The following is a 40602-nucleotide window of genomic DNA, read 5'->3' as shown; positions in this document are numbered from 1 at the left end:
CGAATCCTACACGACCCACCATTTTCTTCTCCGCACCTCTCGAACGATGAAACGCCCACACCGGGCAACCCCACCGTTCGTTCGCAACGCCCCTCCTAGAGCACCAGCAGACTGAGCAGGCGACTGATCAGGCCCATGCCGATCACGCTGATCAGTACCACAGCCAGCAGCAACCACGGCCGGAACGGCTTGCGCTCGACGCGATGCTGCGGCGCACTCAGGTATTCGTCTACGCGGCGCTGGTCTTCGTCGCTCAATCGCTTGGACATGCTGCCGGCCTCGCTCGGGTTCGCCTTCAGTCTAGCTGCGCTTCCTGCAACGGCTCGACGATCAGCGTGTCACCCAGACGAATGATGCCGCTGTGCAGCACCCGCGCGGTGATGCCGCCGTGGCCGCGCACCGCCTGAAAGGTGCCGGGCCCGAGGTTCTCCTCCAGACGCGCGCACGGCTGGCACCAGCCGGTGGTCTCGAAAACCGCTTCGCCGATGCGGAAGCGGCGGCTCTTCAGACTGAACAGGTTGATCCCGCTCACCGCGATGTTGCGCCGAAGCTCCGCCGGCGCGATATCGCGCCCGATGAGGCTGGCGATCACCGCCAGATGCTCCCACTGGATGAAGGTGACCTGCCGTGCATTGCGCGGGCCCGGGCGCGCGTGGTCGCCGGTCAGGCCGGCATCGCGCCGCGCCTCGACGACGTCCGGCTGCAGAACCTCGCCGCGCGACGCCGGGCGCACGCCGATCCAGCGCACGCACCCCTGCTGGGGAACCGCGGCGAGCAGGGTGTGCAGCGGGCTGCGTTCACGCATCGTCATGCGCTCCATGGGTCAGGGCGTCACCAGACGCTCTTGGTGCCGCCATCGTAGGGTTTCGCCAGGCCGGCGCGAATCAGCATCGCGCCCAGGTCGTTGCCGTCGACCCAGACATCGCCGAGCAGGCGGAAATACTTGTCGCGGCGGATGTTGCGCAACTCGACGTAGCGCGCCGCGCGCAGCCTTTGCACGCTGAACTGCTTGGCCCGGAGCGCCAGCGCGCGCACGGCGGGACGCTTGTCGCGCAGCTCCGGGGTATCGATACCGGCGATGCGCACCGGCACCCGGTGGCCGATCACGGCGGGCCAGTCACGGATGGTCGCGCGAAAGGTATCGCCATCGTAGATGCTGATGATCTCGTCCAGGCGGACCTTGCCGTAAGGACCTTCCGCGGCGATCGATGAAAGGGTGTAACACAGGCCGGACAACAGGATGAAGCACAACAACAACGAACGCATGGCGACAACGGGACTGCCAGAAGGAAGGCGACTCTAATCGACTGCGCCGGCAAAAGCAGCGGCCGGTGGTCGCAGTGGCGCGCGCGCCAACACAGTAAACTGGCGCCCCACGCCCACCCGATGAGCCGGCCTCCCGACCATCGCGAAAAGTCCTGGAGCCCCCATGAAACCTCGTTCCGCCGTCCCTTCCGATCACCCGGCGCTGCTTTCGCTGTGGCAGCGCACGCCGGGCATACGGATTCGCCCCGAGGACGCGCTGCAACCGTTCACCGATTACCTTGCACGCAACCCCGGCCTGAGTCTGCTGGTCGAAGCGCAAGGGCGACCGGTGGCCTGCCTGATGGCCGGGCACGACGGCCGCCGTGGCTACCTCCAGCACCTGGTGGTGGACGAGGCGTACCGCGGTCGCGGGCTGGCGAGAGCGCTGCTCGATGAGACGCTCGCCCGCCTGGCGCGCCTGGGCATCCACAAGAGCCATGTCTTCGTCCTGCGCGATGCGCCCCAGGCGCTGGCGTTCTGGCAGGCGCAGGAAGACTGGGAACGGCGCGACGATATCGAGGTTTACTCCATGCAAGGACATCACCCATGAAAGTCTGGATTCTGCTCTGCGCCGCACTCTTTCCCGCCCTGCTGCAGGCCGCCGAGGAAACGCAGCCACTGGCGCCCTGGACGCTGCTCGATCAGTACGAGCAGCCCTATACCCTCGCCGATGACCTGCGGGTGCTGCTGGTGGCCCGTGACATGGCCGGCGCCAAGCTGGTCGAAGCAGCGTTGGCGGATAAACCCAAGGGCTACCTGGAGCAGCGCCGGGCAGTGTTCCTCGCCGATATCAGCCGCATGCCCTCGCTGGTCGCGAAGCTGTTCGCCGTGCCGGCCATGCGCGACTACCCCTACCGCGTGCTGCTGGACCGCGAGGCGCGTATCGTCCCGCGCTACGAGCCTGCGGCCGATGCCGTGCTCTGGTTGCAGCTCGATGGCCGGCGGCTGCTGAGCCGCCAGTCGTTCACCGACGCGGGGCAGTTGAGCGCGGCGCTGCAGCGGCTCACGCCATGATCGGCGCGGCGCTGCTGTCGCCGGAGAGCACGCTGCTGGGATGGGCGATCTATGCGCCGGTCATCGCCTGGGCGACGTGGCGGGCGCCGTGGCTGGAACTGTTCAGCGATGCCCGGCGCCAGCATCTGCTGTTCGGCACCGCGCTCGGACTGTTCCTGCTCTGGCTGGTGCGACGCGATTTCGACTCAGGGCTGTCCTTCCATTTTCTCGGCATGACCGCGGTGACCCTGCTGCTGGACTGGCCGCTGGCGCTGCTCTGCGGCCTGGTCGCCCAGCTCGCGCTGGTCGCGATGGGGCGCCAGGACCTGGCGGCACTGGGCATGAACGGCGTCCTGCTGGTGGCGCTGCCGGTGCTGGTCACCGAACTCTGCGCGTTGCGCGTGGAACGCGCGCAACCACGCAACCTGTTCGTCTACATCTTCTTCTCCGGGTTCTTTCCCGCGGCGCTGGCCGCGCTGCTGTGCATGCTCGCCGCGCTCGGCGTGCTCTGGGTCGACGGGCTGTTCCCGATGCCGCCCTGGCTGGACGACTTCGCCGGTTATCTGTGGCTGATCATGTTCCCCGAGGCGTTCATCAACGGAACGGCGGTCACCGCGCTGGTGGTGTTCTGCCCCGAGTGGCTGGAAACCTTCAACCGCAGCCGATACCTGCAAGCACCGTGGAAGGACGACGAGCGACCCCGCTGATGAGCCAGGATTCACCCGCCGCATCCCGCGCAGCGGTTTGACCTGCATCAACCGCCGAACGCCGATGGCCTCGAAGATGAGCCCTCACTCATTCCAAGAGGCAGAAGACATGGGCGGATATGCATGGGCACGAGAGGCCCTCGAACGGGAACTGGAGCTGGCCCGGACGGCGGGCCTGGATGAGGCGATGGCGCTGCGCACGCTGCTCAGCGCGGTGGTCGAGCGCAGCAAGCAGACGCGCAGCCTCGCCGACCTGGCGCAGGAACTGACGTTCCTCGCCGACAACCTCGACGAGGAACGCGACTACGCCTTCATGCGGCCTTGATCGCCGCTCCTCCGGCCCTGGCACCGCCCGTCGTGATCGACCGGACGGCGCGCAAGGCGTTCCTCCCTACGCCGCTTCGCCCTGAACATCCAGCGCCTGCGGTTCGGGCTGCTTGATCAGCGCGTAGATCACCCCGGTCAGGACGCTACCGGCGACGATCGCCAGCAGGTAGAGCAGCGCGTGGTTGATCGCGTTGGGGATCAGCAGGACGAACAGCCCGCCGTGCGGCGCCATCAGCTTGCAGCCGAACGCCATCGACAAGGCCCCGGTCAGCGCACCACCGGCGACGCTGGCCGGGATCACCCGCAGCGGGTCCTTGGCGGCGAACGGGATCGCCCCTTCGGAGATGAAGCACATGCCGAGCACGCCGGCGGCCTTGCCGGCCTCGCGCTCGCTCTGGGCGAACTTGCGCCGCGCCAGCAGCGTGGCGATGGCCATGCCGATCGGCGGCACCATGCCGCCGGCCATGGTTGCCGCCATCGGCGCGTAGCTTTGCGACGCCAGCAGGCCGACCGAAAACGCGTAGGCCGCCTTGTTGATCGGGCCGCCGAGGTCGACGCACATCATCCCGCCGAGCAGCAGGCCGAGCAGCACCGCGTTGGAGGTGCCCATGGTGTCGAGGAACGCCGTCAGCCCGGCGAGCATGCCGGCCACCGGTTTGCCGACCACGTAGATCATCGCCAGGCCGGTGAACAGGCTGGCCAGCAGCGGAATGATCAGGATCGGCTTCAGCGCCTCGATGCTGGACGGCAATCTGACCCAGCGGGCGATGGCCTTGGCCGAATAGCCGGCGAGAAAACCGGCGACGATGCCGCCGATGAAACCCGCACCGAGGGTGCTCGCCAGCAGCCCGCCAATCATCCCCGGCGCCAGGCCCGGACGGTCGGCAATCGAATAGGCGATGTAACCGGCCAGCAGCGGCACCATCAATTTGAACGCCGCATCGCCACCGATCTGCATCAGCGCCGCGGGCAGCGTGCCTTCCTGCTTGAACGCCTCGATGCCGAAGACGAACGACAGGGCGATCAGCAGGCCGCCGGCGACCACCATAGGCAGCATGTAGGACACGCCGGTAAGCAGGTGCTTGTAGGGCCCGGCCTTGCCCTGCTCGCTGCCGGCGGCGGCGCCGTCGGTTGCCGCGGCGGCGAGCGGCTTGCCTTCGGCGAGGGCGCGCTGGAGGGTCTGCTGCGGCTGCTTGAGGGCGACGCCGGTGCCGCAGCGGTAGACCTTCTTGCCGGCGAAGCGGGCGGTATCGACTTCGATGTCGGTGGCCAGCAGCACCACGTCGGCGGCGGCGATGGCCGCCTCGTCCAGCAGGTTGCGAGCGCCCACCGAACCCCGGGTTTCCACCTGCAGCGCGTAGCCGAGCTGGCCGGCTGCCTGCTGCAGCGCTTCGGCGGCCATGAAGGTGTGGGCGACGCCGGTCGGGCAGGCGGTGACCGCCACCAGGCGCGGTTTCCCGGCACTCACCCCGGCGGCGCTTGCCTGCTCCAGCACCTGGGCGCTGGCGGCGGCGCGTTCGAGGAACTCGCGCGGGTTCTGCAGCGCCTCGGCGGGCGTCGACTGCACCACGCGCTTGCCGACGAAGCGCCCCAGGGCCAGCTCGCCGGTGCGCACCACCACCACCAGGTCGGCGCCGGCGATGTCGGCGTCGCTCAGCGGCGAGCCGATGGCGCGCGGATCGTGCACTTCGACGCGCGTCGTCCAGCCCAGGCGCTGCGCCGCGGCGTCCAGCAAGCGGGCGCAGAGCACGCTGGTGACCTGCCCGTTCGGGCAGGCGGTGACGATCAGCAGATTCATGGGTACCTCGATTCCTGTTGCGTAGGCGGGCTGAACTGCCCGGCCACTGTCTGCTGCATGCTCATTGCGGAGCCTCCAGCGCTTCGATCGTCACCTCGCGCTCCAGCCGCGCCAGTTGCTCGCGGTCATGGATGCCGAAGCCCAGCTGCGTCACCGCCTGCGCGGCGATCGCCGTGGCCAGGCGCAGGCTGCGTTCGGCCGGCCAGCCGCTGAGATGGCCATGCAGGGTGCCGGCGAGCAGCGAATCGCCGGCGCCGACGGTGCTGACCACCTCGACCTTCGGCGGGCGCGCCTGCAGGGCGATGTCCGGGCCGATCCAGCAGACCCCCTCGGCCCCGCGCGACAGCAGCACGTGCTCGATGCCCTGCCCGCGCAGGCGCAGGGCGGCGCGCTGCAGGTCGTCCAACGAATCCGCCGAACCGCCGCAGGCCTCGGCCAGCTCGGTCTCGTTCGGCTTGATCATCCAGGGCGCGGCGGCCAGCCCGGCACGCAGCGCGGGCCCGCTGCTGTCCAGCAGCAGCGGCACGCCACGGGCGCCGAGGGTGCGCAGCAACGCGGCGAACCACTCGGGCGTGACGCCCTGCGGCAGGCTGCCGGCCACCACCACGGCGTCGTGGCCGGCAGCGATCAGTTCGAGTTCTTCGAGCAGTTCGGCCTGGTGCGCGGCGTCGACCTGCGGACCGGGCCCGTTGAGGTCGGTGACGCGCCCATCGGCCTCGGCCAGCTTGATGTTGCTGCGCGTTTCGCCCGGAACGCGAACGAAGGCGTCGACGAAGCCGCGCCGCGAGAACAGCGTCTCGAAGGCCGCCGCGTTGGCCGTGCCGAGAAAACCGGCGACGCTGACCTTGTGCCCGAGGTCGGCGAGGACCTGGGCGACGTTGAGGCCCTTGCCGGCGGCATGGCTGGCGAAGCCCAGGCTGCGGTTCACCGCGCCGGGCTGCAGGCGATCCAGGCGCACGCTGAGATCGAGCGCCGGATTGAGGGTGATCGTCAGTACGCGTGCCATCAGAAGTGCTCCTCCACCAGCGCGCGCACGGCGGCGGCGCTTTCCAGATTCAGCGACTGCTGGGCGAAGAGCTGGCTACGGGCGAAGTCCAGCTCGCGCACCCGCGCCTTGACCAGCGCGATGGAGCGCGCCGAGACGCTCAGCTCGTCGACGCCCAGGCCGACCAGCACCGGCACCGCTTGGGTGTCGCCGGCCAGCTCGCCGCACACGCCGACCCACTTGCCGTGGGCATGCGCCGCCTCGACGGTCATCTGGATCAGTCGCAGCACGGCCGGATGCAGCCCGTCGGCCTGCGCCGACAGCGTCGGGTGGCCGCGGTCGATGGCCAGCGCGTATTGGGTCAAATCGTTGGTGCCGATGCTGAAGAAGTCGACTTCGCGCGCCAGCACCGGGGCCAGCAGCGCCGCCGACGGCACCTCGACCATGATCCCCAGTTGCAGATCGGCGACCGGGATTTCCTCGCGCAGGCGCAGCGCCATGTCACGCGCCGCGCGCCACTCTTCGACGAAACCGACCATCGGGAACATCACCCGCAGCGGGCGACCCTCGGCGGAGGCGAACAGCGCGCGCAGCTGGGTTTCCAGCACCTCGGGGCGTTGCAGGCTGAGGCGGATGCCGCGCAGGCCTAGGAACGGGTTTTCCTCCGCCGGCAGCGGCCAGTACGGCAGCGGCTTGTCGCCGCCGACGTCGAGGGTGCGCACCACCAGCGGGCGACCGTCGAGGGCATCCAGCGCGCGGCGGTATTCGATCTCCTGGCTCGCCTGTTCCGGCGCCGAGGCGTGCTGCATGAACACCAGCTCGGTGCGCAGCAGGCCGACGCCTTCGGCGCCCTGCTCCACCGCGGCGGCGGTATCGGCGGTGTCGCCGAGGTTGGCGGCGACCTCCACGGCGCGGCCGTCCAAGGTCACCGCCGGTTGCAGGCGCTCAGCGTCGGCGCGGGCCTGGCGCTGGAGGCTGGCTTCGCGCTGGCGCCGGGCGATCTCCACGGCCTGCGCATCCGGCGCCACGCGCAGGGTGCCGCGCTCGCCATCCAGCAGCAGCGGCGTGTTCGGCGCCAGCGCGAGCACCGCCTCGCCGGCGCCGACCACCGCGGGAATGCCCAGCGCGCGGGCGATGATCGCCGAATGCGCGGTGGCGCCGCCGCGCGCGGTGAGGATACCGGCGACACGGTCGCGATCCAGGCTGGCGACGTCCGAAGGCGCCACTTCGTCCATCACCAGGATGTAGGGTTGTTCAGGTTCGACCGGCGCCTCGACGCCGAGCAGGTGGCCGAGCACGCGCCGGCCGATGTCGCGCAGGTCCGCCGCGCGCTCCGCCAGCAGAGCGTCGTGCAGGGCTTCCTGGCGCTGCGCGGTGGCTTCGATCTCGCCGATCCAGGCTGCCTCGGCGCTGAGGCCCTCGTCGAGGCGCACACCAACGTCCTCCTGCAAGGCGGGGTCACGCAGCATCGCCTGGTGGGTGATGAAGATTTCGCGAATGCTGGCCTCGCTGCTGCGCTCCACCAGCGCCTGGATCTGCGCCACCACCTCATCGAGTGCCTGGGCCAGACGTTGACGCTCGACCGCCAGGCCCTGGCCGCGCTGCGGGAAATCCATCTTCAGCGGCACGCGCACCAGCGCCGGCCCGATGGCGATGCCCGGTGCGGCGGCGACCGCCTGGATGCGTGCGCCAGCCGCCGGCGCCAGCGGTGGCGACACTTCGGCCGCCAGCGACACCCGCGCCTCGATGCTGGGCGGCGGGGCGACGGGCGTTTCCGGCAGCGGCTCGACCTCTTCGCCCAGCCCGGCACGCAACGCGGCCTCGACGGCGGGCAGCGCATCGGCGGCGATCGACGGCTCGGCGATGAACTCCAGCGCCTGGCCACGGCGCGCGCCGAGGGCCAGCAGGCGACTCAGGCTTTTCGCCGAAACGCCGCGGCCGGGATCGCCGGGCAGGCGCACGCGCACGTCGCCATCGAAGGACTGCGCCAGTTCGCTGAGCACCTTCGCCGGACGCGCATGCAGGCCGTGGGCGTTGGCCAGGACGATACGCCGCGACGGCCAGTCCACCGGCAGCTCGCCGCCAAGGGCTTCGAGCACGCTGCGGCTGGAGGTGGCCTGGCTGAATTCATGCCCGCGCCCCTCGATCAACAGGTCGCACAGGCGCTCGAGGGTCTGCCGCTGCGCCTCGCCGCGGCTGGCCAGGCAGAACAGCCCGGCAAGCGGCTGGGCGTCATGCTGCAGCGGAGTTTCCGGGGTGACGAAAGCCAGTCCGGGGAGGCTGACGCCCTCCTCGCCGTGCAGCAGCCAGAGGCCGTCGCCGAGCGGCAGCGGTGGCTCGCGCAGCAGTCCGGCGGCGAATCCGGGACCGCCGCAGCCGGCCTTCTTCAGCAGGCGAATGCCTTGCCAGGCCAGGTCGTCGGCATCCTCGGCGGCGAGTCCCAGGCCGACCAGTTGGCTGTCCAGCGCCAGCTCCTGCGGTGCCCCGCGCAGCAGGGCGACCAGCGCCTCGGCATCCGGCGCATCGCGCAGCGCCTCGCTGAGATCGCCCTCGCCGAGGGCGCGGGTGAGCATCTGCAGCAGTTGCAGGTGTTCGTCGGAGCGCGCGGCAATGGCGATGGCGAGATAGACGCGCTGGCCATTGCCCCAGTCGACGCCCGAGGGAAACTGCATCAGGCGCACCCCGGTGCTGATCACCTGGTCGCGGGTGTCCGGCGTACCGTGGGGAATCGCGATGCCCTGCCCGAGATACGTCGAGCCCTGCGCTTCGCGCGCCTGCATGCCCGCCAGATAGCCGGGCATCACCAGGCCATCCGCGACCAGCGTGTCGGCCAGGTTGCGCAGCGCGGCCTGCTTGTCCGGTGCGCGTTGCTGCATCTGGATGTGCGCGGCATTCAATTCGAGCATGTACGGGTCCTCTACGACGGCCAATGTCAGACAGGCCGCCTGCTGAATCGTTTCATCAAGGGTTGGCACGTTACCCCAGAATGGGTGAAGCTTTGAAGCCCGGCCCACCCAGCAGTATTGACCACAAGGACTCCGCCCACCGTGAAACTCAGCGATGTCGCCCGCCTGGCCGAGGTGTCCGTGACCACCGCCAGCTACGTGATCAACGGCCAGGCGGTGCAGCGCAGAATCAGCGCCGCCACCGTGGCGCGGGTGCGCGAGGTGGTCGAGCGCTACGGTTATCGTCCCGATCAGCAGGCCGCCGGCCTGCGACGCGGCCAGAGCCGCTGCCTGGGCCTGATCATTCCGGACCTGGAAAACCCCAGCTACGCGCGTACCGCCAAGTTCCTCGAACAGCGCGCGCGGGCGGTCGGCTACCAGCTGCTGATCGCCAGCTCCGACGACGAGCCGGACAGCGAGCGCCAGCTGGTCGAACTGTTCCGTTCGCGGCGCTGCGACGCGCTGGTGGTCGCCAGTTGCCTGCCGCAGGACGACCCGACCTACGCGCAACTGGTCGACGCCGGCCTGCCGGTGATCGCCCTCGACCGCGCGCTCGACCCACGGCACATTCGCTCGGTGGTCAGCGACGACCAGCAGGCCGGCGCACTGCTCACCCGCACCCTGCTGGACCCGTTGCCCGCGCACGTGGCGCTGATCGGCGCGCGCCCCGAGCTGCCCATCAGCCAGGCACGCGAGGCGGGCTTTCGCGAGGGCCTGGACGGTTTCGCCGGCAAGCTGAGCGTGTTGCACGGCGCGGAGTTCAGTCGCGCGTGCGGGTGCGAACAGATGCAGGCGCTGCTGCGCGGCGGGCCGATGCCGGACGCGCTGATCACCACCGCCTACGTACTGCTGGAAGGTGTACTGGAGGCGCTGCAGCACGACTCGCCGGACGTGCCGCCACCGCGCCTGGCGACCTTCGGCGACACCCGCTTGCTGGATTTCCTGCCGCTGCGGGTCAACGCGATCTCCCAGCAGCACGAGCGGCTCGCCGAGCGGATTCTTCACTGGGCGCTCCAGGCCATCGAGCATGGCGCCTACCAACCGGGCCTGGAAGCGATTCCACGGGTGTTGAAGCAGCGCAGCCTTGGCGAAGGCGCCCGCTGATGCGCCTCATCGACACCCACAACCACCTGGACTTCCCGCCGTTCGACGACGATCGTGCCGCCGTGCTCGAACGCGCCCGCGCCCGCGGCGTCGAGCGGCAGGTGATCATCGGCGTCTACCAGGCGCACTGGCAGCGCCTTTGGGATCTGGTAAGCCGCGAGCCGGGGCTGTACGCGACCCTGGGCCTGCACCCCGCCTTCCTGCACAGGCATCGCCCGGAGCATCTCGCCGAACTGCGCGAGTGGCTAAAGCGCCTGGCCGGTGACGATCGGCTCTGCGCGATCGGCGAGGTGGGGCTGGATTACTACATCGAGAACCCGGACAAGCCGCGCCAGCAGGAGCTCTTCGAGGCGCAGCTGAAGTTGGCCAACGAGTTCGAGCGGCCGGTACTGCTGCACGTGCGCCGCGCCCATGCCGCGGTGGTGGCCACGCTCAAGCGCCTCCGGCCGGCACGCGGCGGCATCGCCCACGCCTTCAGCGGCAGTTACGAGGAAGCCCGCGAGTACATCAGGCTGGGATTCAGGCTCGGCCTCGGCGGCGCCGGCACCTGGCCGCAGGCCCTGCGCATGCACAAGGTGCTGCGCCAGTTGCCGCTGGACAGCATCGTGCTGGAAACCGACGCCCCGGACATCACCCCGCACGCCCACGCCGGCGAGCGCAACAGCCCGGAATTCCTCCCGGACATCTGCGTGGCGCTGGCGGAAATCAGAGGTGTCAGCCCCGAGGAACTGGCCGCCGCGAGCTATAGCAACAGCTGCGAACTGTTCGGCTGGAAATCCTGAAGGCTGGGCCAGCGCTGCCGGGGCCGGGCCTGCCAGCGTCGCCCGCTAGACCCTGAAGGCGCCGATCAGCTGCTTGAGATCGCCGACCAGCTCGGACAATTCGCGGCTGGCCCGCTCGGTCTGGCTCGCGCCTTCGGCGGTGCGCTCGCCGGCCTGGTTGATCTGCACGATGTTCTGATCGATATCGTGGGCCACGGCGGTCTGCTGCTCCGCCGCCGCGGCGATCTGCTGGTTCTGATCGACGATCATGCCCACCGCGCCGAGGATGTTCCCCAGCGCGCGCTGCACGCGGCCGGACTCATCCACGGTGCCGTCGGCCATGCGGTGACTGGCACTCATCGCCTTCACCGCCGCACCAACTCCGCCCTGCAGCCGGGCGATCATCTGCTCGATCTCCTCGGTGGACTGCTGGGTGCGCTTGGCGAGGTTGCGCACCTCGTCGGCGACCACCGCGAAGCCGCGCCCCTGCTCGCCCGCCCGCGCCGCTTCGATGGCGGCGTTGAGCGCCAGCAGGTTGGTCTGCTCGGCGATGCCCTTGATCACATCCAGCACACGGCTGATCGACTGGCTGTCGCTGGCCAGCTGGTTGATCACCAGCACCGACTGATCGATCTCGCCGGCGAGGCGCTGGATGCTGCCGACCTGGGATTCGACCAGTTCGCGCCCGCTGACGGTTTCCTCATTGACGCTGTGGGCGCTGTCCACCGCCGCGGCGGCACTGCGCGCGACCTCCTGGGCGGTGGCCGACATCTGGTTCATCGCCGTGGCGACCTGCTCGATCTGGCTGCGCTGCCCTGCCACCGCCTGGTTGCTTTCGCCGGACACCACCTCCACGCGATCGGCCTGGCGCTCGACCTCCACGACGGTCAGCCCGACCCGCTGGATCAGGTCGTGAATCTTCACCACGGTGCCGTTGAACACCTGGCCCAACTCGCCCAGTTCGTCGGAGGTCTGCGCCTTGAAACTGGCGGTCATGTCGCCGGAGGCCACCTTGTCCATCACCCGGCCGAGGCTCTTGAGCGTGCTGCGCGTGGACACGTAGAAACCGCCGTAGAGGTAGCCGATCAGCAGGAACACCGCGATCAACGCCACCACCAGCAGCACCATCTGCCGGCGATGCTCGGCCAGGCGCTGCTGTAGTTCGCTCTCGAGAAAGCCCAGCGCGGCATCGCTCAACTGGTACGACTTGGCCATCTGCGCGCTGAGGTCTTCGTAATATTCCGGCCACGGCGTATCGAGAGTATCGGCCACGGTGATCTTGTCTTCGATCAGCGTGCTGGACTCCTTCAGGCTGCCACGACTCGCCTGCGCCAGACCCTGAAGGGCCGCGCGCGCGCCGGCACTGGTGGACAGCGCGTTTTCCAGCGCCACGGCGTATTCGCCGTCGAGTTTTTCCAGGACCGCGATCAGGTCGTCCATGCGGTTGCTGGCCGCCGAGTTGAGGAAGCCCAGCCCGAGGGAGTAGCTGCCGGTGGCGCGGGCCGCGCCCAGGGTATCGGTGACTTTCAGCGTGGAGGTGGTGACCAGTTCGGTCAGTTGGCGCACCGAGCGGTCCGGGTCCTGGCTCAGCCCCGCATCGGAGGCGACGAAGGCGATGAAGGCCTGCACGCGCCCGAGCTGCTGGTCGACCAGCGCCGACTTGTTCTGCAACGAGGTTTCCGCCTGGGCGGCCTTCAAGCCGGCCAGCAGTTCATCGCGCTTGGCGTTGAAGTCCTCGACCTGTTGGGCGGTTCCGCCCGCCGACTGCAGCGCGCCGATGGTTTCCACCAAGGTGTCCTGTAACTGACTGATGCGCCGCTCGACATCGCCCGCGTTGCCGGACTGGCCGATCAGCGAATTGATTTCGACGAGGTTGCTCAGCGACTCGGTGTCGCGCTGGATGTTGAGGGTCCTGCCCAGCAGGTCGAGGCTGTCCAGCTCGATGCGGGTACCGATGAACTGATCGTAGGAGTCGCGCACCAGATAGAAGTTGGTGACGAGCATCGGCAGGAAGAACATCACGCTGATCAGGCTGAACTTCATCGCGAAACTCAGCCGGCTCATCAGGGCGATCGCCGGGTACAGAATGGTCTTCAATCGAATTCTCCCGATTATTTTTATGGTCGGCGGAGAAACAGCAGTTTTCGCTGAATGGGCGCTGCAGCTACCCAGGCACTTTCAGGGGCGCAGCCGGCAGCCGCGAAGCCTGTATACCTGATATCGGCGTTGCGATTTGTAACTTAAGGTTAAGCGTTTTGCCATCATTCACCAGACGCAGGTTGCACCTCGTAACTCAGGCTCACAGGAGCAGCGCGCGGATCGCCAGGGCGGCGTACCAAAGCACGGCTGAACGCACCAGTAGCTGCCAGAGAAGGTCGAGGCTGGCGACCCCCGGCTCGCCGACCAACGGCTCGCCGAGATCGCCGGCCGCCCGCCCCGCCCGCTCCAGCAACTGCTCGGCAGGAAGGTTCCAGTTGAGCAGCTCGTGCAGCAGCTCACGGCTGACGGCGATGAAGTTTCCGACCAGCGCGAAACTGGCCACCAGCACCCGCGCGGGGACGAAATCGAGGCCGTGGCGCAGCTGGACGGCACGCTCACGCAGCGCCGGGCCTTGCGCCTGCTCGGCGAGCAGCGCCACCAGCCGGTAACCCAGCGCCGCCACCGGCCCCAGCAGCGCGTACCAGAAGATCACGGCGAAGAAACCCTGATAGCCCTGCCACAACAGGTAGCGCTGCACGCGCCGCAGCAGCGAACCCGGCTCGCAGGCCTCGATGCCCATGTCGCGCTCGGCCACCAGCTCCGCTGCCACGGCGTCGCCACGGCGCCAGGCATCGCGGAACGGGCCGCAGGACTTCTGCACGTCGCCGCGCCCCAGGCTATAGATCAGCACCAGCAGATGCACCGGCAGAGCCAGCCATCCATAGGCGAGCGGTTGCAGGATCAGCAGCACCAGCGCCAAGACCAGCAGCGGCGGCAGGACCAGCAGGATCAGCCGCAGCCACGGCGCGCCCGCGTCGGTGCCGGAGTCGATCCGCGCCAGCAGCCTGAACCAGAGGCCATCACGTTGGATGCGGTGGCGCACGCCGGACAGCTTTTCCACCAGCAGCGCGAGCAGCAGTACCAGAAAGCTCATTGCGTTGACTCCTCTGTCAGTGCCGCGCGCAACCGCGGCCAGTCGAAGGCGCCGCCGGGGTCGGTCTTGCGGCCAGGCGCGATGTCGCTGTGGCCGACGATGCGCTCGGGGCGGATGGCCGGATAGGCCCTTCGCAGCTCACCAGTCAGCGTCGCCAGCGCGGCGTACTGGGCGTCGCTGTAGGCCAGGTCGTCGGTGCCTTCGAGTTCGATGCCGAGGGAGAAATCATTGCAGTTCTCGCGCCCCTCGAAGCGCGACACTCCGGCATGCCAGGCCCGGTCGCGGCAGGAGACGAACTGGAACACCGCGCCATCGCGCTCGATGAGGAAGTGCGCGGAAACCGTCAGGGAGCAGATATCGGCGAAATAGGGATGCTCGTCCGCGACCAGTTGATTGGCGAAGAACTGCTGCACCTTGCCGGTTCCGAACTGGCCCGGCGGCAGGCTGATGTTGTGAATGACCAGCAGGGATATTTCGCCGGACGGGCGAGCGTTGAAGTTGGGCGAAGGGCAATGCCGGACGCCTTCGAACCAGCCGCTGTGCGGATCCAGGTGCATGGGGGACTCCTCGACGAGTCGCCACTCTAGAGCAGGCTCCAGACCCACGCAAAGCCTGACGCGTGGAAGCGCCCCGCGCATGTCCAAAGGCCAGAAACGCAAAAGCCCGGAAGAATCGCACCGTTCGGAGAGCCTCTCCCTGGGTGCCCCTCATCCGGGCCTTGATTCAAGCGCGAGGAAACTAAGCGCCCTTGAGCCGCCGCAAGTTGCCGATTACCGACTCCAGCGCCCGATCGAACAGCAGGGCGTCGTCCAGCAGACGTACCGCGCCACGACGGAACTCGACGGCCAGGCCCATCCGCGTCTTCTCCAGCACCTTCATGCCGGTACGGTTGACGAAGATGTACTTGCCGGTCGGCTTGATGATCGCGGCCAGCTTGCAACGCAGCTTGTGGTCGGAGTCTTCCTGGATTTCCACCCAGCTGCCCACCCGCAGGTTGTCCACCTGCATAAAGGCTTCGTCGTGGTCGGGCAGGATCATCTCCGGCTCCGGCGCACGGATTTCGCCCGGCGCCAGCAGCACGATCTCTTCGACCACTTCGACCATCTGCGGCAGTTCGGCGAGGATCAGGTCCTCGTCCGCGTCGTCCTGGGCCGCCGCATCGAGGTCGAGAATGTTCTGCTCGCCCTCTGCCAGCGCGCTTTCCCCCTCGCCTTCACCTTCCGGCTCCGGTCGCTTGAAGCGCTGGAACGCCTGGACATGCAGAGCTTCCAGCTGGCTGAAAAACTCGCCGGTGGAGAACGGGTCGAACGCGGCGCTGGTCAGCCCGTCGCGCAGCGACTTGAGCAGCCCCGGAACCAGCTCGAGCAGGCGCAGGCGGTCTTCGGGTTCCTCGTGGGACTCCACGCTCCAGACCAGATCGTCCATAGTTGACAGCACGGCCTTCCACTCTTCGGACTCGCCGCCGCTCTTCAGGTAGGTGAGCAGCATGACCTTGCTCCACGCCTCCTGCAGCAAGCGCACCACGACTTCCGGCAGGGTCCTGCCAAGCAGCCGGTCGTTGAGCGCGCGCTCGACCTGATGGCGCGCCAGCTCGGCACGCACACGCCCTTCCTCGGCATCGCGAGTGCGCTGCTCGAGCAGGTCGCTGCGGCGGCGCTCGTCACCGGTAAAGGCGATGAACTCGGAAAGCAGCTCGGAAAAGATCACCGGATCATCGGTGAAGTCGTTCAGCAGGCGCTGCACGATGTTCTCGATCTTCTGATACAGGCTGTCGCGCTGGGCATCATCCTGATCGCCCCAGCCGAGCGACGCCGAAGCGATCTCGTTGAGCAGCCGACGCGCCGGGTGGCTGCCGCGGCTGAAGAAGGTCTTGTCCAGCACGGCGACCTTGAGCATCGGAATCTGCAGGCGCGCGATCAGCGCCTTCAGCGAATCGGGAAGGGTGCGGTCGTCGAGGATGAATTCGAAAAGCATCGAAACCAGGTTGATGACGTCCTCGTCCACCTCGCCCACCACCCGCGCCCGGCCACTCTTGGCACTGGCGCGGCTGAGCAGTTGCTCGAGCTGTTGGCGCAGGTCGAACTCATCGGTCACCTGCTGCGCCGGCTGTTGGTGCTGCAGGTGCGAAAGCAGGCGTGTCAGGTCGTGACTGGAAATCGGCATCGCATCCGCGGGCACTTCGCGGTGGTAGCTGATGCTGCCGCGAGTCTGCGAAAGCAACTCCTGGAGCACGCCGAACGCCTCCTGAACATCGCCGGAGAACCCTTCGCCGCTGGTGAACGGACGCGCATCGCCGTCGGCCAGATAGCCACGACTGGACGAACCACGGGTTTGCTGGCGGCGTTGCTGCGAGGCGTTCTTCAGATCCGGCAACACGCCAGCGGCCACCAGCGAATCGTTGGCCTCGACATAGAGCTCATCGAGACTGCTCAGCACGTACTTCTCGAAAAGTTTGAGAACAATCAGCTTGACGCGGATTTCCACGCCGAGGCTGCGGCAGGCGTCGAGGAAGAACTCGCACAGCGCCGCGGGCCCCAGCGGATTGGTCTTGTCCTCGAGCTTCTTGCTGACCTGGGTATTCAGACGCGTCGTGAGGTGCCCGAGCGGCCGACTGGCGCGGCTGATGACCTTGGCCACCATCGTGTCGATCGCCACGGACTCTTCCAGTTCATCGTTCTGCACGAGCGTGAGGCTGTCGAAAGATACCGAATCGAGCTGCGGCGCCTTGCCGATTTCATACTGATTGAGATTGGCAAAGGCCGCGAAGAGCTTCTCCAGGAAGCCCCGCTCGATGCTCTTTCGCTTCAGCCGAAGGTCCCGCATCGCCTCGAAGAAGGAATTCTGCTCGGCATTGCTGGTAGCCCGATCGGCCATCTCGAACAGCGTGTCGTCGGCGTTATCGAACAACGCCTGCAGCGCGACCTTCAGCTGCTGCGCAGACTTGTCGCGGACCTTGGCGAGCGCGAACGGCAACCGCCCTGCGGACTGCGAGGCCTCAGGTAGGGTCTTGCCGAGTTGTACTACCTTCGCGTCGTTCTTCATTACGTCTCTCCTGCGGACAAGGCACCGGTGGGTGCGCATTTGCCCGGCGTGGAACTGGCGTCATCCGTAACGTCAATCTCATGGCGTCAATGTAACAACAGCTTATCGACACCAGGTGACGCAACCAAGCACCGTCTTCTCAGATACGGACCTCTGTCACAGATGTAAGCTGTTTACAGCTGGACGGCAATCTTTATACGACCATTGAAATACAAAAAAATGCCGTAAGGTCATGCACATAGTCCGCATCGCTCCGCGCCCCTATAATCCGGCCATTCCCGCACCGGAGCCAACCATGCCAAACCTCGCCCTCGCCGATCTCACCGCCGAAATCGAAGCCAACGCGCGACGCGCACTGAGTGAAGACATCGGCAATGGCGACATCACTGCACAGTTGATCCCTGCCGAACGTATGGCGCATGCGACCATCATCACCCGCGACGAAGCCGTCATCGCCGGCAGCGCCTGGGTCGATGCGGTCTTTCGCCTGGTCGATCCGCGCGTCGCCGTGCACTGGCAGGTCAGCGACGGGGAACGCGTCCAGCCCAACCAGGCGCTCTTCCATCTCGAAGGTCCCGCACGCGCCCTGCTCAGCGGAGAACGCAGTGCGTTGAACTTCCTCCAGGCTCTTTCCGCCGTAGCCACCCGCAGCCGCACCTATGCCGATATGGTCGCGGGCACCCGGGTCAAGTTGCTGGATACCCGCAAGACGCTCCCAGGCCTGCGCCTGGCGCAGAAGTACGCCGTCACCTGTGGCGGCTGCCATAACCACCGTATCGGCCTTTACGATGCATTCTTGATCAAGGAAAACCACATCGCCGCCTGCGGAGGAATCGCCGCCGCCATTTCCGCCGCGCACAAGATCGCCCCGGGCAAACCGGTGGAAATAGAAGTGGAAAACCTGGAAGAGCTGAAGGAAGCGCTCGATGCCGGCGCAGACATCGTCATGCTCGACGAACTCAGCCTGGACGACATGCGCACCGCGGTACGCCTCACCGATGGCAAAGCCAAGCTCGAAGCTTCAGGCGGTATCAACGACACCACCTTGCGCGCCATCGCCGAAACCGGCGTCGACTACATCTCCCTCGGCACGCTGACCAAGGACATCAAAGCCGTCGACCTGTCGATGCGCCTGAGCCTGTAATCCACACCACAGAAACGACAAAGCCCCGCTATTCGGGGCTTTGCAGATGGACTGGTGCCGGAGACAGGAATCGAACCTGCGACCTTCGCGTTACGAGTGCGCTGCTCTACCTACTGAGCTACACCGGCAGCGGGCGGGAAATTAGCACTGTCGGAATTTATATTCAATCTTGGCAGGCCTGCCGCAAGCGAAGCAGGGTAGCGTGACGCCTCGCCCTGCATCGCCAGCCTGGCGATCACTTCGGTTGCTCAGGGATGTACTTATCCAGAACCTTCGCTACGAGCGCGCGATCGATTCCAGGTTGCCGCAGTACCTCCCGGCGGATTGCCGCCGCATCTCCCAGGTAGTTTTTGGCAACAGCGTCCGCCAACACCGCCAACTCTTCCCATCCGCCCGTTATTGCGACCACCTGCATCCGCCGCAAAACAGTCAAGTTGACGGGCCGCCAGTCCATCATTTGTTTGGTAAACGGGTCCTGATACGCCAACTCAGAAGCCATTATCGGAATATTGGTGATCTGCAAAAGCCCAATTTCCCGCCCCCAGAGCGAGTCCTCGGCTGCAACCCGAAGATCAAAGGCGCCGAGTTGATCGATTGGTCCAGAGTTGTAAACGAGAGACTTTTTATAAATGTCTGCCGTACTCAAGGAGACCATGGCCCATAGCCCGAAAACCCCAACAGCAGCCACCCCGCGGACCACCGGACCAATAGCCAAGACGCGATCCTGGCGAAAAATCGGCAGCAACACGAAAACCAGAAAAACCGCGAAGTGGATGTCCCATAAGGCAAATTCGAGCATTGCATTGACAGCAAACGCCCCACCGATGGACAGCACCAGCCATTTCTCGGGGCTAGTTTGAAGACGCGCAACGCTGTAAATGACGAATCCTGCGAAGGCAATCGCAGCTAGAAACGCAACCACGCCCAGTTCGGCGCCAAGCTGTAAAAACAAGTTATGACAATGAGTAGCAAAAGAGCCCTCCGCCACAGCCCAGGGATAATGGACACCCATCCAGAAACCGCGTTGCCCATAGTTTCCGAAGCCCACACCCAACAGTGGGTTATCGATCATCATCGTCAGCGCTTTGCGCCACTCCGACAACCTGAAGTTTACCGCCGTGTAATCACGCGCTACTTGCACAGTCGACTGGCGGCCAACGTAGCCAAGGTCGTAAAGAAAAGACTGAAGATAGGAGTCGACCTGAAAATATAGCGGCACACCGAACAGCAATAGGAAAAAAGCGAAAGCCAACCCTTTCAACTGACGCGAGCCCACGCCTAAAACTACAAACTTGCAAAGGACAAGGAAACTGAAAAACGTATAGAGCAGTGCTGCCCGCGACCCACTCCCGGCTATTACAAAACCGAAAAGAATTGACAATACACAAAGAAAACCCAAAGAAATCAAACGAGAAAGGTACAGATAGATCGCCGACACAAAACCGAAGAACACGCACAACGCCAGTAGATTAGACTGTGCAACCAGACCCGTCATACGAAACGATGCAGGCAGCATCCACCGCCCCAACGTGTCATGCATCAACCCATAGTGCAGGATTATTGCCGCCAGCGCCTGAAGCACAGCGCCTGACAGAACTACGCCAGCCAGCAAAACATAGTAATTTTCAACACTGCGACTGAGGCGACAGGCCAAAAAACCAGAGAGTACTACCACTAACGTGTAGAGAGACAAGACGCGGGAGTCAGCCGCGACACCACGTCCGAGAACCGAAAGGAAAACAAGCAGGAAAAGAAAGACAGCCAGTACCGATAAAAAAGTTGGATATTTAAGCCTGCCATTGACGGCAACCAGAAACACAAAGCCCAGAGCAACCATCGACGAAGAAAAGAAATAGCTTGGCAAATCAGCGAATGGAAATACATGAAAGAAAAGAAGGAAAGGCAGAGCCAGGAAAGAAAACAACAGTGGGACTACAAAAAATCTACTCACCAGACCCTCTCATCCTTTAGACATAAAAAAGGCCGAGCAAGCTCAGCCTTTTTTGTGTGACAACGCTTAGCGACACTCAGCCGGGCGATACTTCGCGTCGAGCGGGTTCGAAGCACCACCAGCACAAGTCCACTTGATTGCATCGGTAGGAATAGTTCCCGCCGCCAGTGCAGTACTTCCAGCGCCGTATGTGGGGGTGAGCGCCAGGGTGCCGCCGCCCGCCTTGGAGGTGTAAGTAATGGTGATTACGCCCGTTTGCGAGGTCACGACCACAGAAGTCACATTGGGAGTAGCCGCAGGCTGAGACCAACCAGAGGCCAGGCTCGAACTACCATTCGCCGCGTTTTCAGCGACAGTGGTCTTCGCAGCAGACGCCAGGCTCAAGCCCTCGGTAACGCGGGCACGTACGGTGTAATCCTGATAAGCCGGCAGAGCAACGGCTGCCAGAATGCCGATGATCGCAACGACGATCATCAACTCGATAAGGGTGAAGCCTTTTTGAGCGTTCATAGATTAGTGTCCTTAGTTGTCAGGCCTCGAAGCCTGGGCAAGCTAAAGCAGCTTCCATGCCAAAACGCACAGGCTTACTTTAAGCTGGTTTGGGCGCCTTCCTGCTTTGAATACCCACCCACAATGTCCGAACCTGACATTTTTTGTCATCACCTGCTCTCCAATTTGGCAGCCCCCCCCTCTTGCGCTATAAGGGCAGCATTATCGCGAGGCGCTCATGAACGATACCGTCAACCTCTCCGGCCTGGCCAAGCAGATGGTGCTGGCTGAAATACTCACCGAAAAAACTGCACAGCAGGCCCAGCAACAGGCGCTACGCAACAAGCTGTCTCTGGTGACGTATGTCGTGCAGAACAAACTGGCCAAAAGCCGTGACATCGCCGAACTCGCTGCCGAGCAATTCGGCATATCCCTCTTCGATCTAGGCTCAATAGACAGGGAAGGCCAACCCAAAGAACTGGTGAGTGAAAAGCTCGTTCGCCAGCACCGCGCGCTTCCCTTGTGGAGACGGGGCAACAAACTCTTCGTGGCGGTTTCAGATCCTTCCAACCACCAGGCAATCACGGACATCCAGTTCAGTACCGGACTGACTACGGAAGCCATCCTGGTAGAAGACGACAAGCTGGGCGACGCGATCGAAAAGTCTTTTGAGTCTGCCAGCAGTGGACTCGACGGCCTCGCCGACATGGACATGGAGGCGCTCGATATAGAGAGCGCCAGCGACGACAAACCCATCAGCGACGGCAATGATGCTGATGACGCTCCGGTTGTTCGTTTCGTCAACAAGATGCTGCTGGACGCGATCAAGGGCGGCTCATCCGACCTTCACTTCGAACCCTACGAGAAGACCTATCGGGTACGGTTACGCACCGATGGCATCCTGCATGAAGCCGCGCGCCCCCCGATTCAACTGGCCAGCCGGATCTCCGCGCGCCTCAAGGTCATGGCAGGCCTGGACATTTCCGAGCGCCGCAAGCCTCAGGACGGCCGGATCAAGATGCGCATCTCCAAGACCAAGGCCATCGATTTCCGGGTGAACACGCTGCCCACACTGTGGGGTGAAAAGATCGTGATGCGGATACTCGATCCGACCAGTGCACAGATGGGTATCGACGCGCTTGGATACGAGGAAGAACAGAAAGAGCTGTATCTGAAAGCCCTGAGTCAACCGCAGGGCATGATTCTCGTAACGGGCCCAACGGGGTCGGGCAAGACGGTTTCCCTATACACCGGGATCAACATTCTCAACACCGTGGATATCAACATATCCACGGCGGAAGACCCGGTGGAAATCAACCTCGAGGGCATCAACCAGGTCAACGTCAATCCCCGCCAAGGGATGGACTTCGCTCAGGCACTGCGTGCATTCCTTCGCCAGGACCCCGACGTAATCATGGTCGGCGAGATCCGCGATCTGGAAACGGCCGAGATCGCCATCAAGGCCGCGCAGACCGGACACATGGTTATGTCCACGCTACACACCAACAGTGCCGCGGAAACCCTCACTCGACTGCGCAACATGGGCGTGGCCGCCTTCAACATCGCCACCTCGGTCAACCTGATCATCGCTCAACGCTTGGCCCGCAAGCTGTGCCCCGTCTGCAAGAAGGAAGTGGAAGTTCCGCGAGACACGCTGATTGCGGAAGGCTTTCCGGAAGACAAGATCGGCACGTTCAAGATCTATGCGCCAGTTGGCTGCGACAATTGCAAGCACGGCTACAAGGGCCGTGTCGGTATTTATGAAGTGGTTAAAAACACGCCATCCTTGCAGCGAATTATCATGGAGGAAGGCAACTCCATCGATATTGCCGCGCAGATGCGTGAAGACGGCTTCAACGACCTGCGCACCTCGGGCCTGCACAAGGCCATGCAAGGCGTGACCAGCCTTGAGGAAGTCAACCGCGTGACCAAGGATTAATCATGGCGCAGAAAGCTATCAAGACCAGCCTGTTCAGCTGGGAAGGCATGGACAGGAAGGGTACCAAGGTCAAAGGCGAGCTGAGCGGAGTAAATCCGGCGCTGGTGAAAGCGCAACTTCGCAAACAGGGCATCAACCCTACCAAGGTAAGAAAAAAAGGTTTTTCTTTCAGCTCTGGAAAAAAAATCAAACCCATGGATATCGCGTTGTTCACGCGCCAAATGGCAACGATGATGAAAGCGGGGGTTCCACTACTCTCCTCTTTCGACATCATCGGCGATGGCAACGACAACCCGAACATGCGGAAGCTGATCGACGAGATAAAGCAGGAAGTAGCAGCTGGTAACAGCTTCGCAAACTCCCTACGGAAAAAACCGCAATACTTTGACGACCTTTACTGCAACTTGGTGGATTCGGGCGAACAGTCTGGCGCGCTGGAAACCCTGCTTGACCGAGTAGCGACCTATAAAGAAAAAACCGAGCTCTTGAAGAAGAAAATCAAAAAAGCAATGAACTACCCGATCGCGGTGGTAGTGGTTGCCGTCATAGTAACTGCCATCCTTCTGATAAAGGTCGTCCCTCAATTCGAGTCTGTATTTGAAAACTTCGGCGCAGAACTACCCGCATTCACCCAGATGGTGATCGGCCTATCGCGCGTCCTTCAAGAATGGTGGTTCCTGGTTCTTATTGCACTTCTCGGCGCTGGCTTCGCCCTTAAGGAAGCACATAAACGGTCGCAGAAGTTTCGCGATAGCGTTGATCGTGGCGTCCTTAAACTCCCTATTGTCGGGGATATTCTTTACAAATCTGCCATTGCTCGCTACGCACGCACTCTCGCCACAACGTTTGCCGCCGGCGTTCCGCTGGTGGACGCCCTGGACTCCGTATCCGGCGCAACCGGCAACGTGGTGTTCAAAAATGCCGTGAACAGGGTAAAAGCCGACGTCTCCACCGGCATGCAGCTCAACTTCGCCATGCGCACCACGGGTGTGTTTCCGGCGATGGCCGTTCAGATGACCGCCATTGGCGAAGAGTCCGGCGCACTTGATTCGATGCTGGACAAGGTTGCGACCTTCTACGAAGAGGAGGTCGACAACAAGGTCGACGGCCTGACAGCCCTCATGGAACCCATGATCATGGCCGTGCTGGGCGTACTGGTAGGTGGCCTGATCATCGCAATGTATTTGCCGATCTTCCAACTGGGCTCCGTCGTCTGATGCCGTTGCTCGACTTCCTGGCCAGCCACGCGCTGGCCTTTGTTTTGTGTGCCGGGGTGTTGGGGCTTCTGGTGGGCAGCTTTCTCAACGTAGTGGTTTATCGCCTGCCCGTGATGTTGGAGCGTGAGTGGAAAACACAGGCCCGGGACATCCTGGAATTGCCCACCGAAGCGCCACAAAAACCCTTCAACCTCGTGCTGCCGAATTCCCACTGCCCTCACTGCGCGCATGAAATAAAGGCCTGGGAAAACATTCCGCTGCTCAGTTATCTGGCGCTGGGGGGGAAGTGTTCCAGCTGCAAATCGCCGATCAGCAAGCGCTACCCCCTGGTGGAGTTGGCTTGCGGTCTACTGTCGGGCTACGTGGCGTGGCACTTCGGACTGTCCTGGCAAACCGGCGGGATGTTGCTGCTGACCTGGGGCCTGCTGGCGATGAGCCTGATCGATGCCGATCACCAGCTCCTTCCGGACGTGATCGTTCTGCCCTTGCTCTGGCTGGGCCTCATCGCGAACAACTACGGACTCTTCGCGAACGCAACGGATGCGCTCTGGGGCGCAATTGCCGGGTACCTGAGCCTGTGGTCGGTGTATTGGTTGTTCAAGCTCGTCACCGGCAAGGAAGGGATGGGCTACGGAGACTTCAAACTGCTGGCGATGCTGGGCGCCTGGGGTGGCTGGCAGATACTGCCGCTGACCATTCTCCTGTCGTCGCTGGTGGGCGCCATTCTTGGCATCATCACGCTGCGCCTGCGCAAGTCCGAGGCCAGTACGCCGATTCCCTTTGGTCCGTATCTCGCGATTGCCGGTTGGATTGCCCTGCTCTGGGGTGATCAAATAACCGACTCCTATCTGCAATTCGCCGGGTTCCGATGACTTCCCCGCTTTCCTTGGCTCTCTTCAAGGCCATGTCCACCCACGATGACGAAGTACGCAAGGCAAAGGCGCCGGCCCTTGCCCCGCGTGCCTTCGACGACGCCACGGCCAGCCGATGAAACCCTGGATCCTCGGACTTACCGGCGGCATCGGTAGCGGCAAGAGTGCAGTGGCCGAGCATTTCGTCGACCTGGGCGTCCACCTGATCGACGCCGACCACGCCGCACGCTGGGTCGTGGAGCCTGGGCGCCCCGCGCTGGCACGAATCGCCGAGCATTTTGGCCCGACGGTTCTGCAGGCTGACGGAACGCTCGACCGCGGCGCGCTGCGCTCGAAGGTTTTCCAGGACGCCGAGCAGCGACGCTGGCTGGAGAGCCTGCTGCATCCGCTGATCGGCGAGGAGATCGTCAGCTATCTCGCGCAGGCCAGGTCGCCCTACGCGATCCTAGTTTCGCCCCTGCTGATCGAGTCTGGCCAACACCGCCTTACCCAAAGGGTGCTGGTCGTGGATGCGCCCGAACAGCTGCAACTGCAGCGCACCATGAGCCGGGACAAGGCGTCCGAGGAGCAGGTCCGCGCCATTCTGCAGGCCCAGGCCCATCGCGAAGAACGACTGCGGCACGCGGACGACGTGCTGATCAACGACAGAGATCTGCCCTGGCTGCGCTCGGAGGTCGAGCGTCTGCACCATTTTTACCTGACATTGCGCGGAGGCCAGCCATGAGCAACCCGATGACCGTCGAATGCCCCACCTGCGGAGCGCCCGTCGAGTGGAGTGCGAAGAGCCCGTCGCGCCCGTTCTGCTCGGAGCGCTGCAAACTCATCGACCTGGGCGCATGGGCGTCCGAGGAGCATGCGATCCCCGGGGATCAGGTGGATGATGAGCTGTTTTCCGGGGAATTGCCGCCGCGAGCGCATTGAGTCCCACAGGATGCCGCCGAAAGGCAGCCATCGATCGCAGGCAGAAACCTGTCGGGCAGCGGGTTTCCCCTACTCCAGCCAGACCAGGCTGGCGAAGCGACCGGTAGGGTTGGCGCGGCGGTAGGAGTAGAAGCGCGGATCGCTGAAGGTACAGAAACCTCCGCCATACACCGCGGTCACGCCACGGGCAGCCAGGCGGATACGCGCCAACTGATAGATGTCGGCGATATAGCGCCCGGTATTGGCGCTCGGCACGAAGGCTCGCTCGGCCTCGCCGTGAGTCCCGATGAACGCCTCGCGAACTTCGCCCCCGACTTCGAACACCTGCGCGCCGATCGCAGGACCGAGCCAGACCAGCAACTCGTCCCCGTCCACCTCGAGCGCATCCAGCGTCGCCTCCAGCACGCCGCCAGCCAGGCCTCGCCAGCCGGCGTGAGCCGCTGCCACGCGGGTGCCCGCGCGGTCGCAGAAGAGCGCGGGCAGGCAGTCGGCGGTAAGCACGGCGCAGGCGACACCGCGGCGGGCGGTCCAGCTGGCGTCGGCACGGTGGACGGTCTGCAGGTCGGCCTCCACCGCACGCACCGAATGCACCTGGGACAACCAGGCCGGCGCGCAGCCCAACGTTTGGTTCAAAACACCGCGGTTCGCGGCGACCGCGGACGGATCGTCGCCGACGTGATCGCCGAGGTTGAAACCGTCATACGGGGGAAGACTGAAGCCGCCGGAGCGGGTGGTGACGCAGGCACGAACGCCGGCGGGTGCCGGCCAATCGAGGGTCAGCCAGTCGTTCAGACGAACGCCTCGTTGTCTTGGCGCAGCAGGGTCAGCAGCCAGACCAGATCGACGGGCAGTGGCGACTCCCACTTCATGCGCTTGCCAGTGACCGGATGATCCAGCTCGAGAAAGCGCGCGTGCAGGGCCTGACGGGGAAACTGCTTGAGAGTTTCCACCAGGGTGGCGCTGGCGGCCGGCGGAATGCGGAAGCGGCCGGCGTACACCGGATCGCCCACCAGCGGGAACCCGACGTGGGTCATGTGCACACGGATCTGGTGAGTGCGCCCGGTTTCCAGCTTGATGCGGGCATGCGTGTGCGAGCGGAAGCGTTCCAGCACGCGGTAGTGGCTGACCGCGGGCTTGCCGCCGTCGATTACCGCCATACGCTGACGCTGCGCGGAGCTGCGCCCGATCGGAGCATCGATCTTCCCGCCGGACGTGATCACGCCGATGACGATGGCCTCGTAGATGCGGCTGACGCTGCGCGCCTGCAACTGCGCGACCAGCTTGGTCTGCGCCTCGAGCGTCTTGGCGACCACCATCAGGCCAGTGGTGTCCTTGTCCAGGCGATGGACGATGCCCGCACGCGGCACGTTCACCAGGTCCGGCGCATGGTGCAGCAGCGCGTTGAGCAGCGTGCCATCGGCGTGCCCGGCCGCCGGGTGAACGACCAGGCCGGAGGGCTTGTCCAGCACCAGCAGATGCTCATCCTCGTAGACGATGTTCAGCGCGATGTCCTGCGCCACCCAGTCGCCCTGAGCTTCCTGCTCGGCCTTGAGTTCGAGCACGGCGCCGCCGTAAACGATGTCACGCGGACGCAGCACACCGCCGTCCACGGTGAGCGAGCCGTCCTTGATCCAGGCGGAAAGACGCGAACGCGAATGTTCGGGAAAGACCTGGGCTGCGACCTGATCGAGACGTTGCCCGCCGAGTTCGGTGGGGACCGAAGCGTGCAGTTGGATGGCTTGCTTGCTGATAGGAGACATGCTCGGAAAGGCAGGGCGTAGCCTTTGGTTCGGCTGCGCGCTTGTGGTTAAATACGGCGTCTTTGCCCCGGCACAACCGGGGCGTCCACTATAACAGGACGGCCGCGCACGAGACAGCCAGCCGTCACAGGGACGCAAGCCGATATGCAAGTGAAACACCTGCTGCTGATCGCCACCCTCGCCCTCACCGCAGCCTGTTCCTCGAACAAGGAAGTGGTCGACGAGAATCTGAGCGAGGCCGAGCTGTACCAGCAGGCCCAGGAAGCCCTCAGCGATAACAGCTACAATAGTGCAATCGCTAAACTCAAGGCCCTGGAGTCACGCTACCCGTTCGGCCGCTATGCCGAGCAGGCGCAGTTGGAGCTGATCTACGCCAACTACAAGAACGTCGAGCCGGAAGCCGCCAAGTCCTCGGCGGAGCGATTCATTCGTCTGCACCCGCAGCACCCGAACGTCGACTACGCCTATTACCTCAAGGGCCTGGCCTCGTTCGACCAGGATCGCGGCCTGCTGGCGCGCTTCCTGCCGCTGGACATGACCAAGCGTGACCCCGGCGCCGCACGCGATTCGTACAACGAGTTCGCCCAGCTGACCAGCCGCTACCCGAACAGCCGCTACGCGCCCGACGCCAAGCAGCGCATGATTTACCTGCGCAACCTGCTGGCCGCCTACGAAGTGCACGTCGCCCACTACTACCTGACCCGCGAGGCCTACGTGGCCGCCGCCAACCGCGGCCGTTACGTGGTGGAGAACTTCCAGGAAACCCCTTCGGTGGGCGATGGCCTGGCGATCATGGTCGAGTCCTACCAGCGCCTCGGCCTGGACGACCTGGCTGCCACCAGCCTGGAAACCCTGAAGCTGAACTATCCGGACAACGCCAGCCTGGTCGATGGCAAGTTCGTGCCGCGCGAAGAGGAGGCCGATAACCGCTCCTGGCTGGCCAAGGCCACCCTCGGCTTCATCGAAAGCGACACGCCGCTGCCGCCGGGCGAGACCCGCGCCAGCCAGGACGTGATCAAGCAGTACGAGGACGCCCAGGAATCGATTCCGCAGGAACTGATCAATCAGGACGGTGCCGATGCACAAGCCCCTGAAGCCGAGGCGCCGAAGAAGCGCTCCTGGTTCAGCCGCCTGACGTTCGGCCTGTTCGACTGAGTCGACTGCGCTGAGAGAAAAAGGGCCCGCGAGGGCCCTTTTTCTTTTCCTGTCATTAGCGCCCGGACTGCCGGATGGGGGCTCTCGCGGAGCAGCGGAGTCCTGGAGAGAACGCCCCCGTGCCCTCGGCGTCAGTGATCGTGATGCAGGTAGCTCGCCTGCTTCGGCAGGCGCAGGCTGACGAAGAAGGTCAGTACCAGCATGCCCGACACGTACCAGTAGAACGTCTCCTCCATGCCGATGCTCTTCAGGCCGAGGGCGACGTATTCCGCCGAGCCGCCGAACAGGGCGTTGGCAACCGCGTAGGACAGGCCGACGCCAAGCGCGCGGATTTCCGCGGGGAACATTTCGGCCTTCACCAGACCGGCGATCGAGGTGTACAGGCTGACGATGGCCATCGCCAGGATGATCAGGCCGAATGCCGCAAACGGGCTGCTGACTTCCTTCAGCGCGGTCAGGATCGGATAGGTGCAGAGCGCTCCGAGGGCGCCGAACCAGAGCATCGAGGCGCGCCGGCCGATCCTGTCCGACAGCATGCCGAACAGCGGTTGCATCAGCATGTAGACGAATAATGCGAAGGTCATCACCGCGCTGGCGGTCTTCGCGCTCATGCCACTGGTATTGACCAGGTACTTCTGCATGTAGGTGGTGAAGGTGTAGAAGATCAACGAGCCCCCGGCGGTGTAGCCAAGCACGGTGAAGAACGCTGCCTTGTGGTGCCGGAACAATTCGCCGAGGGTGCCGGCCTCCTTGCGCCCCAGGTCTTCGGTCTTCGCCGTTTCATTCAGCGAGCGGCGCAGGTACAGCGAGATCAGTGCCGCCAGCGCACCGACCACGAAGGGGATTCGCCAGCCCCACGCCCGCAGTTCGTCCTCGCTCAGCACCTGCTGCAGGATCACCACCACCAGCACGGCGAGCAACTGGCCGCCGATCAGGGTGACGTACTGGAACGAGGAGAAGAAACCACGTTGCCCGCGCAGCGCCACCTCGCTCATGTAGGTCGCGGTGGTGCCGTACTCGCCGCCTACCGACAGCCCCTGGAACAGACGCGCCAGCAGCAGCAGGAAAGGCGCGAGCGCGCCGATGGTCTCGTAGGTCGGTAGGCAGGCGACCACCAGCGAGCCGCCGCACATCATCAGCACCGAGATCATCATCGAGGTCTTGCGCCCGCGCTTGTCGGCGATGCGGCCGAATAGCCAGCCGCCGATGGGGCGCATCAGGAAGCCCGCGGCGAACACCCCGGCGGTATTCAGCAACTGGACCGTCGGGTCGTCCTTGGGAAAGAACGCCTGGGCGAAGTAGATCGCGCAGAAGGCGTAGACGTAGAAGTCGAACCATTCGACCAGGTTGCCGGACGAGGCGCCGACGATGGCGAAGATGCGCTTGCGGCGCTCCTCCGACGAGTAATGCGGGGTATCGGTCATCGGGAAGTCCCTTTGAGAGGCTGTTCTTACCCTGACCTGTAACGGGATATGTCGTTCAACGCTGACGTGGATGTGCGGTCCGTAGCGGCGAAGAACTTCCGTCGCCATGGACCGTTCCGAGGGCTCAGTCGCCGATCTGCCAGCCCGAGGTGATCGGGTAACGGCGGTCGCGACCGAAGCCGCGCTGGGTCACGCGCACGCCAACGGCCGCCTGGCGCCGCTTGTACTCGTTGAGATCGACCAGGCGCAGCACCCGGCGCACCGTCTGCTCGTCGAAACCCTCGGCGATGATCGCGTTGGCCGACAGGTCATGCTCGACGTACAGGCGCAGGATTTCGTCGAGCACCGGATACGGCGGCAGCGAATCCTCGTCCTTCTGGTCCGGCGCCAGTTCGGCGGACGGCGGACGGTCGATGACCCGCTGCGGGATCACCGGCCCGAGCGTGTTGCGGTACTCGCAGAGGCGGAACACCAGGGTCTTCGGCACGTCCTTGAGCACATCGAAGCCGCCGGCCATATCGCCATAGAGCGTCGCGTAACCGACCGCCATCTCGCTCTTGTTGCCGGTGGTCAGCACCAGATAGCCCTTCTTGTTGGAGATCGCCATCAGCAAGGTGCCGCGGCAACGCGCCTGCAGGTTCTCTTCCGTGGTGTCGCGGCCGAGCCCTTCGAACACCGGCGCCAGGGTGGCGAGGAACGATTCCACCATCGGCGCGATGGGCAGCACGCTGTACTTCACGCCGAGCGCGTCGGCCTCTTCCTCGGCATCTTCCAGGCTCATCTGCGCGGTGTAGTGATACGGCATCATCACCGCCTCGACCTGCGCCGCGCCGAGCGCATCCACCGCCACCGCCAGCGTCAGCGCCGAATCGATGCCGCCGGAGAGGCCGAGCACCACGCCCTTGAAGCCGTTCTTGCGCACGTAGTCGCGCACCCCGACGACCAGCGCCTGGTAAACGCTGGCCTCGATGCCGGGCAATGCCGCGCAGGCGGCCGGCAGCGGTTGCAGGCGTTCGCCATCGAACGTCAGTTCGACCGGCAGCAGCACGTCGGCGAAGGGCTCGGCGCGCTGGGTCACCTGCCCGTCGGCGGAAATCACGCAACTGCCGCCGTCGAACACCAGCTCGTCCTGCCCGCCGACCTGGTTCACGTAGATGATCGGCATGCAGCAGTCGGTGGCGCGACCGGCCAGCAGGCGCTCGCGTTCGGCCTGTTTATCGAGGTGGAAAGGCGAGGCGTTGAGACTGAGCATCAGCTTGGCACCCGCCGCCCTGGCCTGGGCGATCGGCTCGGGGAACCAGATGTCCTCGCAGATCGTCACCGCCACCGGCACGCCCTTCACTTCGATCACACAGGGCCGCGCGCCAGATTCGAAATAGCGTTTCTCGTCGAAGACCCGGTAGTTGGGCAGCTTCTGCTTGTAGTAGCGCGCCAGCAGCACGCCATCGGCGAGCACCCCGCAGGCGTTGTAGCGGGTTTCGCCCACCTGCCAGGGGTAACCGACCACCAGGTAGATGCCGCTGACTTCGTCCTTGATGCGCTGCAGCCCCTGCTCGATGCGTGCCTGCATGCTCGAGCGCAGCAGCAGGTCTTCCGGCGGATAGCCGCACATGGCCAGCTCGGGAAAGACGATCAGATCGGCCTTCATCCGGTCGCGCGCCTCGAGCGCGGCGGCGATGATCCGCTCGACATTGCCGTGTATGTCGCCCACCGGCAGATTCATCTGGGCCATCACGACCCGCAGGGTTTGGCTCATGCCGCCTCCACGATTCCATTGATCTTGCATGCCGCTGCGAAAAGAGGCACCCGCTGGGCGTATTCTCCCGTATCCCGCCAGCCGGTAACAGCGCTTCGGCCACAACCGCCGCCGGCGATGCGTTCATCGCTGTGCTCGCCCTGCGGGCTTGGCTAAACTGCCTGCCTTTCCTCACCAAGCGAGCGTCATCGCATGTTTCGTCTGCTGTTCTGGGCCGCGCTGATCGCGGCGGCTTACTGGTTGTGGCGACGGGCCACACGCCCTGCCCGGCCGGTTGAAAAGCCCGAAAGCGCCACGCCGATGGTCCGTTGCGCGCACTGCGACATCCACCTTCCGCGCGAACATGCACTGGCACAGGGCGAACGCTGGTACTGCAGCCAGAAACACCTGGAACAAGGCGCCAAGCCTGGTGCCCGATAGTTCCCTGCCGCTGAGCAGCGCCGCCAGCCCACGGATGCTGCGCCTCTATCACCTGTACCGGCTGACCATCGGCCTGGTGCTGGTGCTGCTCATCTCCAGCGACCTCGACGACCAGTTGCTCGACCTGGCCCAGGGGTCGCTGTTCCGCTACGGCAGTTGGTTGTACCTGATCGTCAACATCGTCATCGCGGTACTGCTGCAACGCCCGCGCCACCTGTTGCAGGTGTTCAGCCTGGCGATGTTCGACGTGACCATGCTGTCGGCGCTGTTCTACGCCGCCGGCGGTACGCCAAGCGGCATCGGCAACCTGATGATCGTCGCCGTGGCGATCGCCAACATCCTGTTGCGCGGGCGCATCGGCCTGCTGATCGCGGCCGTGGCATCGATCGGCATGATCTACCTGACGTTCTACCTGAGTCTCTCCCGTCCCGCGGCGGCCTCGCAGTTCGTCCAGGCAGGCGCACTCGGCGCGCTGTGCTTCGCCGCCGCGCTGTTCGTCCAGACCCTGAGCAAGCGCCTGCGCCATTCCGAAACCCTGGCCGAACAGCGCGCCAGCGACGTCGCCAGCCTGGAGACGCTCAACGCCCTGATCCTGCAGCGCATGCGTACCGGCATTCTGGTGCTCGACGAACAGCGCCGGGTGCTGCTGGCCAACCAGGGCGCGCTGAACCTGCTCGGCAGCGACCACCTCGCCGGCGAATCCCTGGCGGCACGCTGCCCGACACTGGTCGAGCGCCTCCAGCAATGGCGCGACAACCCGACGATGCTGCCGCGCAGCATCGTCGCGGTGCCCGGCGGGCCGATCCTGCAACCCAGCTTCATCGCCCTGCAGCGCGGCGAAGAGCAGCAGGTGCTGGTGTTCCTCGAGGACATTTCGCAGATCGCCCAGCAGGCGCAGCAGCTCAAGCTGGCATCGCTCGGCCGCCTGACCGCCGGCATCGCCCACGAGATCCGCAACCCGCTTGGTGCCGTCAGCCATGCCGCGCAACTGTTGCAGGAATCGGAAGGCCTTGAGGCGCCGGACAAGCGCCTGGCGCAGATCATCCAGGACCATTCGCGGCGGATGAACCTGGTGATCGAGAACGTGCTGCAACTGTCCCGCCGGCGCCAGGCCGAGCCGCAATTGCTCGATCTGAAGTACTGGCTGCACCGTTTCGTCGGCGAATACCGCAGCGCGTCCGGACCGAACCAGACCCTGCACATAGAGACCCACGGCAGCAGCCTGCAGACGCGCATGGACCCTCACCAGCTGACCCAGGTTCTGACCAACCTGATCGAGAACGGACTGCGCTACAGTGCACAGAACAACGACCGGGGCCAGGTCTGGCTGCGCCTGTTCCGCGATGCCGACAGCGACCTGCCCGTCCTCGAAGTGCTGGACGACGGGCCCGGCGTGCCCCAGGAGCAGATCGAGCATATTTTCGAGCCGTTCTACACCACCGAAAACAAGGGCACCGGCCTGGGCCTGTATATTTCCCGTGAGCTGTGCGAGAGCAACCAGGCGCGCCTCGACTACAAACCCCGCGAAGAGGGCGGCAGCTGCTTCCGCGTCACCTTCGCCCACCCGCGCAAACTGAGCTGACCATGACCGCTCGACAGAGAGCCCTGATCGTCGACGACGAGCCCGATATCCGCGAACTCCTGGAGATCACCCTGGGGCGGATGAAACTCGACACGCGCAGCGCCCGCAACGTCAAGGAGGCGCGCGAATGGCTGGCGCGCGAGCCCTTCGACCTGTGCCTCACCGACATGCGCCTGCCCGACGGCACCGGCCAGGATCTGGTGCACTACATACAGCAGCGCCATCCGCAGGTCCCGGTGGCGATGATCACCGCCTACGGCAGCCTGGATACCGCGATCAACGCGCTGAAGGCCGGCGCCTTCGACTTCCTCACCAAACCCGTGGACCTCGCGCGCCTGCGCGAACTGGTCGCCACAGCGCTGCGCCTGCATGCACCGGGCAACGACCCGGCCAGCTTCGACGAGCGACTGATCGGCGACTCGCCGCCGATGCGCACCTTGCGCAAGCAGATCGAGAAGCTCGCGCGCAGCCAGGCGCCGGTCTACATCAGCGGCGAATCCGGCACCGGCAAGGAGCTGGTCGCACGGCTGATCCACGAACGCGGCCCGCGCGGCGAGCAGCCATTCGTCCCGGTGAACTGCGGCGCGATTCCCTCAGAGTTGATGGAGAGCGAATTCTTCGGCCACAGGAAAGGCAGCTTCACCGGCGCCATCGAGGACAAGCAGGGGCTCTTCCAGGCGGCCAACGGCGGCACGCTGTTCCTCGACGAGGTGGCCGACCTGCCGCTGCCGATGCAGGTCAAGCTGCTGCGCGCGATCCAGGAAAAAGCCGTGCGCGCCGTGGGTGGCCAGCAGGAAGTGGTACTCGACGTGCGCGTGCTCTGCGCCACCCACAAGGACCTCGCCGCCGAGGTCGCCGGCGGACGCTTCCGCCAGGACCTGTACTACCGGCTGAACGTCATCGAACTGCGCGTGCCGTCCTTGCGCGAACGTCGCGAGGACATCCCGCAGCTTGCGACGAACATGCTCAGCCAACTGGCGGCGGGGAGCAGCCAGCCCGTTACGCTGCACGGCGAAGCCCTGGAAAAGCTCAAGAGCTACCGTTTCCCTGGCAACGTCCGCGAACTGGAGAACATGCTCGAGCGCGCCTACACGCTGTGCGAGGACGATCAGATCAGGCCCGAGGACCTTCGCCTCGCCGATGCCCCGGGCGCGGGCGATACGGCCGATGCCAGCCTGGCGCAGGTGGACAACCTCGAGGACCATCTGGAGGAGATCGAGCGCAAGCTGATCATGCAGGCACTCGAGGAAACGCGCTGGAATCGCACCGCCGCGGCGCAACGCCTCGGCCTGACCTTCCGTTCGATGCGCTATCGGCTGAAGAAGCTGGGGCTGGACTGAAGCGATCGATGGATGCGCGCCCATCGATCGGCTGTCCTCAGATGCGCCCGGCAGGCATGTAGGGCGTGGGATCGATGATCGGCTCGCGCCCCGCCATCAGATCCGCCAATAGCTGACACGAAGCCGGGGCAAGCACCAGACCGTTGCGGAAATGCCCGCAGTTCAGCCAGAGCCCGTCGTGCCCCGGCAGCGGACCGATGAACGGAATGCCCTCCGGCGAACCGGGACGCAAACCCGCCCAGTGCCCCACCACCTCGGCATCGGCCAGCGCCGGCAGCAGTTCGATGGCCGAGGCCTTCAGGCTCGCCAGCGCTTCGTCGGTGGGCGTCTTGTCGAAGCCTTCGTACTCCAGCGTGCTGCCGACCAGGATGTGCCCGTCACGGCGCGGAATCGCGTAGCGCCCCTTGGCCAGGACCATGCTCGGCAGGAAGTCGTCGGCGCACTTGAACAGGATCATCTGCCCCTTCACCGGCTCGACGGGCAACTCCACGCCCAGGGTCGCCAGCAACTCGGCACTCCAGGCCCCCGCGGCGAGCACGACCCGGTCCGCGCGAATCTCCCCCTGCTCGGTCAGTACGCCGCGAATTTGCCCGCTCTCGCGAATGAACCCCGTCACCGGACAATGCTCGCGCAGGGTGACATTCGGCATCCCCAGCACGGCTGCCCGCAGCGAGCGCACCAGGCGCGGGTTGCGAATGTTCGCCACGCCGCTCATGTGAATCGCGCTGGAGAAGCCCGAGCCCAGGGGCGGGACCGCGTCGTGCACCGCCGCGATGTCCACCGACTGCAGCGGCCGACCCTGTTCCCGCGCCCAAGCCAGCGCCAGCGGCTCGTCATCAAGGTCCAGCCAGTAAAGCCCGGTGACGTGCACTTCGGGATCGATTGCCGTCTCCTCGAAGAGCCGTTCGGCCAGATGCGGGTAATAGTCCTGCGACCAGTGCGCCAGCGCAGTCACCGCCGCGCTGTAGCGCCACGGATAGAGCGGCGAAACGATCCCGCCGCCGGCCCACGAAGACTCGCGCCCGACATCGCCCTTCTCCAGCAGGATCACGTCATAACCCTGCTCGGCCAACAACCGTGCGCTGAGCAAGCCGATTGCACCGCCACCTACCACCAGAACCTTGTTCAAAACCATCCTCCACGCGTCAACGGGTCACCCCCGCGCCGATTGAAATTGCTTCGCCCAGAGCTAAAAGAAGAAGGCGGCCAGGAAGGCCGCCATGATACGGGCAAAGGGATGTGAGACATGAATACAGATCAAGCGAAAGGTTTCACGCTGCTGGAACTACTTATCGCTGTTGCTCTGCTAGGTGTGCTCCTTGGACTAGCGGCACCGGCGTTCTCTGAACTGATCCAGCGCAATCGCAGCGAAGCGCTGCAGAATCAGTTGATGTCGACCTTGCATATGGCCCGCGCGCATGCAGTGGAGAACCGCCATGAGGTGGAAGTATGCGGATCGAGCGATGGCACAGCATGCGACAACGCATGGAGTAAAGGGTGGTTGATTCACTACCCCGAAAGCGGCTCGACCCCTTTGTTTTTCACTCCGATGAGCAATGGGGTGCAGCTGAAATGGGCAGGGCTCTCTCAGAAAATTCGCTTTGAATCCGGTGGGCTGGCGGTCACCAGCAATGGCACCTTTTCTTCCTGCAGCATGCACCAAGAGATTGAGTGGCAGATCAAACTCAATCGCCAAGGCCGAGCTCGCACGTTGACCGCCGAAGCAGTCGCAAGTGCAGGTGGATACCGGTGCAAATGAGCCCGCTGCCGATCATCCGCCTCGCTGATCCACTCGTCCCTCTTCATGGGAAATTGATCCGGACTTGGTGCATATGTACGCGCGAGAAAGGAGCTGTTCATGCGCGCAAGAAACACATCGTCCGGGTTCACGTTGATCGAGCTGATGATCGTCGTGGTGCTCCTTGGGATATTTGCATCCATCGCCGTCCCATCGTTCAGTCGGCTCGTAGAAAACAATCGGCTACAAAGTTCAGCTTCAGAGCTCTATCGACTACTGATGTCCGCTCGCGAGGACGCCATAACCAAGCGCGTCTCAGTAACCGTGTCTCAGAGCGGAAGCAGCTGGAAAGCGGCTCAAGGAGGCAGCGATACACGCAGCATAAGCATTCCCGCAAGCGTTACCGCGACGCCCGAAAATAGCGTTACTAGTGTTGTTTTCAAGCCCGACGGGACCGCCGCGACCATGGTCGTCAACTTCGCGAGTACCAACGCCACCATCAAGTACATCATCAAGACCGACCTGCCTGGCCGGGTAACGATGAGCAGCGCTAATCCCTGAGGGTTCACATGCGTACACTTCGCCTAAATCTAGGGTTCAGCATGATCGAGGTCCTCGTTACCGTTGTGCTGATTTGCATCGGCGTGCTTGGCATGGTCGCCATGCAAGGCCGCACCATCGCGTATACCCAGGACTCGGTTCAGCGCAACACGGCGGCGATGCTCGCCGACGACCTGATGGAAATGATGCGAGCCGATTCGTCGATGGTTTCCACAACTGGTCTGCCTGCCAGCTCATCAGGCTACTACAAAGCGGCAGGCTCAAATTTTCCTTCGGCAGCTACCACCTGCGCGCCTCCGCCCAGCTCAGCGTCAGATCGCCTGGGGTGCTGGGCAGAGCGGGCGAAAGCGGCGCTGCCCGACGCAACCAGCCTGCTGAGCAGCGATTTCCACGTTTGCCGTTCCGCCACCCCGGGCAACTGCACAAGTACGGGATCAGCAGTCGAGATCCAGCTAGCGTGGCGGGTCAAAGATGGAGAATGCATGGATGCGAACGCTGGAACCGATGACGATAAAACCATCTGCCACTATCGCTTGCGTGCCGAGCTCTAGGACTTATCTATGAACTTTCGGCACGAACAATTTGGGTTATCGCTCGTCGAGCTTATGGTGGCGTTGGCGATCAGTAGCTTTCTGATACTTGGCGTGACGCAGATCTACATCGACAACAAAAGCAACTATCTCTATCAGCAAGGTCAGTCAACCAACCAGGAGAATGGAAGATTCACCCTGATGCTGTTGGATCGGCAACTCTCCAAAGCCGGTTACCGACGTCGGCCTGATGTCACCCTCGAGCAGGCCTTCCCAGCAGGGGATTTCACTGCAAGTACCGGATCGGAAACGTGCGCTTTCTCGGCCGGGCAGGCGATATCCCGGGTAGACAGCAGCACCATCTGTATACGTTATCAACCACGCACGGCTAGCGAGCTGGACTGTGCGGGAACCGGCATAAGCAGCGCCAACGCCAGCGCAATTGCCAAACCCTATACCACCCCTACTGAATCGTTCGTAGAGAAAATCACGATCGGCAATGGCAACCTCGTATGCAATGGAACGACGCTGGTAGAGGGGGTCGCCGGTATCCGCTTCGATTTCGGAATAGGTGCCGCGGGGACCCGGGAAGTCACCAGCTACACGCAAACGCCGGGATCGAATCCCATAGGCAGCGTCAGATACTACGTATTGCTGGCAAGCCAGAACAATCTTCGCCAGAACATGAACAGCCAAGCGTATTGCGACTGGATAAAGCTCGGCGACGCTAGCGCCAACTGTACGGTGCCGGATGACAAGCTCTATCAACTCGTCAACAACAGCATGACCCTCAGGAATCTAATGCCATGAAGCGCTTCGCCCCGATGCCTGCAAGACAACACGGAGCCGTGCTTTTCGTCGCCTTGATAATGCTCTTGATCATTACGCTTCTAGCCGTGACCAGTATGCGTGAAGTAACTATGGAGTCGCGCATTACCGGGAACCTGATGGAAGAGAAACGCCTCCGAACCGCAGCTGAATCGGCACAACGCGAGTCCGAACGGCGCCTGGCAAACGTCAATGTCGCACCGGAGGTCTGCACTTCGACAACACCCACCACGCTATGCATCCAGGAGATCGTGCCCAACACGGCGGACGGCTATAAAACCTTCTTCACCACAAGCACGGGTAAAGGATACTTCACCTATAGCGGGCTGGACGGCGGTACGACACTCGATAGAACTGCGCGCTGGTACGTACGCGATGCTACAAGCGTAGGAAACATACAGACGACATGTACCCAGGCGGAAGATTATTTGAGCGGCAACAACTGCGTTAACTACTACGAGGTGAATGCTCAATCCTTTCAGGGCTCTGGCGCGAGTAAGAGCTGCGGCGCCGACGCCTTGTGCGTACGCTCCGTCGTCGCCGCCATTTACAACTAGCAGTCGGAGACAATCATGTTTCGTAGATTCAAATTCCTGCTTGGGCTGCTAGCCGTTAGTGGAGTTGCCACAGCCAACATCAGCATTTCGCAGAACCCGCTGTTTGTCAGCGAATCGGTTCCACCGCTGAGCATGCTTGTACTTGGAAAGGACCACTCTCTTTTTTTTGAGGCCTATAACGACGCCAGTGACATTGATGGAGATGGGACGCTCGACCTGAGATTTAAGCCAAGCATCGAGTATTACGGACTGTTCGACTCCAAGCTCTGTTATACACACTCCGGGGGAAAGACGAATAGCGACAAGTTCACCCCCTCTGGAACCACCACGGCAGCCACTCTTTACAGATGCACGGGAAGTTGGTCGGGGAACTGGCTGAACTACATAACCACTAGCCGTGTTGATGCACTGCGGAAGGTACTGTATGGCGGTTACCGCGAAGTAGATACTGCAACAGAAACCATTCTGCGTCGCGCGTACATACCACAGGATGGGCACTCATGGGCCAAGGAGTACACCAGCACCGCGGTGGACGGCTACGACATTCATGACTACGCACCCATCTCTGCGCCGACGGGAGGGAAACGCCTATTCTTCGGCAACGTGACCATGGCTGCCGGCACCAACTGCTCAACCCTCAACACCTGCAGCAATCTACCCCCTTTTCTCTCAGTCGTCGCCAGTGCGAGTACCACTACACGGGTATGGGACTGGGCATCTTCAGAGAGCCCGGTGCTTAACAACAGCACCTATGGAGGAGGTACTCGGACGGACTATACGGTGCGAGTTGCGGTATGCACCGACACCTACCATGCCACCGACTGCCAGGGCTACGCAGGCCGGTACAAGCCTGTAGGCCTACTGCACGAGTACGGCGCGGACAATACGATGCTTTTTGGACTGCTAACGGGCAGCTACAACAAGAACATGTCGGGCGGCGTTCTCAGAAAAGTCGTTTCGCAATTCAGCTCGGAAATAAACAGCAACGGAACCTTCTCTTCAAATGCAACGATTGTTAACTCCCTCAATGCCCTGAGAATAAGGGACTATAACAACGGCAGCACATCCAGCCGCTACCGAGGAGGTAGTTTTCGCACCGGGCCGATGGAAGAAGGAGGCTATGTCGACTGGGGGAATCCGATCGGCGAGATGATGTACGAGACACTGCGCTACTTTGCCGGGAAGGGTACTGCAACGACGGCATTCAGCACCAGCGGTAGCCACGACAACGCCGTAGGTTTGAGTGAAGCGACTTGGGACAACCCTTACGCCTCCGACAGTAGCGCCAGGGCAAACTGGTGCGCTAAACCTAATATGC

General features: G+C 63.8%; 39 protein-coding genes and 1 tRNA gene (1 of these 40 running past the window's edge). 22 read left to right on the top strand and 18 right to left on the bottom strand.

The annotated features are described in order from the left end of the window. Positions 1 to 95 precede the first annotated feature (95 nt). From B3E91_RS08380 to B3E91_RS08370, 3 genes are read right to left on the bottom strand one after another with little or no spacing between them, the layout of a single operon-like run. On the bottom strand, positions 96 to 269 hold the full coding sequence (locus B3E91_RS08380; protein WP_090226340.1) for a DUF3094 family protein: 174 nt from the start codon (positions 267 to 269) through the stop codon (positions 96 to 98). A 26-nt stretch (positions 270 to 295) separates the two neighbouring features. Then, entirely contained in the window at positions 296 to 805 is a 510-nt protein-coding gene (locus tag B3E91_RS08375; protein WP_287029045.1) for an MOSC domain-containing protein, read from the bottom strand. Positions 806 to 831: 26 nt separating this feature from the next. Beyond that, positions 832 to 1266 carry a thermonuclease family protein gene (locus B3E91_RS08370; protein WP_287029044.1) on the bottom strand — a complete coding sequence of 145 codons (435 nt, stop codon included), beginning with the start codon at positions 1264 to 1266 and terminating at the stop codon, positions 832 to 834. Positions 1267 to 1429: 163 nt separating this feature from the next. Here B3E91_RS08370 and B3E91_RS08365 point away from each other — a divergent pair, with 163 nt between their 5' ends. The 4 genes from B3E91_RS08365 (at position 1430) to B3E91_RS08350 (ending at position 3330) form a co-directional block, all read left to right on the top strand. Next, positions 1430 to 1855, top strand: a complete 426-nt coding sequence (locus tag B3E91_RS08365; protein ID WP_287029043.1) for a GNAT family N-acetyltransferase — start codon at positions 1430 to 1432, stop codon at positions 1853 to 1855. Beyond that, complete coding sequence (locus B3E91_RS08360; protein WP_287029042.1) at positions 1852 to 2319, top strand: FAD/FMN-containing dehydrogenase; 468 nt, start codon at positions 1852 to 1854, stop codon at positions 2317 to 2319. The genes B3E91_RS08365 and B3E91_RS08360 overlap by 4 nt, the downstream gene beginning before the upstream one ends. Beyond that, positions 2316 to 3005, top strand: coding sequence for an energy-coupling factor ABC transporter permease (locus B3E91_RS08355; RefSeq protein WP_287029041.1), 690 nt, complete (start codon positions 2316 to 2318; stop codon positions 3003 to 3005). Before B3E91_RS08360 ends, B3E91_RS08355 begins: the two co-directional genes overlap by 4 nt. A gap of 109 nt (positions 3006 to 3114) precedes the next feature. Continuing rightward, entirely contained in the window at positions 3115 to 3330 is a 216-nt protein-coding gene (locus B3E91_RS08350) for a hypothetical protein (protein WP_287029040.1), read from the top strand. A 66-nt stretch (positions 3331 to 3396) separates the two neighbouring features. On the opposite strand, the gene B3E91_RS08345 is transcribed toward B3E91_RS08350, so the two are convergent. The 3 genes from B3E91_RS08345 to ptsP form a co-directional block, all read right to left on the bottom strand. Then, positions 3397 to 5130, bottom strand: coding sequence for a fructose-specific PTS transporter subunit EIIC (locus B3E91_RS08345; protein ID WP_287029039.1), 1734 nt, complete (start codon positions 5128 to 5130; stop codon positions 3397 to 3399). Positions 5131 to 5191: 61 nt separating this feature from the next. Further along, complete coding sequence (gene pfkB / locus B3E91_RS08340) at positions 5192 to 6136, bottom strand: 1-phosphofructokinase (RefSeq protein WP_273232426.1); 945 nt, start codon at positions 6134 to 6136, stop codon at positions 5192 to 5194. Next, positions 6136 to 9021 (bottom strand): phosphoenolpyruvate--protein phosphotransferase, encoded by a 2886-nt coding sequence (gene ptsP / locus B3E91_RS08335; protein ID WP_287029038.1) that lies wholly within the window; start codon positions 9019 to 9021, stop codon positions 6136 to 6138. The genes pfkB and ptsP overlap by 1 nt, the downstream gene beginning before the upstream one ends. Positions 9022 to 9162: 141 nt before the next feature. Between ptsP and cra the strand changes: the two genes are divergently transcribed. After that, the gene (gene cra, locus B3E91_RS08330; protein WP_287029037.1) at positions 9163 to 10164 is read left to right on the top strand and encodes a catabolite repressor/activator; all 1002 of its coding nucleotides are present in this window, start codon (positions 9163 to 9165) and stop codon (positions 10162 to 10164) included. Continuing rightward, a complete protein-coding gene (locus tag B3E91_RS08325; protein ID WP_287029036.1) occupies positions 10164 to 10946 on the top strand; it encodes a TatD family hydrolase in 783 nt (260 codons plus the stop codon). The genes cra and B3E91_RS08325 overlap by 1 nt, the downstream gene beginning before the upstream one ends. A gap of 45 nt (positions 10947 to 10991) precedes the next feature. Here B3E91_RS08325 and B3E91_RS08320 read toward each other — a convergent pair whose 3' ends face one another. The 4 genes from B3E91_RS08320 to B3E91_RS08305 all read right to left on the bottom strand — a co-directional run bounded on the left by B3E91_RS08320 (position 10992) and on the right by B3E91_RS08305 (position 17100). Then, positions 10992 to 13022: a methyl-accepting chemotaxis protein gene (locus B3E91_RS08320; protein WP_287029034.1), complete on the bottom strand. Its 2031-nt coding sequence runs from the start codon at positions 13020 to 13022 to the stop codon at positions 10992 to 10994. Positions 13023 to 13224: 202 nt separating this feature from the next. Next, positions 13225 to 14058 carry a regulatory signaling modulator protein AmpE gene (gene ampE, locus B3E91_RS08315; RefSeq protein ID WP_273232412.1) on the bottom strand — a complete coding sequence of 278 codons (834 nt, stop codon included), beginning with the start codon at positions 14056 to 14058 and terminating at the stop codon, positions 13225 to 13227. After that, positions 14055 to 14615, bottom strand: coding sequence for a 1,6-anhydro-N-acetylmuramyl-L-alanine amidase AmpD (ampD, locus tag B3E91_RS08310; protein WP_273232409.1), 561 nt, complete (start codon positions 14613 to 14615; stop codon positions 14055 to 14057). Before ampD ends, ampE begins: the two co-directional genes overlap by 4 nt. A gap of 181 nt (positions 14616 to 14796) precedes the next feature. Further along, positions 14797 to 17100 carry a DUF1631 domain-containing protein gene (locus tag B3E91_RS08305; protein ID WP_287029031.1) on the bottom strand — a complete coding sequence of 768 codons (2304 nt, stop codon included), beginning with the start codon at positions 17098 to 17100 and terminating at the stop codon, positions 14797 to 14799. 295 nt (positions 17101 to 17395) lie between these two features. Here B3E91_RS08305 and nadC point away from each other — a divergent pair, with 295 nt between their 5' ends. Next, positions 17396 to 18244, top strand: a complete 849-nt coding sequence (nadC, locus tag B3E91_RS08300; protein WP_287029030.1) for a carboxylating nicotinate-nucleotide diphosphorylase — start codon at positions 17396 to 17398, stop codon at positions 18242 to 18244. A gap of 52 nt (positions 18245 to 18296) precedes the next feature. On the opposite strand, the gene B3E91_RS08295 is transcribed toward nadC, so the two are convergent. The 3 genes from B3E91_RS08295 to B3E91_RS08285 all read right to left on the bottom strand — a co-directional run bounded on the left by B3E91_RS08295 (position 18297) and on the right by B3E91_RS08285 (position 20705). Beyond that, a tRNA-Thr gene (locus B3E91_RS08295) sits at positions 18297 to 18372 on the bottom strand. A gap of 107 nt (positions 18373 to 18479) precedes the next feature. Beyond that, entirely contained in the window at positions 18480 to 20195 is a 1716-nt protein-coding gene (locus tag B3E91_RS08290; protein ID WP_287029029.1) for an O-antigen ligase family protein, read from the bottom strand. 66 nt (positions 20196 to 20261) lie between these two features. Continuing rightward, the gene (locus tag B3E91_RS08285) at positions 20262 to 20705 is read right to left on the bottom strand and encodes a pilin (protein WP_287029028.1); all 444 of its coding nucleotides are present in this window, start codon (positions 20703 to 20705) and stop codon (positions 20262 to 20264) included. 217 nt (positions 20706 to 20922) lie between these two features. On the opposite strand from B3E91_RS08285, the gene pilB reads away from it, so the two are divergent. The 5 genes from pilB to yacG all read left to right on the top strand — a co-directional run bounded on the left by pilB (position 20923) and on the right by yacG (position 25633). Continuing rightward, on the top strand, positions 20923 to 22623 hold the full coding sequence (gene pilB, locus B3E91_RS08280) for a type IV-A pilus assembly ATPase PilB (RefSeq protein WP_273232397.1): 1701 nt from the start codon (positions 20923 to 20925) through the stop codon (positions 22621 to 22623). 2 nt (positions 22624 to 22625) lie between these two features. Next, complete coding sequence (locus tag B3E91_RS08275) at positions 22626 to 23840, top strand: type II secretion system F family protein (RefSeq protein WP_273232395.1); 1215 nt, start codon at positions 22626 to 22628, stop codon at positions 23838 to 23840. After that, a complete protein-coding gene (locus tag B3E91_RS08270) occupies positions 23840 to 24712 on the top strand; it encodes a prepilin peptidase (RefSeq protein ID WP_287029027.1) in 873 nt (290 codons plus the stop codon). Before B3E91_RS08275 ends, B3E91_RS08270 begins: the two co-directional genes overlap by 1 nt. A 115-nt stretch (positions 24713 to 24827) precedes the next feature. Continuing rightward, on the top strand, positions 24828 to 25436 hold the full coding sequence (gene coaE, locus B3E91_RS08265) for a dephospho-CoA kinase (protein WP_273232392.1): 609 nt from the start codon (positions 24828 to 24830) through the stop codon (positions 25434 to 25436). After that, the gene (gene yacG / locus B3E91_RS08260) at positions 25433 to 25633 is read left to right on the top strand and encodes a DNA gyrase inhibitor YacG (RefSeq protein ID WP_273232391.1); all 201 of its coding nucleotides are present in this window, start codon (positions 25433 to 25435) and stop codon (positions 25631 to 25633) included. The genes coaE and yacG overlap by 4 nt, the downstream gene beginning before the upstream one ends. A gap of 69 nt (positions 25634 to 25702) precedes the next feature. On the opposite strand, the gene pgeF is transcribed toward yacG, so the two are convergent. Both pgeF and rluD read right to left on the bottom strand, forming a co-directional pair. Beyond that, entirely contained in the window at positions 25703 to 26425 is a 723-nt protein-coding gene (pgeF, locus tag B3E91_RS08255; protein ID WP_287029106.1) for a peptidoglycan editing factor PgeF, read from the bottom strand. Next, positions 26422 to 27393, bottom strand: a complete 972-nt coding sequence (gene rluD, locus B3E91_RS08250) for a 23S rRNA pseudouridine(1911/1915/1917) synthase RluD (protein ID WP_287029026.1) — start codon at positions 27391 to 27393, stop codon at positions 26422 to 26424. Before rluD ends, pgeF begins: the two co-directional genes overlap by 4 nt. A 144-nt stretch (positions 27394 to 27537) precedes the next feature. Between rluD and B3E91_RS08245 the strand changes: the two genes are divergently transcribed. Further along, positions 27538 to 28548 (top strand): outer membrane protein assembly factor BamD, encoded by a 1011-nt coding sequence (locus tag B3E91_RS08245; RefSeq protein ID WP_287029024.1) that lies wholly within the window; start codon positions 27538 to 27540, stop codon positions 28546 to 28548. Positions 28549 to 28679: 131 nt separating this feature from the next. Here B3E91_RS08245 and B3E91_RS08240 read toward each other — a convergent pair whose 3' ends face one another. Both B3E91_RS08240 and B3E91_RS08235 read right to left on the bottom strand, forming a co-directional pair. Next, positions 28680 to 29972, bottom strand: coding sequence for an MFS family transporter (locus B3E91_RS08240; protein ID WP_286786161.1), 1293 nt, complete (start codon positions 29970 to 29972; stop codon positions 28680 to 28682). 124 nt (positions 29973 to 30096) lie between these two features. Beyond that, positions 30097 to 31728, bottom strand: a complete 1632-nt coding sequence (locus B3E91_RS08235) for an NAD+ synthase (protein WP_287029022.1) — start codon at positions 31726 to 31728, stop codon at positions 30097 to 30099. 192 nt (positions 31729 to 31920) lie between these two features. Between B3E91_RS08235 and B3E91_RS08230 the strand changes: the two genes are divergently transcribed. The 3 genes from B3E91_RS08230 to B3E91_RS08220 are packed head-to-tail and all read left to right on the top strand — an operon-like array spanning position 31921 to position 35070. Continuing rightward, positions 31921 to 32148, top strand: a complete 228-nt coding sequence (locus B3E91_RS08230) for a PP0621 family protein (RefSeq protein ID WP_287029021.1) — start codon at positions 31921 to 31923, stop codon at positions 32146 to 32148. A gap of 34 nt (positions 32149 to 32182) precedes the next feature. After that, complete coding sequence (locus tag B3E91_RS08225; RefSeq protein WP_287029104.1) at positions 32183 to 33730, top strand: sensor histidine kinase; 1548 nt, start codon at positions 32183 to 32185, stop codon at positions 33728 to 33730. A 2-nt stretch (positions 33731 to 33732) separates the two neighbouring features. Beyond that, positions 33733 to 35070 (top strand): sigma-54-dependent transcriptional regulator, encoded by a 1338-nt coding sequence (locus B3E91_RS08220; protein WP_287029020.1) that lies wholly within the window; start codon positions 33733 to 33735, stop codon positions 35068 to 35070. 37 nt (positions 35071 to 35107) lie between these two features. Here B3E91_RS08220 and thiO read toward each other — a convergent pair whose 3' ends face one another. Continuing rightward, entirely contained in the window at positions 35108 to 36199 is a 1092-nt protein-coding gene (thiO, locus tag B3E91_RS08215; RefSeq protein ID WP_414708216.1) for a glycine oxidase ThiO, read from the bottom strand. 117 nt (positions 36200 to 36316) lie between these two features. On the opposite strand from thiO, the gene B3E91_RS08210 reads away from it, so the two are divergent. The 6 genes from B3E91_RS08210 to B3E91_RS08185 all read left to right on the top strand — a co-directional run. Next, positions 36317 to 36829, top strand: a complete 513-nt coding sequence (locus B3E91_RS08210; RefSeq protein ID WP_287029018.1) for a GspH/FimT family pseudopilin — start codon at positions 36317 to 36319, stop codon at positions 36827 to 36829. A gap of 99 nt (positions 36830 to 36928) precedes the next feature. Continuing rightward, complete coding sequence (locus B3E91_RS08205; protein WP_287029017.1) at positions 36929 to 37369, top strand: GspH/FimT family pseudopilin; 441 nt, start codon at positions 36929 to 36931, stop codon at positions 37367 to 37369. Positions 37370 to 37377: 8 nt separating this feature from the next. Beyond that, positions 37378 to 37920 carry a type IV pilus modification protein PilV gene (gene pilV, locus B3E91_RS08200; RefSeq protein WP_287029015.1) on the top strand — a complete coding sequence of 181 codons (543 nt, stop codon included), beginning with the start codon at positions 37378 to 37380 and terminating at the stop codon, positions 37918 to 37920. A 9-nt stretch (positions 37921 to 37929) separates the two neighbouring features. Beyond that, positions 37930 to 38709: a PilW family protein gene (locus tag B3E91_RS08195; RefSeq protein ID WP_287029014.1), complete on the top strand. Its 780-nt coding sequence runs from the start codon at positions 37930 to 37932 to the stop codon at positions 38707 to 38709. Continuing rightward, complete coding sequence (locus tag B3E91_RS08190) at positions 38706 to 39284, top strand: pilus assembly PilX family protein (RefSeq protein ID WP_287029011.1); 579 nt, start codon at positions 38706 to 38708, stop codon at positions 39282 to 39284. Before B3E91_RS08195 ends, B3E91_RS08190 begins: the two co-directional genes overlap by 4 nt. 15 nt (positions 39285 to 39299) lie before the next feature. After that, positions 39300 to 40602 carry the beginning of a pilus assembly protein gene (locus B3E91_RS08185; RefSeq protein WP_287029010.1) on the top strand. 3107 nt of this gene lie beyond the right edge of the window, so only the first 1303 of its 4410 coding nucleotides appear in the window; it begins with the start codon at positions 39300 to 39302; its stop codon lies off the right edge, out of view.

This window comes from Pseudomonas sp. UBA6310, assembly GCF_002438225.1.
GTDB lineage: Bacteria > Pseudomonadota > Gammaproteobacteria > Pseudomonadales > Pseudomonadaceae > Pseudomonas_O > Pseudomonas_O kuykendallii.
The sequence above is the reverse complement of the archived record's forward strand: the minus strand, read 5'-3'. Positions and strand labels throughout refer to the sequence as shown.

Coding starts and splice junctions, on each gene's coding strand:
- B3E91_RS08305 (WP_287029031.1), bottom strand. CDS start 17,100: ATGAAGAACGACGCGAAGGTAGTACAACTCGGCAAGACCCTACCTGAG.
- B3E91_RS08235 (WP_287029022.1), bottom strand. CDS start 31,728: ATGAGCCAAACCCTGCGGGTCGTGATGGCCCAGATGAATCTGCCGGTG.
- B3E91_RS08205 (WP_287029017.1), top strand. CDS start 36,929: ATGCGCGCAAGAAACACATCGTCCGGGTTCACGTTGATCGAGCTGATG.
- yacG (WP_273232391.1), top strand. CDS start 25,433: ATGAGCAACCCGATGACCGTCGAATGCCCCACCTGCGGAGCGCCCGTC.
- B3E91_RS08355 (WP_287029041.1), top strand. CDS start 2,316: ATGATCGGCGCGGCGCTGCTGTCGCCGGAGAGCACGCTGCTGGGATGG.
- ampD (WP_273232409.1), bottom strand. CDS start 14,615: ATGCACCTGGATCCGCACAGCGGCTGGTTCGAAGGCGTCCGGCATTGC.
- ampE (WP_273232412.1), bottom strand. CDS start 14,058: ATGAGCTTTCTGGTACTGCTGCTCGCGCTGCTGGTGGAAAAGCTGTCC.
- B3E91_RS08345 (WP_287029039.1), bottom strand. CDS start 5,130: ATGAATCTGCTGATCGTCACCGCCTGCCCGAACGGGCAGGTCACCAGC.
- pfkB (WP_273232426.1), bottom strand. CDS start 6,136: ATGGCACGCGTACTGACGATCACCCTCAATCCGGCGCTCGATCTCAGC.
- B3E91_RS08375 (WP_287029045.1), bottom strand. CDS start 805: ATGCGTGAACGCAGCCCGCTGCACACCCTGCTCGCCGCGGTTCCCCAG.
- B3E91_RS08240 (WP_286786161.1), bottom strand. CDS start 29,972: ATGACCGATACCCCGCATTACTCGTCGGAGGAGCGCCGCAAGCGCATC.
- B3E91_RS08285 (WP_287029028.1), bottom strand. CDS start 20,705: ATGAACGCTCAAAAAGGCTTCACCCTTATCGAGTTGATGATCGTCGTT.
- B3E91_RS08350 (WP_287029040.1), top strand. CDS start 3,115: ATGGGCGGATATGCATGGGCACGAGAGGCCCTCGAACGGGAACTGGAG.
- B3E91_RS08225 (WP_287029104.1), top strand. CDS start 32,183: ATGCTGCGCCTCTATCACCTGTACCGGCTGACCATCGGCCTGGTGCTG.
- B3E91_RS08380 (WP_090226340.1), bottom strand. CDS start 269: ATGTCCAAGCGATTGAGCGACGAAGACCAGCGCCGCGTAGACGAATAC.
- B3E91_RS08360 (WP_287029042.1), top strand. CDS start 1,852: ATGAAAGTCTGGATTCTGCTCTGCGCCGCACTCTTTCCCGCCCTGCTG.
- B3E91_RS08230 (WP_287029021.1), top strand. CDS start 31,921: ATGTTTCGTCTGCTGTTCTGGGCCGCGCTGATCGCGGCGGCTTACTGG.
- B3E91_RS08270 (WP_287029027.1), top strand. CDS start 23,840: ATGCCGTTGCTCGACTTCCTGGCCAGCCACGCGCTGGCCTTTGTTTTG.
- pilV (WP_287029015.1), top strand. CDS start 37,378: ATGCGTACACTTCGCCTAAATCTAGGGTTCAGCATGATCGAGGTCCTC.
- B3E91_RS08195 (WP_287029014.1), top strand. CDS start 37,930: ATGAACTTTCGGCACGAACAATTTGGGTTATCGCTCGTCGAGCTTATG.
- B3E91_RS08365 (WP_287029043.1), top strand. CDS start 1,430: ATGAAACCTCGTTCCGCCGTCCCTTCCGATCACCCGGCGCTGCTTTCG.
- B3E91_RS08220 (WP_287029020.1), top strand. CDS start 33,733: ATGACCGCTCGACAGAGAGCCCTGATCGTCGACGACGAGCCCGATATC.
- B3E91_RS08190 (WP_287029011.1), top strand. CDS start 38,706: ATGAAGCGCTTCGCCCCGATGCCTGCAAGACAACACGGAGCCGTGCTT.
- B3E91_RS08325 (WP_287029036.1), top strand. CDS start 10,164: ATGCGCCTCATCGACACCCACAACCACCTGGACTTCCCGCCGTTCGAC.
- rluD (WP_287029026.1), bottom strand. CDS start 27,393: ATGTCTCCTATCAGCAAGCAAGCCATCCAACTGCACGCTTCGGTCCCC.
- B3E91_RS08370 (WP_287029044.1), bottom strand. CDS start 1,266: ATGCGTTCGTTGTTGTTGTGCTTCATCCTGTTGTCCGGCCTGTGTTAC.
- nadC (WP_287029030.1), top strand. CDS start 17,396: ATGCCAAACCTCGCCCTCGCCGATCTCACCGCCGAAATCGAAGCCAAC.
- B3E91_RS08245 (WP_287029024.1), top strand. CDS start 27,538: ATGCAAGTGAAACACCTGCTGCTGATCGCCACCCTCGCCCTCACCGCA.
- coaE (WP_273232392.1), top strand. CDS start 24,828: ATGAAACCCTGGATCCTCGGACTTACCGGCGGCATCGGTAGCGGCAAG.
- B3E91_RS08275 (WP_273232395.1), top strand. CDS start 22,626: ATGGCGCAGAAAGCTATCAAGACCAGCCTGTTCAGCTGGGAAGGCATG.
- B3E91_RS08210 (WP_287029018.1), top strand. CDS start 36,317: ATGAATACAGATCAAGCGAAAGGTTTCACGCTGCTGGAACTACTTATC.
- pilB (WP_273232397.1), top strand. CDS start 20,923: ATGAACGATACCGTCAACCTCTCCGGCCTGGCCAAGCAGATGGTGCTG.
- ptsP (WP_287029038.1), bottom strand. CDS start 9,021: ATGCTCGAATTGAATGCCGCGCACATCCAGATGCAGCAACGCGCACCG.